This window comes from Paraburkholderia sp., assembly GCF_047605525.1.
Classification (GTDB): domain Bacteria; phylum Pseudomonadota; class Gammaproteobacteria; order Burkholderiales; family Burkholderiaceae; genus Paraburkholderia.
On sequence record NZ_JASGFN010000026.1, the window covers coordinates 57,672 to 111,757 of the forward strand.

68 protein-coding genes and 1 pseudogene (2 of these 69 cut by a window edge) are annotated in these 54,086 nt (G+C 61.1%); 13 read left to right on the forward strand and 56 right to left on the reverse strand.

The window, feature by feature from the left end; genetic code table 11:
* From QM685_RS29700 to QM685_RS29825, 26 genes are all read right to left on the reverse strand, one after another.
* Positions 1-496 carry the beginning of a hypothetical protein gene (locus QM685_RS29700; RefSeq protein ID WP_415122155.1) on the reverse strand. The gene continues 1,070 nt to the left of window position 1, outside the view, so 496 of the gene's 1,566 nt are visible here — the first part of the coding sequence; it begins with the start codon at positions 494-496; its stop codon lies beyond the left edge, outside the window.
* A 1-nt stretch (position 497) separates the two neighbouring features.
* The gene (locus QM685_RS29705; protein WP_415122157.1) at positions 498-1,973 is read right to left on the reverse strand and encodes a hypothetical protein; all 1,476 of its coding nucleotides are present in this window, start codon (positions 1,971-1,973) and stop codon (positions 498-500) included.
* An 8-nt stretch (positions 1,974-1,981) separates the two neighbouring features.
* Positions 1,982-2,959: a hypothetical protein gene (locus tag QM685_RS29710; protein ID WP_415122159.1), complete on the reverse strand. Its 978-nt coding sequence runs from the start codon at positions 2,957-2,959 to the stop codon at positions 1,982-1,984.
* A gap of 66 nt (positions 2,960-3,025) precedes the next feature.
* On the reverse strand, positions 3,026-3,367 hold the full coding sequence (locus QM685_RS29715) for a hypothetical protein (RefSeq protein WP_415122161.1): 342 nt from the start codon (positions 3,365-3,367) through the stop codon (positions 3,026-3,028).
* Entirely contained in the window at positions 3,364-3,927 is a 564-nt protein-coding gene (locus QM685_RS29720; protein WP_415122163.1) for an aspartyl/asparaginyl beta-hydroxylase domain-containing protein, read from the reverse strand. Before QM685_RS29720 ends, QM685_RS29715 begins: the two co-directional genes overlap by 4 nt.
* Complete coding sequence (locus tag QM685_RS29725) at positions 3,924-4,304, reverse strand: 3TM-type holin (protein ID WP_415122165.1); 381 nt, start codon at positions 4,302-4,304, stop codon at positions 3,924-3,926. The genes QM685_RS29720 and QM685_RS29725 overlap by 4 nt, the downstream gene beginning before the upstream one ends.
* A complete protein-coding gene (locus QM685_RS29730) occupies positions 4,291-4,845 on the reverse strand; it encodes a glycoside hydrolase family 19 protein (protein ID WP_415122167.1) in 555 nt (184 codons plus the stop codon). The genes QM685_RS29725 and QM685_RS29730 overlap by 14 nt, the downstream gene beginning before the upstream one ends.
* Positions 4,842-5,054, reverse strand: a complete 213-nt coding sequence (locus tag QM685_RS29735) for a hypothetical protein (protein WP_415122169.1) — start codon at positions 5,052-5,054, stop codon at positions 4,842-4,844. The genes QM685_RS29730 and QM685_RS29735 overlap by 4 nt, the downstream gene beginning before the upstream one ends.
* Positions 5,055-5,066: 12 nt before the next feature.
* Positions 5,067-5,426 (reverse strand): hypothetical protein, encoded by a 360-nt coding sequence (locus QM685_RS29740; RefSeq protein ID WP_415122171.1) that lies wholly within the window; start codon positions 5,424-5,426, stop codon positions 5,067-5,069.
* Positions 5,427-5,433: 7 nt separating this feature from the next.
* Positions 5,434-5,751, reverse strand: a complete 318-nt coding sequence (locus QM685_RS29745) for a hypothetical protein (protein ID WP_415122173.1) — start codon at positions 5,749-5,751, stop codon at positions 5,434-5,436.
* On the reverse strand, positions 5,748-6,281 hold the full coding sequence (locus QM685_RS29750; RefSeq protein ID WP_415122175.1) for a hypothetical protein: 534 nt from the start codon (positions 6,279-6,281) through the stop codon (positions 5,748-5,750). Before QM685_RS29750 ends, QM685_RS29745 begins: the two co-directional genes overlap by 4 nt.
* 3 nt (positions 6,282-6,284) lie before the next feature.
* Positions 6,285-7,904, reverse strand: coding sequence for a hypothetical protein (locus tag QM685_RS29755; RefSeq protein WP_415122309.1), 1,620 nt, complete (start codon positions 7,902-7,904; stop codon positions 6,285-6,287).
* A gap of 8 nt (positions 7,905-7,912) precedes the next feature.
* A complete protein-coding gene (locus QM685_RS29760; RefSeq protein WP_415122177.1) occupies positions 7,913-8,617 on the reverse strand; it encodes a hypothetical protein in 705 nt (234 codons plus the stop codon).
* Position 8,618: 1 nt separating this feature from the next.
* Positions 8,619-9,029 (reverse strand): hypothetical protein, encoded by a 411-nt coding sequence (locus QM685_RS29765; protein ID WP_415122179.1) that lies wholly within the window; start codon positions 9,027-9,029, stop codon positions 8,619-8,621.
* 10 nt (positions 9,030-9,039) lie between these two features.
* On the reverse strand, positions 9,040-9,558 hold the full coding sequence (locus QM685_RS29770) for a hypothetical protein (RefSeq protein WP_415122181.1): 519 nt from the start codon (positions 9,556-9,558) through the stop codon (positions 9,040-9,042).
* A gap of 10 nt (positions 9,559-9,568) precedes the next feature.
* Positions 9,569-10,984 (reverse strand): N4-gp56 family major capsid protein, encoded by a 1,416-nt coding sequence (locus QM685_RS29775; protein WP_415122183.1) that lies wholly within the window; start codon positions 10,982-10,984, stop codon positions 9,569-9,571.
* A 16-nt stretch (positions 10,985-11,000) separates the two neighbouring features.
* Positions 11,001-11,729: a hypothetical protein gene (locus tag QM685_RS29780; protein WP_415122185.1), complete on the reverse strand. Its 729-nt coding sequence runs from the start codon at positions 11,727-11,729 to the stop codon at positions 11,001-11,003.
* Positions 11,730-11,731: 2 nt separating this feature from the next.
* Positions 11,732-11,977 (reverse strand): hypothetical protein, encoded by a 246-nt coding sequence (locus QM685_RS29785; RefSeq protein WP_415122187.1) that lies wholly within the window; start codon positions 11,975-11,977, stop codon positions 11,732-11,734.
* Between the two features lie 9 nt (positions 11,978-11,986).
* On the reverse strand, positions 11,987-12,499 hold the full coding sequence (locus QM685_RS29790) for a hypothetical protein (RefSeq protein ID WP_415122189.1): 513 nt from the start codon (positions 12,497-12,499) through the stop codon (positions 11,987-11,989).
* Positions 12,500-12,577: 78 nt separating this feature from the next.
* The gene (locus QM685_RS29795; protein WP_415122191.1) at positions 12,578-13,729 is read right to left on the reverse strand and encodes a hypothetical protein; all 1,152 of its coding nucleotides are present in this window, start codon (positions 13,727-13,729) and stop codon (positions 12,578-12,580) included.
* Entirely contained in the window at positions 13,726-13,974 is a 249-nt protein-coding gene (locus QM685_RS29800) for a hypothetical protein (protein WP_415122193.1), read from the reverse strand. The genes QM685_RS29795 and QM685_RS29800 overlap by 4 nt, the downstream gene beginning before the upstream one ends.
* A complete protein-coding gene (locus QM685_RS29805) occupies positions 13,967-14,311 on the reverse strand; it encodes a M48 family metalloprotease (protein ID WP_415122195.1) in 345 nt (114 codons plus the stop codon). The genes QM685_RS29800 and QM685_RS29805 overlap by 8 nt, the downstream gene beginning before the upstream one ends.
* Positions 14,308-16,110, reverse strand: a complete 1,803-nt coding sequence (locus QM685_RS29810) for a hypothetical protein (RefSeq protein ID WP_415122197.1) — start codon at positions 16,108-16,110, stop codon at positions 14,308-14,310. The genes QM685_RS29805 and QM685_RS29810 overlap by 4 nt, the downstream gene beginning before the upstream one ends.
* Before the next feature lie 390 nt (positions 16,111-16,500).
* Complete coding sequence (locus tag QM685_RS29815; protein WP_415122199.1) at positions 16,501-16,674, reverse strand: hypothetical protein; 174 nt, start codon at positions 16,672-16,674, stop codon at positions 16,501-16,503.
* The gene (locus QM685_RS29820) at positions 16,674-16,835 is read right to left on the reverse strand and encodes a hypothetical protein (protein ID WP_415122201.1); all 162 of its coding nucleotides are present in this window, start codon (positions 16,833-16,835) and stop codon (positions 16,674-16,676) included. The genes QM685_RS29815 and QM685_RS29820 overlap by 1 nt, the downstream gene beginning before the upstream one ends.
* 2 nt (positions 16,836-16,837) lie before the next feature.
* Positions 16,838-18,838 carry a hypothetical protein gene (locus tag QM685_RS29825; RefSeq protein WP_415122203.1) on the reverse strand — a complete coding sequence of 667 codons (2,001 nt, stop codon included), beginning with the start codon at positions 18,836-18,838 and terminating at the stop codon, positions 16,838-16,840.
* 464 nt (positions 18,839-19,302) lie between these two features.
* On the opposite strand from QM685_RS29825, the gene QM685_RS29830 reads away from it, so the two are divergent.
* Positions 19,303-19,584 (forward strand): hypothetical protein, encoded by a 282-nt coding sequence (locus tag QM685_RS29830; RefSeq protein WP_415122205.1) that lies wholly within the window; start codon positions 19,303-19,305, stop codon positions 19,582-19,584.
* An 11-nt stretch (positions 19,585-19,595) separates the two neighbouring features.
* Here QM685_RS29830 and QM685_RS29835 read toward each other — a convergent pair whose 3' ends face one another.
* From QM685_RS29835 to QM685_RS29870, 8 genes are all read right to left on the reverse strand, one after another.
* Positions 19,596-19,775, reverse strand: a complete 180-nt coding sequence (locus QM685_RS29835; RefSeq protein WP_415122207.1) for a beta-lactoglobulin I — start codon at positions 19,773-19,775, stop codon at positions 19,596-19,598.
* Between the two features lie 879 nt (positions 19,776-20,654).
* Complete coding sequence (locus QM685_RS29840; protein WP_415122209.1) at positions 20,655-21,047, reverse strand: hypothetical protein; 393 nt, start codon at positions 21,045-21,047, stop codon at positions 20,655-20,657.
* 2 nt (positions 21,048-21,049) lie between these two features.
* Positions 21,050-21,667, reverse strand: a complete 618-nt coding sequence (locus QM685_RS29845) for a hypothetical protein (protein WP_415122211.1) — start codon at positions 21,665-21,667, stop codon at positions 21,050-21,052.
* Positions 21,664-23,451 (reverse strand): toprim domain-containing protein, encoded by a 1,788-nt coding sequence (locus tag QM685_RS29850; RefSeq protein ID WP_415122213.1) that lies wholly within the window; start codon positions 23,449-23,451, stop codon positions 21,664-21,666. Before QM685_RS29850 ends, QM685_RS29845 begins: the two co-directional genes overlap by 4 nt.
* Positions 23,448-24,341 (reverse strand): helix-turn-helix domain-containing protein, encoded by an 894-nt coding sequence (locus QM685_RS29855; protein WP_415122215.1) that lies wholly within the window; start codon positions 24,339-24,341, stop codon positions 23,448-23,450. Before QM685_RS29855 ends, QM685_RS29850 begins: the two co-directional genes overlap by 4 nt.
* Positions 24,338-24,664: a hypothetical protein gene (locus tag QM685_RS29860; protein WP_415122217.1), complete on the reverse strand. Its 327-nt coding sequence runs from the start codon at positions 24,662-24,664 to the stop codon at positions 24,338-24,340. Before QM685_RS29860 ends, QM685_RS29855 begins: the two co-directional genes overlap by 4 nt.
* 266 nt (positions 24,665-24,930) lie before the next feature.
* Positions 24,931-25,170: a hypothetical protein gene (locus tag QM685_RS29865; protein WP_415122219.1), complete on the reverse strand. Its 240-nt coding sequence runs from the start codon at positions 25,168-25,170 to the stop codon at positions 24,931-24,933.
* Complete coding sequence (locus QM685_RS29870) at positions 25,164-25,439, reverse strand: helix-turn-helix transcriptional regulator (protein WP_415122221.1); 276 nt, start codon at positions 25,437-25,439, stop codon at positions 25,164-25,166. The genes QM685_RS29865 and QM685_RS29870 overlap by 7 nt, the downstream gene beginning before the upstream one ends.
* A gap of 163 nt (positions 25,440-25,602) precedes the next feature.
* On the opposite strand from QM685_RS29870, the gene QM685_RS29875 reads away from it, so the two are divergent.
* Positions 25,603-26,019 carry an Arc family DNA-binding protein gene (locus QM685_RS29875; protein WP_415122223.1) on the forward strand — a complete coding sequence of 139 codons (417 nt, stop codon included), beginning with the start codon at positions 25,603-25,605 and terminating at the stop codon, positions 26,017-26,019.
* 146 nt (positions 26,020-26,165) lie between these two features.
* On the opposite strand, the gene QM685_RS29880 is transcribed toward QM685_RS29875, so the two are convergent.
* Genes QM685_RS29880 through QM685_RS29890 form a run of 3 tightly spaced genes read right to left on the reverse strand, consistent with a single transcriptional unit; the run spans position 26,166 to position 27,085 of the window.
* Positions 26,166-26,414: a hypothetical protein gene (locus tag QM685_RS29880; protein WP_415122225.1), complete on the reverse strand. Its 249-nt coding sequence runs from the start codon at positions 26,412-26,414 to the stop codon at positions 26,166-26,168.
* Positions 26,407-26,925, reverse strand: a complete 519-nt coding sequence (locus QM685_RS29885; protein ID WP_415122227.1) for a hypothetical protein — start codon at positions 26,923-26,925, stop codon at positions 26,407-26,409. The genes QM685_RS29880 and QM685_RS29885 overlap by 8 nt, the downstream gene beginning before the upstream one ends.
* Positions 26,912-27,085 carry a hypothetical protein gene (locus QM685_RS29890; protein ID WP_415122229.1) on the reverse strand — a complete coding sequence of 58 codons (174 nt, stop codon included), beginning with the start codon at positions 27,083-27,085 and terminating at the stop codon, positions 26,912-26,914. The genes QM685_RS29885 and QM685_RS29890 overlap by 14 nt, the downstream gene beginning before the upstream one ends.
* A gap of 342 nt (positions 27,086-27,427) precedes the next feature.
* On the opposite strand from QM685_RS29890, the gene QM685_RS29895 reads away from it, so the two are divergent.
* Positions 27,428-28,189 (forward strand): hypothetical protein, encoded by a 762-nt coding sequence (locus QM685_RS29895; RefSeq protein ID WP_415122231.1) that lies wholly within the window; start codon positions 27,428-27,430, stop codon positions 28,187-28,189.
* 62 nt (positions 28,190-28,251) lie between these two features.
* Here QM685_RS29895 and QM685_RS29900 read toward each other — a convergent pair.
* Both QM685_RS29900 and QM685_RS29905 read right to left on the reverse strand, forming a co-directional pair.
* Positions 28,252-28,404 (reverse strand): annotated as a pseudogene (locus tag QM685_RS29900) (excisionase); the annotation flags it as partial.
* Between the two features lie 44 nt (positions 28,405-28,448).
* Entirely contained in the window at positions 28,449-28,742 is a 294-nt protein-coding gene (locus QM685_RS29905) for a hypothetical protein (RefSeq protein ID WP_415122233.1), read from the reverse strand.
* 125 nt (positions 28,743-28,867) lie between these two features.
* On the opposite strand from QM685_RS29905, the gene QM685_RS29910 reads away from it, so the two are divergent.
* Entirely contained in the window at positions 28,868-29,215 is a 348-nt protein-coding gene (locus QM685_RS29910; RefSeq protein ID WP_415122235.1) for a helix-turn-helix domain-containing protein, read from the forward strand.
* A 338-nt stretch (positions 29,216-29,553) separates the two neighbouring features.
* Here the strand turns inward: QM685_RS29910 and QM685_RS29915 are convergent, their stop codons facing one another.
* The 9 genes from QM685_RS29915 to QM685_RS29955 all read right to left on the reverse strand — a co-directional run bounded on the left by QM685_RS29915 (position 29,554) and on the right by QM685_RS29955 (position 36,361).
* Positions 29,554-30,627, reverse strand: a complete 1,074-nt coding sequence (locus tag QM685_RS29915) for an MBL fold metallo-hydrolase (protein WP_415122237.1) — start codon at positions 30,625-30,627, stop codon at positions 29,554-29,556.
* Positions 30,628-30,631: 4 nt separating this feature from the next.
* On the reverse strand, positions 30,632-31,309 hold the full coding sequence (locus QM685_RS29920; protein WP_415122239.1) for a hypothetical protein: 678 nt from the start codon (positions 31,307-31,309) through the stop codon (positions 30,632-30,634).
* Between the two features lies 1 nt (position 31,310).
* Positions 31,311-32,003 (reverse strand): hypothetical protein, encoded by a 693-nt coding sequence (locus tag QM685_RS29925; protein ID WP_415122241.1) that lies wholly within the window; start codon positions 32,001-32,003, stop codon positions 31,311-31,313.
* A gap of 615 nt (positions 32,004-32,618) precedes the next feature.
* Complete coding sequence (locus QM685_RS29930; RefSeq protein WP_415122243.1) at positions 32,619-32,837, reverse strand: hypothetical protein; 219 nt, start codon at positions 32,835-32,837, stop codon at positions 32,619-32,621.
* A 71-nt stretch (positions 32,838-32,908) separates the two neighbouring features.
* Positions 32,909-33,658, reverse strand: a complete 750-nt coding sequence (locus QM685_RS29935; RefSeq protein WP_415122245.1) for a YoaK family protein — start codon at positions 33,656-33,658, stop codon at positions 32,909-32,911.
* Positions 33,659-33,860: 202 nt separating this feature from the next.
* The gene (locus QM685_RS29940; RefSeq protein ID WP_415122247.1) at positions 33,861-34,835 is read right to left on the reverse strand and encodes an SAM-dependent methyltransferase; all 975 of its coding nucleotides are present in this window, start codon (positions 34,833-34,835) and stop codon (positions 33,861-33,863) included.
* A gap of 84 nt (positions 34,836-34,919) precedes the next feature.
* The gene (locus tag QM685_RS29945) at positions 34,920-35,627 is read right to left on the reverse strand and encodes a glutathione binding-like protein (RefSeq protein ID WP_415122249.1); all 708 of its coding nucleotides are present in this window, start codon (positions 35,625-35,627) and stop codon (positions 34,920-34,922) included.
* 91 nt (positions 35,628-35,718) lie between these two features.
* Positions 35,719-35,940, reverse strand: coding sequence for a hypothetical protein (locus QM685_RS29950; RefSeq protein WP_415122251.1), 222 nt, complete (start codon positions 35,938-35,940; stop codon positions 35,719-35,721).
* Between the two features lie 229 nt (positions 35,941-36,169).
* Positions 36,170-36,361: a CsbD family protein gene (locus QM685_RS29955; protein WP_415122252.1), complete on the reverse strand. Its 192-nt coding sequence runs from the start codon at positions 36,359-36,361 to the stop codon at positions 36,170-36,172.
* A gap of 211 nt (positions 36,362-36,572) precedes the next feature.
* Between QM685_RS29955 and QM685_RS29960 the strand changes: the two genes are divergently transcribed.
* The 5 genes from QM685_RS29960 (at position 36,573) to QM685_RS29980 (ending at position 41,371) form a co-directional block, all read left to right on the forward strand.
* Positions 36,573-36,938 carry a hypothetical protein gene (locus QM685_RS29960; RefSeq protein ID WP_415122254.1) on the forward strand — a complete coding sequence of 122 codons (366 nt, stop codon included), beginning with the start codon at positions 36,573-36,575 and terminating at the stop codon, positions 36,936-36,938.
* Between the two features lie 262 nt (positions 36,939-37,200).
* Positions 37,201-38,505, forward strand: a complete 1,305-nt coding sequence (dcm, locus tag QM685_RS29965; RefSeq protein WP_415122256.1) for a DNA (cytosine-5-)-methyltransferase — start codon at positions 37,201-37,203, stop codon at positions 38,503-38,505.
* A gap of 57 nt (positions 38,506-38,562) precedes the next feature.
* Positions 38,563-39,009, forward strand: a complete 447-nt coding sequence (locus tag QM685_RS29970) for a very short patch repair endonuclease (RefSeq protein WP_415122258.1) — start codon at positions 38,563-38,565, stop codon at positions 39,007-39,009.
* A gap of 268 nt (positions 39,010-39,277) precedes the next feature.
* Positions 39,278-39,781, forward strand: a complete 504-nt coding sequence (locus QM685_RS29975) for a YbhB/YbcL family Raf kinase inhibitor-like protein (protein WP_415122260.1) — start codon at positions 39,278-39,280, stop codon at positions 39,779-39,781.
* A gap of 165 nt (positions 39,782-39,946) precedes the next feature.
* Positions 39,947-41,371, forward strand: a complete 1,425-nt coding sequence (locus QM685_RS29980) for an MFS transporter (RefSeq protein ID WP_415122262.1) — start codon at positions 39,947-39,949, stop codon at positions 41,369-41,371.
* A gap of 199 nt (positions 41,372-41,570) precedes the next feature.
* Here QM685_RS29980 and otsA read toward each other — a convergent pair whose 3' ends face one another.
* The 6 genes from otsA to QM685_RS30010 all read right to left on the reverse strand — a co-directional run bounded on the left by otsA (position 41,571) and on the right by QM685_RS30010 (position 46,403).
* Positions 41,571-43,001, reverse strand: coding sequence for an alpha,alpha-trehalose-phosphate synthase (UDP-forming) (gene otsA / locus QM685_RS29985; protein WP_415122264.1), 1,431 nt, complete (start codon positions 42,999-43,001; stop codon positions 41,571-41,573).
* Between the two features lie 232 nt (positions 43,002-43,233).
* Positions 43,234-43,446 carry a hypothetical protein gene (locus tag QM685_RS29990; RefSeq protein ID WP_415122266.1) on the reverse strand — a complete coding sequence of 71 codons (213 nt, stop codon included), beginning with the start codon at positions 43,444-43,446 and terminating at the stop codon, positions 43,234-43,236.
* A gap of 173 nt (positions 43,447-43,619) precedes the next feature.
* Complete coding sequence (locus tag QM685_RS29995; RefSeq protein ID WP_415122268.1) at positions 43,620-43,856, reverse strand: hypothetical protein; 237 nt, start codon at positions 43,854-43,856, stop codon at positions 43,620-43,622.
* A gap of 148 nt (positions 43,857-44,004) precedes the next feature.
* A complete protein-coding gene (locus QM685_RS30000) occupies positions 44,005-45,405 on the reverse strand; it encodes a sigma-54-dependent transcriptional regulator (protein ID WP_415122270.1) in 1,401 nt (466 codons plus the stop codon).
* 313 nt (positions 45,406-45,718) lie between these two features.
* Positions 45,719-45,976, reverse strand: coding sequence for a hypothetical protein (locus QM685_RS30005; protein ID WP_415122272.1), 258 nt, complete (start codon positions 45,974-45,976; stop codon positions 45,719-45,721).
* A gap of 109 nt (positions 45,977-46,085) precedes the next feature.
* Positions 46,086-46,403, reverse strand: coding sequence for a DUF883 family protein (locus QM685_RS30010; RefSeq protein ID WP_415122274.1), 318 nt, complete (start codon positions 46,401-46,403; stop codon positions 46,086-46,088).
* 377 nt (positions 46,404-46,780) lie between these two features.
* On the opposite strand from QM685_RS30010, the gene QM685_RS30015 reads away from it, so the two are divergent.
* The 3 genes from QM685_RS30015 (at position 46,781) to QM685_RS30025 (ending at position 49,355) form a co-directional block, all read left to right on the forward strand.
* A complete protein-coding gene (locus QM685_RS30015; RefSeq protein WP_415122276.1) occupies positions 46,781-47,839 on the forward strand; it encodes a sigma-54 interaction domain-containing protein in 1,059 nt (352 codons plus the stop codon).
* A 404-nt stretch (positions 47,840-48,243) separates the two neighbouring features.
* Complete coding sequence (locus QM685_RS30020) at positions 48,244-48,831, forward strand: hypothetical protein (protein WP_415122278.1); 588 nt, start codon at positions 48,244-48,246, stop codon at positions 48,829-48,831.
* Positions 48,828-49,355 (forward strand): hypothetical protein, encoded by a 528-nt coding sequence (locus QM685_RS30025; RefSeq protein WP_415122280.1) that lies wholly within the window; start codon positions 48,828-48,830, stop codon positions 49,353-49,355. Before QM685_RS30020 ends, QM685_RS30025 begins: the two co-directional genes overlap by 4 nt.
* A 69-nt stretch (positions 49,356-49,424) precedes the next feature.
* On the opposite strand, the gene QM685_RS30030 is transcribed toward QM685_RS30025, so the two are convergent.
* Both QM685_RS30030 and QM685_RS30035 read right to left on the reverse strand, forming a co-directional pair.
* Complete coding sequence (locus QM685_RS30030; RefSeq protein WP_415122282.1) at positions 49,425-50,771, reverse strand: AAA-associated domain-containing protein; 1,347 nt, start codon at positions 50,769-50,771, stop codon at positions 49,425-49,427.
* A 19-nt stretch (positions 50,772-50,790) separates the two neighbouring features.
* Positions 50,791-52,542 (reverse strand): ABC transporter permease, encoded by a 1,752-nt coding sequence (locus tag QM685_RS30035; protein ID WP_415122284.1) that lies wholly within the window; start codon positions 52,540-52,542, stop codon positions 50,791-50,793.
* 827 nt (positions 52,543-53,369) lie between these two features.
* Here QM685_RS30035 and QM685_RS30040 point away from each other — a divergent pair.
* Positions 53,370-54,086, forward strand: partial view of a diguanylate cyclase gene (locus QM685_RS30040; RefSeq protein WP_415122286.1) — the 5' portion only. 975 nt of this gene lie beyond the right edge of the window; 717 of the gene's 1,692 nt are visible here — the first part of the coding sequence; the start codon lies at positions 53,370-53,372; its stop codon lies beyond the right edge, outside the window.

Sequence of the window (54,086 nt, forward strand, 5' to 3'; positions counted from 1 at the left end):
ACGCGCCTTCGACCGGCAGGCCAGCGAGCCTGCTTGCGTCGAAACCGCGCCCCAGTGCTTCCAGATCGGCCCGGCCGGCTTGCGTGCGCGGCTGGTAGGTCAGCCTGTTCGCGAGTTCGACGCCGGCCTGCTCGCCCTGCTGGATCCCTTCCTGTGTGCCATATTTGCCGCCCGTAAGCGTTTTGCCGATGCCGTACACCTGACCTGCAACAGATGCGGGAATTGAGGTCGCGACGGATAGACCGGCTTCGCCGAGTCCCAGCAGCTTGTTCGCGATGCTGTCGGCGTGTTCGGGCCTCAGGTTGGCAGGCGGCGGGGCAGCTGGCGGAAGACGGTCAAGAGGCGGCACAGCGCCGCCCGACGCTGCCGCCGAAGCGCCAGAAGATCCACCGAGTCTTTGCTGGAGGATCTGGAAAGCCTGTTCCTTTGTCGCGCCATCAGGGCCCTGGACGTCATAGGTCTTTCCCTCCGGCGAGGTGAATGTGAACGTCGGCATGTCACTTCTCCGTCACGGACCAGCCGGCCGGTAGACCACCACCCGGAGGCGGCGGATTCGCCATCGGCTTGCCGCGAGTGACCGCCTCGCGAAACTCCGAACGCACCTGTCCCGGCGAAGCCTGAGCCGCCGCCATTTCCCGTTTCATCATCGACACGACCGACGCGTACTGCTCCGGCGTCTGTGCCGTGTTCAGCATGTCGCGTGCGTGTTCCTTGTCGCTCACGGTCGGCGTGCCACTCGGCGACACAGCACGCGCGTACGCATTGATGAGCGAGTTCGTGGCCGCGCCGAAAGCGACGATCTTCGGATCGCCGGTATTCGTCTCGTATGCTTGTAGCGCCTTGTTCGCCGGCACAAACTGCGAGCGCGGTACCTGTTCCGATGCCTGCTGCGCGATGTCGGCGAACTGGCTCGCCTCATTAACGGCCATGCCGGCCTGCGCGGTGCGCGTGCCCAGCGCACGTTCGCCGGATTTGATGCCTTCGAACTCGGCGACGGACGCGGCCAGATCCTTACCGGTCATGCCCTGCGCCTCGGCCTGCTTGCGCACTTCATTGCGCAGTGCAACGAGATTTTTCGACCCCTGAGCGCCGCGTCCGAGGTTCTGCAGCACGGTGCGATCGCCTGCCAGATACTGCTGGGCCATGAACTTCAGATCGTCCGGATCAAGCGCCGCGTTCGGGTCGCCCTGCAAACGCGCGTTCAGCGACTGACGTTGCAGGCCGATCATCTGCGAGCGCAGCGCCATCGAGTCGGCATGCGCCTGCTCCCGATCGGCGCGATTCGCGGCATTGTCTTCGGCACGCTGACGCAACGCGTCGTAACGCTGCTGTAGATTTGCCATCTGCAATTCACGCGTGAATTGCTGCTGCAGTTGCGCGGCCTGCGCCTTGGCCTGCGAGTCGAGCACCGGCATCAGTTGCCCGAGTCCCGCCATCAGATCAGCACCACTGAGGCCCTGATCCTTCAGAACTTTCACGGCAGTGTCAAGTGTAAGCGGACCAGATTGCTGCTGTTGCTGCGCCGGTGCGGCAGGAGGCGGAGCGGGGATCGCCCCCGGCGTGGCCTGCGCCGGCGACGCGGTCGTTGGCAACGGGCGGAAAGGCGGAACACCCTGCGGGGGCATCGTTCCCTGCGTGCCGCCCGGCGGAATCGGTGGGCGATTCACCTGACCCGGCACGGGACCAGACGGCATCGGTACGCCCGCGCCAGCGGCTTGCGGAGCGGGTTGCGCTGGTTGAGACGGCTGACCCGGCGCGGGTGCCTGCGGCGGTGGTGGAAGCTGTTGCTGACCGATCAGTTGCGGCAGCGCGTTCCCCGCCGCGGCGAGTGCCGCCTGCTGACGCTGACGGTCCTGCTGCTGTTGCTGGAACTGGGCGAGCTGGATCTGCGCATACTGGCGTTGCAGAAAAAGATTCTGTGCCTGCTGCGCGCCACTCATAGCGGCATCGTAGTAATTGACCGGACCTGCCATGACTTACCTCACGACATCGTGAAGCCGTACGAATTTCCGCCACCGGAATAGTACGGGCTCGATGTGAATGCGCCGCTGAAGTCTCCGCTGCCGTAAGAACCTGTCGTGCCACTGAACAGATTGCCCAGACTGCCAGCATTCTGATAGGCGGTTCCCAGGCCGCCTATCGCACTCGATACTGTGCTTCCCAGACTTTGTGCATTATTTGTGGCGTTCTGATAAGGAATCGATTGCGCGCCCTGACCGTAGTTCATGTACGGAATGATCTGACTCTGTATGCTCTCGGCCGGTCCGTACAGGTTGGAGTTGAGATACGAACCATAGGTGCTTGCAAGGCTACCTGGCGTCGCAGCGAGCGACTGCGCGGTGGTATACGGCAATTGTCCGGAAAGCAGCGCATAACCCGGCGCGGACTGCGCCTGGTTACTCGCTAGCTCACCGTACTGACCGGCTACGCCCGCAGCCTGTCCATAGGCCTGCAGGCCCTGCGTCGCACGCGACAACTGGTTGTTCTGCCAGTCGATATTGAAGTTCGACAATGCCTGATTGGCGACGCCCGCACCAGCCGCTGACGAGCCCAGTCCGTACATCGAGTTCGTTGCGCCGGTCTGATCCTGCAACTGCTGCACCGTGCGGTTGTACAGTGCGTTCTGCGGATCGAGCGCAAGGTTATAGACATTCTGCCCGGCAGAAAGCAGATCACCCTGCGTAGCCCAGTTGTTGTTCGCCTGACCGTTCAGCGCACCCGCAAGGCCGGCATAGGTGCCGGCTGCCGAATTGGCGGCGTTCTGGTACTGCGCGCCATACTGGTTGGCTGCATTGAGACCGGCCGTTTCGCTATTGAGCGCGATCTGGTTCTGATAGTTCGCATTGTCGTAATAGGTACCCTGCAGACTGCGCAGCAGTCCCTGCCAGGTCTGGTCGGCATCGCTGAGCCCGGTCGGCACGTAATAGCTCGGCCCACCGCCGGAGACGGACGGCGACATGGCGCTTGAGATGGCGGAGCCAGCAACACTACCGACTACGCCTGCAACAGCTCCCCATGGCATAGATCACCTTTTAATCAGCACTTCATCAATCTTTTCCGGGTCCGCGACATCCGTCGCGTGCACACAGAACCAGACGATGTCCGTAAGTGCCCTGATCTTATGTTTATTTCCCGCCTTGATCTCGATGACGCACGGGCCGTGATGAACCGACATTTCGCCCTCGAGCTCGACGATTACAGAACCCGCGCCCAGGATTCCGAAATGGTCATAGATGTGTTCGTGCGTCTGAACTTCATGATCGGCGGCAAGGCACATTTCCCGCACGTACACGCCGGCGGAAAAGTGGTGTTTGACTCCAGTGTCGATCGCGAGTGGCGTGAATGCCTGCGGTGTCAGCAGGCTCATCGTTCGCACCGGATACAGGTAATCAGCGTGATGCGATCGGTATCGCCTTCATTGACCACTTCATGGTCTTTCGTGTTATCGAAGTACCATACCTCGCCTGGCGCCATCGCGACGCGTTCATCTTCGACACGATTCCAGCACTGCGGATTGGATTGCAGCACAACATAGAGCTTCGTGTTGTAGTGGCGTACATGCCAGTTATCGTCGGCATGCGGCAACACGCGGCCACCCGGCGGAATCTTCGTAATCATCACACCACCGAGGCGCGTGCCTTCGACGCGCGCCATAAGACCGAACACGATCGGCCGTACCTGTGGCAGGGCGTACCATTCCGGATAAAAAATCGCATCGTGCGGATCATTGAAACCGGTGTAATCGCCCTTTGCCTTGTACGGCTTCTCGTCGTTGTAACGCAGCCAGATATCGGATACGTCGGCATGGGGAGAATCATCGGGCGCTGTGCGCGCCGTGTGCCGGTTCCACAGGTTAGGCTGGCGCGCGAGCGCGAGAAGCAGTGGCGCGGTATCGATACCCGCGGCGATCCTGACAAGATTTCTCATGCCGCACCCTTGATGCGTTCCGCAACGTGCAGGCCGCCAAGACCCAGCATGCCGAGTGTGAGCGTCGACAGCTCGCTGAGATCCATCGGCGGCAGATTGATCGGATGGCCGATAACCGCAGCCACAGCATTGGTGAGCGGTTGCAGGACAAAATTCCAGGCGTAGCCCGCCACGCACACCCAGCCCATACCACCGCGCCAATGCTGCAGGGGGTCGGTGCTTTGCGCTTCGGCCTGATTGATGCTCATCTGACCTTGCACCATCGCCAGCACTGCTGCCAGTTGCTGCTGCTCCTGCTGCGTCTTGTCCGGCCAGATTCGTTCGACGATGCTCGAGGCCAGATCGAGGCCTGCGGTAATCGGATCAAGTGCCATCATCGGCTCCCAGTGCGGCCTTTGCCAGTTTCCAGAGTGCGAGCCGGTCTTGCAGACCGTTCACACCGCCGTTTATGCGCTTCGTGATCGTGGTGAAATCTCCTTGCTCCGCGAGTTGGCTCAACCCGTGGCTCGTCCAGAACCACGCGGCTGACAGTGACGCATTGCCGGGTTCTTCGAGCAGTTCCGGATGGGAAATGAGATCCATGCCTAGCGCGTTTGCGCACCGCCGGTAATTCGCCCGGCCCGTCACCTGAATCAGGCCACGACCGCGAAATCGGAAACCGTCCCCGCGCTCGGTGTTACCCAGCTCGGTGGCTTTCTCCGACTGAGGCTCGTATAGCTGCTGGGTCTTTGTCGGTCCCCAGAGCTCCCGCACGTACACGAGGCGGCCAGATTCGTGGCCTACCTGTGCAATAAACGCCGCCTGGCAGACTGGCCCCTCGATCGAATAGAGCGCCATAGCAGCGCTCAGGGGATCCGCCCAGATCCGCGCACGCGCCATTGGCGCATTCAGGCAGGCAGCCAGAACTTCGGGTGTCATACCTTGCCGATAGCCTGCAGGATTTCCTGCACCTTGTCGGTCGTAGCCTTCGCGGCGTCTTCGACGATCGTGGTCAGCGTGGCCTCGAGCGTCGAAAGACTCTGCGCCTTGCCGTGCAGATCGACGAGCGCGGCGAGCTTCTCGGGGATCGAACGAGTGTCCGTCACGATTGCGTTGAACTCGCTTTCGATACTGGTCCAGATACTCATTGTCTTTCTCCTTCAGGAATTGATGCGGGCCTTGAACCATGCCCATAAAGCCAGACCAAGAACAACCACAACGGCCCACAGCCCTTTTTTGGCCATCTCGCCACGTAGCTCCCGATAGAATTGCGCGCGATCTTCCGCTTTTCTGATGATCGCCTCGTGGTAACGACGGTGACCGTCCCAGTCACCATCCGGAAAAGCCTTATGCAGGTCATCGATCCGGCGGATCGCTTCGTCGACTTTCCGGTCGGTGACCGCATGACGCGTCACGTTTTCCGCGTGACGATCATCCAGATCCGATTTGAGCTGGCCAATCGCATCGACTATTTCCCGATGGCCGTCCACGCTTTTCCCCGGAATATCAATAGCGCACATCCTCCGTCTATTTCCCGTCGTGCGAAATAGCGTCGATCTGCTGCGTCTGTCCGGCATCAACTGCCGGGGCAGCTCGCTGCACAGTGCGTACGGCGGAATTGAGCACGTCCTGCCGGGCCGTGATCTCGTTCCGGGTCGATTCCACGGCAGCCTGTACGCCGCGCATATGGCGCGATGCTTCGATGAGCAACATGGGCAGCCATCGGATCGAGCAGTCGAACTGGTCCACCGGCTGGCCCGTCTGTGGATGTGTGCCGAGCATGTGCGTCCAGAACATGCAATCCGCCTCGATACAGGCTTTCTTGAGAAGCGGGCACTTTTTCATGACTTTTGTGCAATGCACATCGTGATGTACTGGAACTGCTGCGTGATGGTATGAGTGTGGCCACCACCACCACCCGTGCCGCCATCAGTCGTGACGATCTGGGCATTTCCCGCGATTGTCGACTGGGGCCCTGAGTTGCCACCTGAACCCGCAAACATCGCAAAACTGTGCGTATGCGCCGGGATTTCCGCGACTGTCAGTGAGTGACTGTCTGATGCCCATCCAGCGGAAACGAATGACAGATACCCCAGACGGCCCGACGTGTTGATCTGACCGCCTGATGGGCTATAGAGGCAGGTATGGTTATTGATGGTCGAATCGGTAACCCATCCAGTGGGAGCCGTTGCCTGATGGAAAGACATCCGCGTGCCGGATGGCGCATCCAGTGTGCCGGCCGTCGAATAGTTCCCGGCCGGCTGCGCGCCGGCATTCACGGCATTCACGATAAAATTCAGGTCAGCCATGACCTGTGAAGCGTCGGCTGTCGTGCCGTTGGTCAGTGTGACCGGTAAAGCCCCAATGATCGACATGGTTCACCCCTGATTCGTATAGCCGGTATTCGCGTAGCGTGCGTAGAAAGTGCCTATCTGAACCCCTTCGGAAGATGTCACCTGAACATCGATTGCCATCTTCTGGAAGACCAGCGCCGAGGTCCATGGAATCGTATATACGTGCGGAATACTGAAGCTCGAAGCCCAGTTCGCGGCGCCCCACAGAAAGGCGCCCCACAACGACCCGGAAGGCGGTGTCTGCACGAACGTCGAACCGAGTGAATTGTTCTGGTCGTCGTATGCAGTGAGGTTGTAGACCGTCGATAGCCCCGACGACGACAGCTCGATCGTCGATTCCACGACCTGCACTTCCGCCATGCTGTTTGTCTTCGGGAATGTCGATGAGCGCATATGACCCGTCAGCGCAGCGCCTGCGTCATTGAAGGCGCTGTTCGCGTTCGGGATCGTCGTGCTCACGAAGAGCGCGGCGCCCTGGGAAGCAGACGAAATGACGAAGGCGTTACCGTACTGCGCGGCGCAATCGTACGGAAACGAGTGTGGGCCGGTCCAGCGCTTGCGCCGGATGTCGTACCAGTAATCGTTAGTCTGCGGCTGGCCCTGAATCAATGTCGGTACGCACACGCGATAGATATTGCCGGCGAACGATGCGGCGATGCGCGACGGCTGCGTGGTGTTCTGGAATGGCACCTGCAAATCAGCGGGAAAATCCATTCCCGGCCGGCTCGACAGTGGCACGAGCGTGCCGAGGAAATTCAGAATGTACGGCGCGTCCTGTCCGGCAAAGAAAATGCCGAATGGCCCCTGTACGATGCTGCGCGGCGCGATACATCCGGTGGTCAATGTAATGTAATTCAGCGCCAGATTGTTCGTTGTGGGGTCTCCGGTTACCTGCCAGATTTGCGAACCCTTGAAGATCACCAACGCGCCGATGACGCCCGCGGATAGCGTCTGGACCGGTAGACCGGAAAATGCAGCAATCAGCGTAGTGTCGCCCACAGTCACCGACTGGGATGCGTTCGTGCGCGTAAGCGGTGCAAGCACGTCGCTGAAATAACCGGCGTTGCCCACCGCGAAGTATGCGCGGTTGTTGTAGTTGGCAACTGCGGTCGGCACGCCCGGCAGCGGGTTCGTCGCGAGATTCGAAGACGACCATGCTGGCGCGGCCGGATTGCTGATGTCAATAACTCCGAAGAAGTTAGAGCCCGATCCGTTGAACCCCGGATGCGTAATCAGAATCTTCGTGCTGACGACCGCCACCGTAGGCGGGGTCCACGGGCCACTCGTCGATGGGGATGTCGGTGTATTGGCCGCCGTCACCCCGGAAATCGTGATGAACGTATTTGTCGCGATATTGTAGGCGAACGGTTCGTCGTGCCCAGCGTTACGCGCGCTCGACACCATACCGTAGACAACGTTACCGATGAGGGTATAAACAGAAACAAACGTCGGCGACGTGAAACTGGAAAACGTGGTCACGGCGGTGCCCACGCCGGGGCGAGACACGACGAGCTCGGGATTGGCCTGGTCGAATACGAGATTGCTCAGCAGCTGGCACGCACCCGGGAAGGCCTGACTCGCATCGAACGCGTCACAGAGCCCTTTCGGCGTGAACTGGACTGGTTTGCCGTTGCGGATTGCCATGACGGCTCCTAGTCCGTGATCTTCGTAGGCTTGAGCGTCCGGTTCGTGTGGAAACGCCGCGGATCGAGCCGCACGGACTTGACGACGGCCTGCTCGTCGCCCTCCATAATCAGATGCATACGCAGCATCGCTTCGCACTGCGCGCGCCACGATTCCTGACGGGTATCGTCCGACTCGCCCATCAATTCGACGGCTGTTGCCTTGATGAGGTACTGCTGGTCGGAGAACCACGGGATGACAGTCGATGTTTCCGGCGCAGTGATATCCGGCTGCTTCACCATGTATCGGTGCGTCAGCGTGATCTGTCCGGACGACTGCGGGTAGATGTACAGGCTGCCGGCCGAATTCGCGGCCTGCGCACTCGTTTCGTCGAGCAGGATCGTCATGAACTCGTACGGATAGTTCGCGATCGACGGATCCTTGAATTCCTGATCCCACTCCTCGGTGGAAATCGGGTGCAGGAAATAGGGCAGGTTGTTCTGTTCGAAAAACAGATCGTACGTGCGCAGATAATTCAGCGGCAGCGTGAACGGGCCGTAATTGTTCGCCTGCACGGTGACGAACTCCGTGACCCGGTTGATTTTCAGGTCACGGTGCAGCCACAGGTCTTCCAGGACCATGTTCAGATAGATGCCGCCCTGCTGGATGAAGCCGGGGCACTTGGCAATCGCGCAAGCGCGCGCGACGATCTGCTGGGCCTGGAGATAGGCCATGTCACACCCCGGCGCGCGCGTCCGCGATCTTCTTCTGGGCCTTCCCGATCTGTTCGTCGACGCCCTTGATCTGCAAAGGATAATTGCGCAGGTTTGCCTGTTCCTGACTCGGCAGGGCCTTCGGCGTCTTCTTCTGCCGTTCCAGAAGATCGAGGTAGGCGCGTTCCATATCCACCTTGGCCTTTTCCAGATGTTCAAGCTGGGCTTCGAGCACCGGAATTTCCATCAGACGCTGCTGACGCTCAAGCGACGAGCGGCACACATCCATGCGCTCGTCGAGCGATTCCCTCGACTCACCCGCATAGACGTATCCGCTTACCGATAGCTGCGCGCCATTCGGCGCGGGCAGCGTAATCGAGAAATTGCCAAGGACGGCCGTAACTTCCTGTGAGGCCTGCGTAAGATCGGACATGGTTTTCCTTTTAATGACGCGCCCAGGTGGGCACTGCCCCACCGCCCAGCACCTTCATCTGCTGCTGGCGATACGGGTTGAAAGCGTGACCGTTGATGTCGTTCTCATGGACCCACGTACGGGCAACGATCTCCTTTACCGCGCGCAGCGTATCCGTGTCGAACTTGTACGTCTCGCCGTGCAGATACGGCTTGCCGTTGATCTTGATATCCGTGCCGCCACATGGTGCCAGATCGATGCGATACCACCACAGATCCGTTTTCCCGTCATCGGCCTTCCCAGCGAAGCGCTCGACGACCGACGAGGTAAGTAGCGACGACTGCGCCTGCGCGGAGAGACGTGCCGATTCCTCCTTGGCCAGATCCTTTGCCGCGGAGAGCTTTTCGTTTTCCGATTCGAGCGCCTTGATGCGCGCGCGCAGTGCTTCGGCGCTTTCTTCCTGCGGCGGCAGATCCGTTTCCTGATCGATGTCGGCAAGCTGCTCAGGAACCGGCCTTTTTTCCGGTTCCTGCGGGTTGCGTGGAGGCATCAGCTACTCCTTATGGCGTGGTGATCGTGCCGCCCTGGTAACCCGGGCTGAATGCGGAGCCGCATTCAACGCGAGCCAGGAAGGCCGTGTTGAGCAGGATCGAGCCGTAGAAGACTTTCCACGACACGACCCGCGTCTGGTTCAGCGGGTCCGACTTGTCAGCGCCGGTCAGGTAGTGGAACTCGGGGTTTTCGAGCAGCACCTGACCATAGCTGTGATTGCCGATGAAGAGCACCGGGAACACCGATACGCCGTTCGCCGGCGCGGCCGGCGGCGTCTGCGTGACACCGATACCCGTGAGCGTGACGGTCTGACCCGGCTGCAATTGCGTAGCCTGACCGGCGAGCACACCCGTCACCGGCACGCCATTGCCGATCGCGGTGGCGAGGTTCGACGGGTTGGCGGTCGTGCCGATATACACGTTGAAGATGTAGTTCGGGAACGACGGCAGCGTGACGGCGATCGAGCCGGTCGGGCCGGTTACAGCGATCGAATTCGAGACCTGATAGATCGTCTGTTCAACCGAGGTTAGCGCCGGCGCGGCGGTCACCTGGATGTAATACGTGCCCGTCGCGAGCTGGCCGCCTGAAGTCGATGCCGTGCCGTTGATCTGTGGGCCACCTGTCCAGTACGGCATCATGTTCGTTTCGCAGAAACGGATGCCACCGAAGTCGCCGAGTTCGTTGTTGTACAGGCGATTCACATCGCTGTACGCCCAGGCCTGCTGGACCGACGAGTTCTCGCGCATGTCTTGCGCGGAGAGCGGGTGGATCAGCGCCACATAGTGCTGCTTGACGCGCGGCGTTTGCGACGGGTCGCGGTATGCACCCGCCTCGATCATCATGTCCTCGCGCTCGTCGCCGTTAAAACGAGGCACGCCGTATGTCGCCATCGAGCCGAAAATGCGGTTCGATTCGTGAGGCGACATGACATTCGATGCGGTCAACGCGGCGCGGTTGGCCACGGCGCCGGCGTAATTCACCTGCGGCGCGGAGAGCAGGGTATTGAGTGTATTACGTTCGAGCGTTTCCGGCATCTGGATCGACACGAGCTCGCAGGCCTGCTGAAAGAGCGGATGCTTGATCGTGAGATTTGCCACGTCGGTGATGATGACGCGATCGCCCCATTGCTGGGCCGTGGCGCTGACCTGTTGTAGCGTCATCGCTTCGCCCGGGGGTGCCACACCTTCCTGCAGCGGCGCGTATGGCAGCGGCAGACGCTGGTAGCGCGAAGCGGTGTACGTCGTGCCTCGGTTCGTGTCGAGCTTCAGCGGCTTGCCGAACTGGTAAGCAACGAGCTGGCGGCGCGCAAGCGGCTCGACCTCTTCCTGAATGTACGCTTCAACGTCAGCCGTGAAGCTCGACGACTGATTCGTCACGCCCGGAAACAGAAGGCCCAGCAGGAGGGCCGGTTTGATGGTGCGCATGGTTTCCCCTTGCTGGTCAGATGTTCACGTTCTCCAGCCGCGCAACGCGCTTCTGGTGTTCAGTTGCGCCGCGCGCGGCGGGCACATTCGAGCGCACCGCCGGTGACTTCCCGCGCGGCACGTCGGCTGCTGGTGTCTTCACTTTCGCCTTGGCCTTCAGCTTGCCTTCGGCGATGTCCTTGCCGAGCATGTAGAAATAGACCGCCTCACGCGATGCGTTGCGGCCTTGTCGACGTTCTTCGGCGACGGCCTGCTCGACGCGATCGGCGTATTTGGCGCGACGTGGATCGGTCGAAGCGCCTGCCTGAAACTGCGTGCGGTCCGCCATGTCCTGCGCCTGGAACATCGCCCGGCGTGCTTCGGCCTGAGTTGCGCGCAATGTGCGATTCGCGTTGATCTGCCAGCGCTCGATATCGGTGATTTCGGACGAGCGCAGCCGTTCTTCCTCGCGCTGGAATTCCGCATCGACCGGCGGCGCGCCGGTGGATTGCTGCCCCTGATCGACGAGACGTCCACGCCGTTCGACTTCCGCCTCGAGGCGCGCGAGACGGTCGGCATCATTACCACGCGCGACCGGTGCCGGCACATCTTCAATGAAATCGATCTCCAGCTCGTCGTCGGCTGCCGGATCCGAAGCCGAAGCCGGATCGTCGACTGCGCCAGCGGGATCGTCTACCGGTTCCACGCCATCATCTTCGGCACCGGGAAAGAGGAACGTAAGCAGGCGTTTCAGAAGTGGGTTCATTTTCATTGCCACCGCACGAAAAAGAGTTCGTATGTTTGACCGCTCAAATCCGCGCCCGAAATTTGCTGGATTTCGTCTGCAATGGAAACGACCTGTTCAAACGAGGAACCAATGACGTTGTGTCCATTGAAATCAAACACTCCGATATCGCCGACCTGAAGACCAGGCACGCTAATGGAACCTGCTCCCGTATTGCCGTTAAAAGTCGCTTTGACGAATACAGGCGCGCTTGTGACGACTGTTGACATGAGAGATCCTTAAGCGTTGCCCGAGCCAACGGCCTGAAGCACTGCCGTCGCAGCGCCGGTGATGGTGACGATAAAGTCTCGGAACGTCGCTGTTGCGAGCGTCATCGTGCCGGCGAGTGTCCAGCCGGTATTGGTCGTCATCGTCAACGTCTGCGTCGTTGCCACATTGATTACGCGCAGTTGAAAACTGATGCCGACCGGATTGTTCTGGACGACAGAAGGCAGCGCGGCGATCAGCGCGGCAGCGGTCGGCAGTGTTATTGCACCGGCTGCTCCGAAAGTGCCGGTGAACGCCAGGAAGTTTTGCGCTGCTCCGCACATTTCCTGTGCGGTCAATGTCTTTGAAGCGGTTGCGGCGTCCGCGAAGTATCCGGTTTCCTGGAATGGATTCATACCGAGAATCGCATTGACCAGACCGAGCTGATCGGGCAGCGCGCCATTGTCCGGCACATTCGGTGTATTGCCGGCGCCGACGGCCGGGAAAATAAGACCAATCAGACTAGCGAGGCGGGTTTTTAGCACAATGATCTCCTGCTCAGGGCTGCAAGTGTTTTACGAATATTTCCTGAACAGATCAACAAAATCAGTGTTCCTATCCATCTACCGGCGTCGCCGTGCCTGAATCCATCCATAAGCGACGCTGGTGGAAACCGAGAAATTCGATAGAACCGACAGATAGACAGTGGTATTCGATGCGACACTCAGGCGCGCGGTGCCGGTCGGCAGGACCGTTGCCGTTCCGGCGTTAATCGAGGCGCCAGAGAATCCGGCAGCCGCAGCAGGACTGGAATAAACCGGCTGCGTAGCCGATACAGTGTTCACCCAGCCAGCGACAAGCTGTGTGGTCGTCGAGCCTGCTGGTTGCACCACCACCTGCCCCCATACATCCCAATCGCCAGGCGTCAGCGTAATCGTGGTGATGTTTGTAATAGTTCCGCTGGTAAGCGCGACTGCTGAACCCACAGGAACGCTCGACGGAATCACTTCGCCAATACTTCCCGCATTCGCATTGTTGTTCGTCGTGGTGCCGACGATGCCGGCTGTCTGCGAAGGGGTGAATGCTCCGCTCGAAGCGAGTGTCGTGAAATTGCCCGCATTCGCAGCCGTACCGCCAATCGCGGGCGGCGACGCGAGATAATTGCTGAAGCCGGTTCCGCTGACCGTACTGCTTGCCGCGAGTGTCGTGAACGAGCCAGTGTTGCCGCTGATTGGGCTGTTCGTGATGCCGTCCGTCATGGTGACGACACCGGTGGAGTTCGAGACAGAGATCGGGGTGTCTGCCAGAGTACCGGACACATATCGATTCAGGCCCCACACTCCACTATTGCTATTGCCACGCAACGACCAGACCATCGTCCCATTTGACTGGTATCGAACATCTCCGTAATTGATGCCGCTGGTGTCATTCAGAATGAACAGCGGAGTGCTCATGGAAACGGTTTGACTGCCCGTGAACGTATTCGCAGATGTCAGCGCAATTCCCGACGCGCAGGTAAAGCCCGAACCGGAAGTCCAGCGCAATGCGTTGTTTGAGCCGCTACAGCTCGGCATTGCGACGGCGGTCGGCGAAGCGCTCGATGCGGTAGCATTCGCGAGAACGGTGTTGGCAGCCTGTGCAGGCAGGTTACCCAGTCCAACCGTGCCGGTGAACGTGCCGAGCACGGTCAGGTTGTTGTAGGTGGGCGACGGATAGCTTTGCCCGAACGCGATCGACGAGAGCAGCAGGAGCGGAAGAAGGATCAGTTTTTTCATGATTGGGCCAGGGTTCCACCGTTGTTCCACAGGACACCGGCCTGCGCCGGCAATGTCGTTGGCAGGCTGTTAAACCATGCGAGCATCGCCGCGGCGAACTGCGGCCCGCCGCCGTTGGCTAGCTGGTTGAGCGCCACGTTCAACTGGTTGGCCATGCTGATGAAGCCCGCGTTGATCTGCTCGGGCGGCACATCCGTCCCGGCAGCCAGTACCTGAGGCGGAATGATGCGAAAAGCGTCAGCCATCGAGCGCCTCCAGTCGTTGCCGGGCATCCGGATAGATCAGGCTTGATGTCTGCGGAAATCGCCGCAGGAACATACGCAGCCCCGCACCATGCCCTCGCGCCACCGCATACGCGTCAGCGGCGAATTCCTGCCGGACGCATTGCTCACATACCCACTGCGGCCGGATCAGGATCTGCAGAGAAAATACCCACCACAGCCGGTACCACTGATGTCGGTAATGCAGATGTCCCTGCTCGTGCGCGAGCACGGCGGATTTCTCCGCATCGGTGAGCCGCGCGAAAAATGCGCCGGTCTGGATCGTTCCCCATGGTGTGCAACGCGCAACGAACCGTTTCATCGCGCATCTCCCATCGGCGAGGCAATCTGATCCTGGTGAATCATGCCGGCGGGGCCCTGCGGACGCGGAAGACCGGGTTGCGCCCCGGGGCGGGGCGTACCCGCAACACCCGGCGCCGCGCCACCACCCGGCACGCCGGGCTGCCCCTGGGGCTTGGGCATCGACGCCTGAAGCTTGGCCTGCATGGCCTGCTGGTGCTGCTGGATATGCGCGCGGAACAGACCGGCCGGATCTCCTGTCATCTGTGCGGCGGCGAGGTGCGACTGGATATGCCGGCGGTCATCGTCGGCCTGATGCACTTCAGCGGCGAGACCGTTGTGCATCATCAGGTTCTCGTCGTCCGGATCCACATGGAACAGATTGCGTTCGTCGATCAGGATGCGCGGCGCGACTTCGGGGCCGAACACCTGCTCGACGAGATTTTCGAGAATCGGCCCGATATTGAGCCGCCGACCGTCGAGCTGCTGCGGAGGGATCCCCCGCAGCACGTTCATCGTGGCGATCATCTGCTGCATGCGCTGCATATTCTGCTGGTAGGACGTGCCGCACCACCGGAAGAAGTAGCGCTCACCGAACGCCTGCGGGGGAATCACCTGCAGGTTGGCCCGCGCACCGACCTCTCCCAGTACTTCGACCGTGAGATCTTCGGTGCGGAACTGCCGATCAAGCTCGAACATCCATTCGAGCAGCGGATTAAGCATCACATCTTCGTACCGCTTGGCGTTATCGATGATGTTCGATTCCTGCGCGGCGGTGAGCGCGGCCATCTGTGCCTGGTTCTTCCGCCCGGTCGGGGCCTTGCCGAGCATGGCGTCGTTGACGTCCATCGACTCGTTGATTTCCTGCTTGATGGCCTGACAGAGCATCACCGCGTCCTTGTAGATCGCGGGGAAATTGGCGAATTTCGTCTTGTTCGGATCCGTGAGCCACACTGCTGCGAGACCCATCACCATCGACTGGTAGTTCGGCGTCGAGAGCGGGTCGACCATCGTAATCGGCAGAAGGCTGTACTGCGCCGAGTCCTGACCCATGTTCCAGTAGTCGTTCAGATTCCACTGCAGGAATTTGACCGGCTCGACCTTTGAGATCCCGAACGCGGAGCCCTGAATGCGCTCGATCGGCGCGGACAGCACCGGGCGTTTGCCCGACCAGAACGGATTGCGGATGATGCCCAGAATCTCGTCCTGTCCAGCGAAATAGACGAAACATGGCTCCCTGCCGTTGCCCAGGTCGAGGTCCGTGTGTACTTCGAAGATCAGCGCATATTTGTACGTGCCCTCGGTACGGATACCGGCATCGCCCGTGCGCTTTTTCGTCGATACATACTTTTCACGGCCCGAACCGGGCTGCGCCATCCGCTCAAGAATATCTTTGGCTGTATGCCCGATGAACACCCCTTCGTCGACGAACTTCTGAATCGCATCCGACGACAGGCGCAGCTTGATAGCCGTTGCCGTGGCTTTCTGGATGTCGTTGCAGGTGGGCGGATAGACGGCAAAATCCTCGGTGGCGAACGGCACGATATCCGGCCCTTCGACCGTTACGTCCTTCGTTTCCTTTTCCCATTCCCAGTCTTCATCATCCGCACTGATGTCCTGTACCTCAACACCGAGTTCGGCGTCCTCAAGGATCGGCGGCTTGCGGATCAGCTCGGTAACCTTGCGATAGGTCTTCGTCCAGTCGATGTACAGGTTCCACTGCCCGGTCACGTCACCGGCAATCAGGTCGGCGCGCACGGCATCCTTGACGCCGGCCGAGCGGATGTAATGCTCAAGCAGGCTGATCTGCGCGAACGGCATGTTGCCGTCCGGCCCCGTCGCGCCTACGTGCTTGTGATTGACGGGAAAGAGCTGCGCGAGCGTGCGCTTCATGCGCGCGTTGATCGCGTTGCGCACTGCCGGGATATAACACTGGCTGTTGCCGGAATATTGCTGGTTCTCGTCGGGCTGCGCGTTGTAGATCGACCAGTATTCCTCGATCCTGTCGATCTGCTCCTGCTTGTTTTCGAAGCATTTTACGATCTTCGGATACAGCTTCGCGGCCTCGGTGTATGCGTCGGAATCAGGCCGATCGGCCCAGTTTTCCACTTCGTCACCGGTCCTCTCAGCGTCGATGGCCCGCGCGTCAAGTATTTCAACGGCAGGCTTTTCTTCCTTCTTTTCCCTTTTCTTCGCGCGGGCCATGAGTGCTCAGCCGATCACCTTGCCCTCAAGACGCTTGCGCGCCGAAGTGCCTGTGTTTCGGTCTTTCGGCGTACGCCGCGGCTTGTCGTCCACGTTCGACTTGTACGGGTTCTTTCCGAAGAACTCATTGACGTCGCGCGACTCCGATCGCGTGCCCTGAAACTCACGGCGCTTTTTCATCACAGGCCCCGCTTGCCCATCTTCTCGCGCATCGGGCCGCCCTTGAGGCGTTCGCCGACCTTCTCGGGCTTGCCGTACGCGCCGCCCTGCTGCTTGCCCTGGTAGAACCCGGTCGGCTTCTGCGAGGGGGCCTTCGGTGTGATTTTCCGGTCGACTGCCATGTTCATCTCCTGGGGAGCGTAGTCAGGTAGGTCATGCCCTGAGGATTGACGCCCGTCCCCACACCTTCGGGAAGCACATCAGTCCGCTGCGAGCAGATCACATACACGGCCGACTCCAGACCTTCCATCAAGGTCCGGTGCGGGCCAGCCTCGGGCAGGCTATCTTTATTTCCTGAGCGATTCACCGGGAAGTTGTAGCCGCCGGCCAGTGCGTTGAGCGTGTGGCGAGCCGCGGAGTCGACGAGCAGAAGACGCCGCCCTTTCGATTCCGTGCGGATCATCGGAGAAAGCGAGCCGCGCGCGACATTCGCGTAGCCGCCGCGCATGGGCGTTAGTGCGGCCGCACGCAGCGCCGGCACTATCGGCATGCGATCCGCCTGGTCGTGAACGTCCGCCGGCAACCATGCAGTTATCCGCACGCGCGGGAACGCGGCGCGCGTGAGTTGCGTGATGTCGGGCACCGCCTGCGCTGGCGGCACCGGAGAAATCCAGTCGGCCACCACCACCATGCGCTCTCCCTCGATCGAGATGAGCGCGGCGGTCGTATCGTTTCCGCTCGCATTGAACGCGAGCGCCATCGCGTGCTGCTGGGTCGGTTCGTACCCGTCGACAAGATTCCACTGACCGAACTCCTCGTACACCGGCACTCCAGCAAACACGCGCTGAAAATAAGCCAGCGCGTTGAGGATGTCGCGCTTTCCCGACGGAAAATTGAGAATCTCGGCCACGAGTTTGGGATGCGCGCCGCGGCCGCCAACGAGCACAATATCGCCAGCCTGAAAGAACGGCTGCATGCCCATGATGAACTGCACCTTGTCGCGGTCCTGCGGCGCAGACAGGGGTTTGAGTGCGAGCGATACCCCACGCCGGAGCATTTCGGCGCGCATGGGCTGAAGTAGCCATTCGTCGAGCGAATTTTTTTCAATTGCCACCGCGGCGTCGCCGTAGCGCGCGGACGTATCGAATACGTCTTCGATGATCTGGTCCGGCTTCCAGTACTCGCCCGCCGACGCATGAACCAGAATCTTCGTGCCCAGCCGACTCACCACAACCCGGCCGGTTCGATCGCTTTTCTTCACATCGACCGTGCGCGCGGGATCGGTGATCACGGTCTTCGGCAACCACTGCGCCGGGTCCACGGCGCATTCCCGGATCACATCGTCGTCGAATGGCTTGTCCTGCGAGCCGATCGCTTCAAGCATGTATTCCTGCAGAAACCCGCGCAACTGCCCCGCCCGTTCCGCCTCGTCCCGCTTCCTGCGAATCCATTCCATCGGATATCGTTCCGGCCACGTGGCGATCGTTTCCGGATCATCGATATCACCGTTGCAGATCGGATACCGGCGAGATGTCCAGTCCGGATTCTCACGGCACCGCGTAATCATGCAATCCTCGGCGAGCGGCGTCCCCGTAATCCGGATCTTGCCCTTCACCTTGTCCATGGCCGGCATCAACTCTAGATAGAGCTTTTTCATCGAAGCATCAACTGAAGCCTTGTCTTTCACACGCTCCTTGTTCTCGATGTCGTCGAGATATGCCCGGTCCGGCCTCAGGTCATGCCATTTGAACCCGCGCAACTCTTCTTCCCATCCATGCGCTTCAAGCAGCACACCATTGGCAAGCTCCATCTGGTTCTCGTTCCACACCCGCCCCGACTCCTTCAGCCGTCCGAACAGGCTCTGCAACTTCATGTTGCGCGTCGCCTCGAACTTGATCGCCTCCAGTCGCTGACACGCCTTCGTGTACGTCTCACCGATGACAATGCAATAGCCGAAGTTCCCAAAGCACGCCTCAAGCAGCAGAAATTCCTCGGAGAGCGTCGACTTCCCACCCTCCCGGAACATCTCGATCAGCACAAACTCATCCTGCGATCGCCACAGGTCCATAATCTCGACGTGACACACGGGCGATTCCTGCGGATGTCTGTGCGGAAACATCATCGCCGCACCCAGTGCGCGATCGTCCGAAATCGTCCTGAGCAGAGCCCCGTTGGTCAATGCCATGCCATCCTCCGTTGCGGAGGATCATCGGTGTTTTTCCTGTGCGCGGATTGGTGAGAGGGTGTCGTACATTTATCCACCCCGTCCGGGAGGGGCCTGGGTGGTCCCCGAGTTCAGTCGCCTCTACCGGATCGGCAATTACACCGGAATCCTTGACTGGCGGGGCTCCGATCCCTCATACACGACATTACACTTATAATGTCGGGCAAATTATGAGGTGAGCTTCACTTGAGGTTCAGGCCATCCCGAGGCGGCTCGATGGTCTGCAAACGGGTGTTTTTCAGACGTCGTCAACACCTGAAACCGCCACCTTTCTGCCCTTCTCCCGTTCTGGCGCGGTCTTCGTTAGAGCCTTTTCTCGCGTGCGCGCGCGTGCGAACGAGCTACGTCGGTTGGATTGTTCACTGGCGTGGCGTACATTGCGCAAGCGACCGGTCTGGTTGCTTTCCACACAATGGGGGTACTCAATGGACTACGAGACAAAACTTGTGCAAGCGCGGCTGGATGCGATTGAAGCCGTCCTGCTGAATCTTGTTGGGCTGGACGGCGAGACGCTTGCAATAGTCCGCACAATGCTGTCGCGGGAGCACGCGATAGCACGAGACAGACAGAACGCCCGTGATGAACCTCGCCTGCAAACATCGGTTCAATTCCAGATGCGGCCGGCACGGGATACCGGTGCGGAAGCGGCTCGGACCGACGCTTACGAACGCCTTTGTCGAAAGTTCGGGGCGGAGTTGTCGGACTGACCTGAACGCGATCAATGCACCTGAGCGAAACCGATGAACGGGTTGCGGTTGGCCGCGGCCCATTCATCGCGATCGGCAAAGCCGCCAAGTTCCGCGAGGTGATCGGCCATTTCTTCGAGCGTGGGCGGTTGCTGAAACTCGACGTAGCACCACGGCTGTTCGAGGTGTGGCGAGATGATGGCGTAAAGCATGGTCGTCTCCGGTACGTGCGGGACCTTCTGCTGAGGGCGTGAGATTCCCACCCGCTAAAAAAAGCGGTTTTCTATGGTCGCGGCGGGTATATCCGGGTTCGTCGACCTGCTGCGCCTTTGTGCGTTCAGCCATTCCGGTCGGTCGTGGCGGGGCTTCTCCGCCATTCACCCACGTTTATCGAGCTGGCGCGACACCAGTTATTCGGGCCTGGGCTAATGGGCCCCCGTAGCACGGTTTTTTCCTATTCCGCATCCGTGTATTAGCGGTCACATGCTATTCAAACTCTCTTTGCGCTGTGCCTCTCCGGATGGCGTCTGATCGCTTCTGCCAGTCTCTCGTCTGCCCTCTTCACGCACGCGTCACACCACAACGGCTCGCGCCGCCGCACCATGTCGATCGTGGAGATCTGCCATTCGCGACGGCAGTACGGGCAGATGACTGAATCTGGCTTCATCGAAAAAAGAGCCCGGACGCACCGGGCCAATCACACACTCTGGAGGAGACAACGCGATCACTCTACGAATATTTCCTGCTATCCGGCGTGACGTCTGATCATCGCGTTCATGATGTCGCACAGATCCTGAGGGGTTGGTGGTGGCGGTCGACGAGAAGTCCTGACCTCAGGCAATGGCTTGCTCGTGCGCACGTAAGAACGCCCCCGGGGTCCAGCGGCCGCACCATAGCGTTTCGCAGCCGCGTTGCCGCGTTGCACGTAACCCTCCTGTTCAAGGAGCTTCAGGCACTTGCACGCGCAACTGATCGTGACCGATGCGCGAGCCGCCAGCTTGCTCTGGCTCATAGGCCCCGCGGCCTGCATGATCTGGCATATGAGACGACTGCTTGATCCCTCACGGTAAAGTTCTGTCTGGTTTGGCATGTCAGGCCCCCGATAGCCACGACGAGAAAACGCTTTCGAGATCGCTTTTCGCGACCAGTGCAGGACTGCTGGTCACGCCAAAGCGATTGCGTCTCGACCGCGCCGCCGCCAGTTCAGCAGCATGAGAGCGAGGCACGATGCGCGGCAACGGCTTCTCTGTACGAAACCAGAGCCGCGGATAGCCCTCCCGTCGCACGAAACCTGCGCTCTCAAGCATGCGCAGGCGCAGAGCGATAAGCGCGCTGATCACTTTGGGGGTGAAATCGCGCAAACCCATACCCAGCAAGGAAAGACCGCGCTGATAGACAATCTCCGCGATCGTCATCCCCGGCTGCACTTCGAGTAGTGCACAGATCGCGCGTTGAGGCGATGCTTCACGTTCGATCTGCTTCATACTCAGACCCGCGCGCCCGTAGCTATCAACGCATGCCGTAGTTCCTGAATCGTCCCTGCAAGCGTCTCGGCAAGGTAGGTCGCACGATACGATTCGTCGCATTCGCCGGTCCGCTCCCGGATGTCGGCCGGCGTATCCATGACGCGCAGGCAACGCTCGTACGGCACACGAAACACGCGCCAACCGACCTGTTTCAGCCAATGGTCGGCGCGCAGTTCGTAGGACGAGATACCGTCTGATTCGACACCGCACTGAAGAGCGACCTTTGCCTCGGGATTGCCGAAGCTGACAACGAAGTCTCCGACGGGTAGCCGCGGCCAGAGGGGTAGGCCATTAGAACGGATGTCCTGCCACGCGCCGAATTCGGGTTCCGTCAGCACCCGCAACCAGTCGGCGATCTCGTACGGCACGAACCCGTGCCAACCATCGATACCAGCCGCCACCCGGTGCTCGAACGTGCGGTAGTTCCGCTGGATAGCGTCCGACTGCTGCTGTGGCGACAGCTCACCCGAGACGTGTTCGAACGGCAACTTACCCGCTACGTCGAAACGCTTCAGCAGATGATCGCGAATGTCCGACACCTGAACGATGCCGCTGTGTCCGGTCTTGTTGTAGTTCATGCAATCTGCTCCCGAGTGACGTTGCTGAACGTCAGGTAGACGAATGGCCGGCGCGCGGTACTAATGCCGTATTGCTGCGCGTCGTGGTTGAAAAACAGCGGAATGGAGCGTCGCTGGGTCTCCCCATTACGCTGCTTGTGCAACGTGAGAAATCCATCAGGCGTTTCGTCATCGGGCAGCGCTTCGTCCTTCTGCGCAGACCACACCGCGAAGACGTTGTCGGCGGCGTCGGTGATCACGCTGGCCCCAGAGACGTCCTGCTTGCCGGGCGTCTTCTTTTCGTCCTGCCCCTTGCGCGGATGCGCAACCAGATGCACGTGCGTACCGTTCGCGCGCGCCCAGTTGGCGAGCTTGCGCATCGCTTCTTTCTGCGACGTAATCGCGCCGGGGCCGTCGGACTGGACATCGGTCATCATCAGGCTGTCGATCACGCAGTGACGGATGCCATAGCGCTTGAACGCGTAAGTAAAGACCGCGATCAGGCGGTCGATCGATGCAGTGCCATTGAGGTTGAAAAGCCACATGCGGTCACGCAGCCATTCAGCCATGTAATCGAGGTACGCGGGTGACGGCCGGTCGAGGCCTCCGAGCTGCTTCGAAATTCGCTCGCCCTGGCGCTCGGGCGTCAACTCGCCGGAGAACACGACTGCGCGCTCGCCCTGGTTCATGAGACCGATCAGTACCTGGTTGAGAAGCAACGACTTTCCGTGCCCGTTGTAGCCGGTCCAGACCGTTACCTCGCCCCCTCGAAACTCGAACCAGAGTTGCGATACACCGCACAGCGTAAGGAACGGTTCATGAAAGCCCTCTTCCGCCGGATAGAACAGTGCCTTCACGCCCGACCAGAAGTCAGAGATAGGGCGCAGTTCGTCGGGATCAAAGCCGCGGGCTGCTACGCAACACCGCTTGAAGTCGTCGACGCTCGCACCACCAAGCAGGTATTCATTCGCGTCCTTCGACTCGCCGAAAATCACGAAGCGGCAGCGCTCGTTCCCCAACCGGTTTGCTACCTCGCGGGCACCCTTACGGCCGGCATCGTCGTTGTCAAAGCACAGCAGGATCTCGCTGAAGCGCTCAAGTCGCTCCCAGTCGTTGTCGATCCACTGGTGATTGCCTGCACCTGCATTGACCGACAGAGCGGGGATGCCGACCTGATGCAGTGTCATCGCGTCGATCTCTCCCTCTGCGATCGCAGCCACGCGGCACGAAGGCGGGATCAGATCCCAGCCGAGCAGGCATGGCTCGGCGCCGGCTTCCTGCCGCATGTCCTTCTTGTCCGCGATGTTGCGGTACTTCACGTTGATCAGCTCAGCGCCGCGGTGATACGGAAAAACGATGTAGGTATCCTTGCCGCGCGTCTGCTCGGCCACCTTGAACGCCTTGATCGTCTCGGCCGTGATCCCACGACCGGCGAACCATGCACCGAGAATATCGGTGGGCCAGGTCGCTTTCGGTTTGCCCGGCCGTTGATAGGCCGGCGCCTGACGCTTCGGCATCTCGTCGCGCACCCCGAGGAACTGCTTCGCGTCCCGCATGGCTTCAGCCACCGACAGGGCGCGGCACGCGCGCCAGAGATCCAGCAGATCGCCCGACTCGCCACCGTCGAAGTCCTTCCAAACTCCGCGTTTGGCACCCGACAGGCACACCGACATGCTGCGACCTTTCTCGCCGGCAACACTGCCGACCTTCCATTCCTTGCCCGACTTGCGACCATTCGGAAGCAGATGCTCGACGATCTTCTGTGCATTGTCTGCCATCAGGGCGGATAGTTCTCGCGCGTTCATGCGGTCTCCGCGGGCCAGGGTTCGACATTTGCACCGGGAAGTCGACGCGTCGGACGACCATCACGCCAGAGGACCGAATTGCGCTCAGTGCAGCCCGCGCTCATCGCGTCCCACTCGTTGCGGAAACCCGCGGCCGTCCACCAGTTGTCAGCCAGCTCAGCGGACTGGAAGAGCCCTTCTCGCGGCTGACCGCTCTTCACGTGCTCTGCGAAATGGCGATCGGGACCAAAGAACGTCGACGCCTGCCGCACGTACCGTGTACCGACATTGCCGGACTTTTGCATCGCGATCGCGTAGGCTTTGGTGGCTGACACGAGCATGTCTGGATCAACGCCTTCACGAATCCGTGCGTTCCACGCCTTCAACGCTGCCTGCTTCGAATTACCACCTTCACGCTTCGGATACAGCTTCCACGCTTCCTCGAATTTCGGATCGCTCAAGAGAGAAGGTTTACTTCCTGGTTTAACTTCCTGTTTTGTAGTGCTGTCAGCACCTACCCCTCCCTGCTGTGAGCACCCACCCTCAGTGCTGTCAGCACCTACCCCTCCCTGCTGTGAGCACCCACCCTCAGTGCTGTCAGCACCTACCCCCTGGGTGCTGTCTGCACCCACTACCCCTACGGATGACCCCACCCTCAGCGTGTACTGATTCGGCAGGTTGACCCCGTTATTCGCCTGTCGGCGGATTTCGACGAGACCTTTTTCGGCAAGTTCGGAAATCGCGCGCTTCACCGAGTCCCTGCTCATACCGCACTCTTTCGCGAGCCGCTCGTGCGATGGGTCGCAGCGTCCTGTGTGCTGGTTCGTGCAGTTCGCCAGCATCAGCAGCACCAGTTTTTGCAGGGCTGGTAGTTCCTGTTCAACGGCCCACGTCATAGCCTGGAAGCTCATCGCATGGACTCCTGCAGCGCCAATTCCATGAGCAATCGCTGATCGGTGCTGCGCGCGCGGATCTCGCTGTACATCGAGTGTTTGCAGACACGTTGCCAGAGCGGCGTTGCCGCGGAGGATTCCATCAGTACGCCGATGGCGCTGATGCGCAGTTCGCGCTCGAAATCGGCACACGCCTGGCCACAAAGGTCGGGGGCATGTTCTTCGATGAGGTTGATCGACCAAATGCGGAGATCGGGACAAGCAATCCACCGCTTCCGGCGAACGGATCTAAAATCGTGGCAAGGAGGGGAAGCGACAACGACATCCGATTCGTATTTCATATCTGCCATCCTTGCCCACAGTCCACTAAGGATTCCTAATTTACAAATAAAAAGCCCAGCATTTTCTGGGGAGTGCCGATGGTCAGTCGGATCGGTTTGCCGCAGGGTTCGGCTCGCCTCACTCCCCACAAAAAGCGGGGCATCCCTGTTTTTTATCGAGGACCAGTCGACGTCGCTACAAAGTTTGAAGCCTTTTAAATTTTTTTTCACGGACTACGTTGCGAAAATCGCGTCGTAGCCGCTACTCCACATCTCAGATCCACCATCTATCGCCCGGCAGCGAAAGGTCCAATCAACCGCAGGGACAAGGCTTCCGACGCCCAACCTGACGCCTTGGGGTTCGATCCCGACGTCAATTTGCGCTTCTTCCAGCACGAGACGCCGGTGCCGTGCAGGATCTTCATGATGTCGCTCGATGCCTTGACGCTGTCGAGGATCATGGGATTGTTCAGGACCAGTTCGGCGATCAAGGAAATGACCTTAGTCCCGATGGTCGGCGTCAGCATCGGTCAGCAGTCTGATCTTCAGCCCGCTCGGCGCTATAGCCCAACGGGTCAGCAAGATAGCGATGAATTTCTTGGTTCTTGTAGACCGTGCACTTTTCGGACAGCCGAATGGGAGCCGGCGCCTTGCCCGCTATCGTCAATTTGCGCCATGTTTCGCGTCCGACTGGCAAGAAGGGCGCGATTTGAGCCCACTTAGAAAGGCCAATGTTCGGCAGGGTTGCAGGCACGTGCTCTTGCGGTGCCGCAGTCTTCATAGGGCTCGTTTTCATGATCGTCTCGCGTTGGCGAACGGTTCCAAATCGCGTTGCGCCGGATGGTCACAAACACCCATTTGGAGTTATAGTGCCTCCAATTCGAAGGCATGCAGCCAAGTATAGAGCGCCTCCAATTTGGAGGCAACTCTATTTTTGAAGGCGATTTAGGGACACAACGATGGCAACTCAGGACGATTACATTAAGACTGCGCTGCGGCTGCCGAGACACCTACACGCGGACATATCAGTTTCCGCAGAGAATGCTGGCAGATCGATGAACGCAGAGATCATCGATAGACTAAGTAAAGTGTCGGATACTGCGACCTTGTATCGAGCATTTGAGCAGCTTACCGAGTCGATGAAAGGTGACAAGATAGGGGCCGCGATGCTCATGCAATGGGTGCTTCAACAATTTGGAAGGACGGTCGACATACTTGATGAAACTGTCAGCGCGATACAAGATCAGAAATCATCTGATCTTGATTTGACGGCACTACACCGCGAGGCCGAATCGATGAGGAAGGCGTTTGAGCACTTCACCGAAATAAACCAGGAAGAACTCAAGCGATACGGACGACCACAATCCATAATTTGAAACACACTGCTTGATAGTGAACCGCGCCAACAGGGTAAGGGAGCCCTGCTTTCGCCCCGTCGGGCTAGGCGTGGTTGCAAACGATTATGGCCGATAATCTGGATCGACCGAGCAAAGCGATTATGCGCCGAGCACGTGCGGTCGGATTATCCGAGTTCCTTCACGGCCCGTACCGCCATCAGCAGATGGTATGCAAGCCTATCGAGTATGGCGTCTCGAGCCTCAGGCGTAGGCGTGCGTTGCGCCTCCTGCTGCGCCTTCAGTTCACGCTGGCGACGTTCCCACCGCTCTCGCTTGAGCACCGGAACGCTGCGCGGGGTCGACCCATGACGGCGGGCATTCAGCACGGGCGGCCGGTCAAACGCCGGATGCGTCAGAATCTTTTCGTCATTCATGGCGCGCCCCCCGGTCCGTGGAAACGCCTCTCGGCTTGCGCGACGTAGGAATGAGGGTAGGGACAAGCGCCTTGAACGCCTGAAACGCCTTGTCGTCCCGAGCTTTCACCCACGCTCTCCACCGTCTGTCGCGCTCTTCGATACCCTCAGCTGTCATGCTGTAGGCCATTTCCCTGAGTTCCCTGGCTTTCGACTTCAGCGCGCGCTCATCACAGCCCAGACTATTGTTCCACCAACGAGTCAATTCGAAGTTGTCACACTCAAGCCATCCGCGAGGCGGGCCGTCGAAATCGTCGGGACGAACGCGACGGAGTTCGAATCTGAATTCACCCTCTGTCCATCCAAGTCTGGCGATGCCTTGGGGAAACACGACGCCATCTGGAATCAACCCTTCGCTTTCAAGCAACGCGCGCGTGCCAACGAATACGGTGCGCCCGTATTGCGGTTCGAATTGAATTTTCAGTTCGGCTTTCGTTTGCTCAGAACGAGCAGCGGAATCAGGCTTGCTCATGGCCAGCCTCCGCTTTGGACGCGTTCAGCTTTTCTGTATCGGTACGCTGCAGCAGGACATAGAGCGCGGCATTCAAGCAAACAATCGCTTGCTCGACTTTATCCCTGAGTTCTTGAACTTCGTTGGTCTGCCCGGACTGGGCCTGATGGATTTTCGACATGATGCATCCTTTGTGAACGTAAAGCCCGCAGCCCTATCGCCAAATAGGGTGGGCAGGCGGATAGCAAGGTTGGCGAACCGGACACAAAGGAACCCGGCATACCCGAAGGTATCCCTACCACCGCCCGCCCGTTGATTGGACGCACGCGTAGTATACAGACGAAAAAATACCGCCATGCGGCGGTCGTCGTCCGCCTTTGTGAAATCAGGTCGCCAAACCCGATCGCTGTTGTCTCAGCGATGTAGCCACGATAATCCCGAACCCTGGAGCATGTCAAGAGAAGCAGTTAAACTCGCGCACGCAACGCGATTCGCCCGCCCCTTATTCCAGAACAGGTAGCGCATGGCCCAACGTCACGACGCGTCTTTCTTCGATCGGCTGATCTCGCCGATGCTTAAGCACCTCCGGTATATCGCAAAGCTCACGCAGGGTGAGCACTCCGTCGATGACCTGAAAAGTGAAGCGTGGATCATCGCGGAAGAAGTAAAAGCGGAACGTGGCGAAACGATTGAGCCCGATGACGCGGAGTTGCAGGAGACCATCGTCGAGCGACTGCACAAGTTGTTTGGCCGCTTCGTGAACCGCGCAATGCGCTTCGCGACACGCCTTGATCAGGATGAGCGCGACGACGACGGAGACTTCCGGGAAAACGCCATCTCCGCTCGTCTATCGGCACCCCAAGCCTACGAACCCGAGGTCGCGCTGCAACTTGAGGAAGAGGCTACCGAGGTCGCTGCTGTCATCCGCGCCCGCTTCTCCGAAGCAGTCGCCTACTACCACATGTTCGACCAGTTCGACGGCGACAGCTCCGCATTGGCGAGCCACTTCGCGATCACGAAAAAAACGTTGCGCACCAGGCTCAGACGAGTCGAGAAGGATGCGCTGACTCAGCCTTCGGTCTTCGATAGCGTTGCGTCGATTCCATCTGATTTCATGAGCCGCCGCGGTGCGTGGCATCGGCAACCATCGCTCCACCAGTTCCGACGCATATGCGGGTCTGCGCAGCCAGCACAACTGCACCTGTTCCTCAAGTTCGGAAGGGTATTCGGGCCGATAACGAAGCGTTACGCCGGACGCTCTTCGCTCGCGCAATTCAAGGGATAGCGCGGCCGCGAACCTGTTCGCGAACGTCGTTTGACACGGAAGCCGGCAGCACAGCGCCGGCGTTATTGTGAAATCCGATTCGCGAGACGTGGCCGGACCGTCGAATCCGCAAACGTAGCATTCTCATTGACATAGTACGAGTGTCCCACCTTTGCGGGCGGCGGATAAATCTTTCCAACCTTGATCCAGCGCCTCGCCATGCGGATTTTCGGCGGTGGATCGAACTCCTTTTCGAGTCACTTATCGAGACGAATCTTCATCACGGACCTACGATCCGTGCGAGTTGCTGTTCCACCCAGTCTTCGACGGGCTGCGCGCCTGGCCGAGGAGTGCCTTGGATTTGAAGCAGAATGCGCGTCGGCAGGTCGTGAAGCGTGGGCGGCGCATGATGATTGGCAACGTTTGCATAGCCTTGGAGAGTCGGAACTACGGCTCCCATACGAAATGCGTTTCCGTTCTGACCAAGATGTTGCGCGACTGCATCGATGATCGCCTTTTGAGACCGTGCGATGCCAACCAGAAGTTCTGCCAACTGCTCGTTGGTAACAGGCATGTTTCCTCCTTAAAGGGACAGTCACTGCTCTGTGGTTCAACCACGCCGACGATGACCTCACTTCTCGTGATACGCCGTCGGCATGGGAAAACCTGCTTGAGCGGAACACTACTACAGGAGGCGCTATGCCGGACAAATTCGATGACCTGCGCGCCAGAGTCCAGTGTCTCAAGCGCGACGCGGATGCCCTCGCTCAAGAGATCGAGCAATTCGCTGGAGTGCCACGCGGCGGGCGCAGCGCTCTCACCGAGGCAGAACTTCTACGAATCGTTGAGCGTGCCATCGATATTTACGAGGCGCAGTCTCCGCGACCTCCGCACGTGACGATCAAGGAAGCAGCCAAGACGCTCGGCTTGAGTCGCCAGACCGTGAGCAAGATGCTGCACGCCGGCCAGTTCAAGCACAACAAGTGCGGCCTTATCCCGATCGAGCAGATCGATGCGGCACTGGCCTCTCGTGCGAGCGACGCATAGGCCGCGGCAGCAGACCGAGACCGGTTTTCAGGCATAGAATGATGAGCGAGGCCCCGGAGGTTTAAACCACTACGCCCAGGCAGCGTACGAGGAACCTTACTTAAACGGTGGCCTCCCCGATTTCAGCAGCCTTCCCGTCGGCCCGCCGTGAGCGGGTTTCCCCACATTCAAATATCGATGATCAGTCTCGGCGGTTCAGTGTTCCATCGCTCACGCCACTGCGGCCGGGCCTAGTTCTATCCTTCCCCGATCGTTTGTCAGAACTTGGCGTTGTCGCCGGGCACTTACCCGGCTCGCCACGTTCAATGAAAGATAAACTGCGTAGATCAAACCATCGCTTACAGCACCATCGCGTCGCCAAACAGAGTCGATGACCAGACGCCATTATTGCGTCGCACACGTACGGCGCCAAAACCGTTGTTTACCGGCGTCAGATTGGAACACATGGCATCTAGGCGTTTTTCAATGTCTCGGTCCAGCAATGCCCTTCGGCTAGCGCCTGAACTAATAAACGACGTTCCGGACACGGCGCGAATGCGAGATCGATCAGCATCCTTCGGAAGCTTAACGCTACCGTTTATGAAAGGCGTAAGCACGCTGGTCGGCGCCGACCGCAGCATAACATCCCAGATGCCTTGGTATTCTGCAGTGATGGATCCATGATGTGCCACCTTGTATACCGATGCGGGTCTCCGGGCTCGCCCAAATTTTGACTCGACGATCCCATGCCAACCGGCAAGTCCATGGTGTTCCAAGTCCGAACCCAACAGGATGGCGTCGTCGCCGAGATCGACGTGAACAACCACCGATTCCATATTTGGCTGTAAATCCGGCGCATGGTTAATCGGCCGATCGTCTGCGCCACCATCATGGCTAGGTACATAAGATAGGAAATGTTCAAGCGTCTTCGCTTGCCCTTCCGTCGTCGGCGAAAGCGCGGCCACCATCACGGCTTTCCCGTTGATCTGCTGCTCCAAAATCAGTGTGCGATGGGTCGCAGGAACCACGGCACTGCTTAACCTGTCCACAGAGTCATATAGCTCTCGGGTGCCCCGACTCAATCCGGACGTGTGCCTTCCCGAGTAAGCGGCCAGGAAAGCCATAGCCTCTCGGTCATTGAAGACCCCGGAAATAAACAGTTCCGCATTTGAACACGCGTCAAGCAATGCAGAAAGGCCACGGACATGGTCGTCGTGCCAGTGCGACGCAACCACTGCAAGAACCCGAGCGGGATCAACGCCAATTCGTTGCAGATATTCGAGTGACGCCGGCGCCCTCGTTGCTGGATTTCGACACGAGTCAACTAGCAACCATTGGTTGTCGCCCAAATGCACAGCAATCGCTTCGCCATAGCCAGGTCCAAAAACCACGACCTCCGGCTCATCATGAGCCGGTCCCGACGTGTATTGCATATTGTTATTCGTCTAAAAGTGGCCGTGTTTGGAGCTTGGAATAGAGCCGAGCAGCGTCATCTTTGAGGCGGTCGATCTGTGTACGCGTCCATGTCGGCATACGTCGAAAGCGGAGTTCTTCCGTGTTACGTATCGTCCCACCGCGCCGCTCCCTATAAAGCGATAAATAAAATACCGCACCGGGAGCTACTAAATCCAAGTCTTGCGGATTTACCCAAGCAAAACTGATGTCCGCTGCATGATCTGAAACATCGCGAGTCTTGGAAGTGAGTGTCACGAACATCACTTCGGACGATCGGTCCACCGAGCGCACGGTACCTTCGAATATTTCAATAGGCGCGGTATAAGCGGCGACTTGCGCTAGCGTTTTCTTCGTCCGTGTCGATGCTTGCCCGGAGGTTAGAGATTTCGTGCGGTTCGGTTTTGCGGGAATTTCAGTTGTGGGCGATCGGGAGATCGCTGCGGTACCGTTATTCGCACCGCCTGCGCTCAATAAGGCATCGCTTCGTTCTGAAAGTTGACGAACGACTTCAGCCACGTTTTCAAATGCCTCTGAAGCGGATTTCACCGCTGACGATGTGCCGGAAGTGCTAGCGATACTGCTTTGGGTAGCCGCGACCAACTCTCCGCGCAGCGCATTCAGATAGGTAGCCGGAGCTGCAAGTGCCTGTGTGTTAGCCATCTCAATCTCCCACCAGCAAGTCTGCCAACAGTTGATCAGAGAGTTCCATTGAACGATGCCACGCCGGCTCCCACAAATCTCTTACTATCTGAGCGGCTTTCTCTCCCAAGGGCTGCTTGGGAGTGTCAACCACGACCGCATGATGGTCGTTCGTCGCAACAAAGATGCCTTCCTTGATCGTACCGGAAGGCTGTACAAATACGTGGAACTGGTCGCCGCTAGCGGCGTCTCCATTATCGTTGACTTTTTGCGCCATGACTTGCAGGTTCACCAATCCAACATGCATGTCTGGAAATAGGCCTTTCCACTTGTCTTTCGGTACAAGGTTGTCGCCGATCAAATGATATTCGCTACGGTTTGACGTCTTGTAATGTGACCGAAAGTTCAAGCCAACGCCAGTTACCAGCGTCTCCGGTAGCAGCATCAATGCGCCGACCGCAAGATCCTTGATCAAAGGATTTACCGGACCAAGCGATGTAAAGACAATCTGCTGTTGCAACGCTTGGAACGCGAACCAATCTGTCTGAAAGTTCGTCACCTCGCGACTAACTACCAGATTGCCCGCGGTTGCTACCTCAAGGTCCTCGCCGCCGATCAAGTTGTTACGGGCGAACCAATCAGGCGAGAAAATTGAAGGTAGAAATTCCCCGGCAAGCACAATTTGCGCATCGAAAATTTCACGGCTCGCGGACATTTTTTAAGTTCCCACCTCCATTTCCGTCGAAACGAAGGTAAATTTTCACGGCGGCAAAATCAATGCCGGTTTAACTATAGCTAGATAATAACTGATCCAAACTCGTCAGCGCCGCTTCGCAACCGCGCCAATGTGCAATGCGCAACGGACACAACCAGAATGCCACCCAGATGCATCGGAGATCTCGATGTATTACGGCACGAATCTGCAAAACTTCACAAACGCTCCCGAGCGAGAATGACGAACTCATGTGTCTCCAATGAGGCTTGGAGAGGCACCGCAACGATTTCAAGGAGAGTCGTCATTGCCGATCAAAGCCGCGCCGCGATCTGGTCCGACGTCTCGCGATAAGAACGGTAAGGAATCGCACCCCTATTTCCTTAGAAGACGGATTTTAGGGGTATTGGTGGGGGTATAAAAATACGGAAAATCCACGGAACGCACCACCAGTCTTGACATATGAATTCTGCCAGGGGACCAGATAGCTTCTCAGCCATAACGTCGCGCGAAGCCGCCAGAAGCACCTTGATCCCCGGACAATAGACAAGAACAAGAAATACCGGAGCGACCCAATCGACTCACGGTACAGGCGGAAGGAAGCAAGCTGCCTGACGACTACTGCTCAACGTACATCCGCCACTCCGGAAACTGCTCGAAAAAACTCTCGCTCACGAAGACCTGATACAGAAGCGGTGAACTCAGGTTCGTGGCCGTACCGGACTCGTCGGCGATCGTAAGACACGGGTCGATCCCCGTGGTGCTCGCCCATGCCGTAAGGTCATCAGCAAAGTCCGCGGCGCTTTCGCGCGGGACCCGCAGGTTGATCGGCTCCATGGCCGGATCCTCTCTCAATGACTTTCACTAACTGGTTCAGGACACGCAGATTGCCCTGAACATCCAGCCCCTCACAAGCGCCATTCGCTGCGCATATCATCGACCAGTGGCACAGCGGCTAACGTAAGCAGGACGATTGCAAGCGGCACGGTCGATACGAATCCCAGATGCTTGAAACCCACGGCCCCCGCCAGGCCACCAGCAATGAACGACAGAAGCAGGGAGCCAAGCAGCACGAGCTTCTGTCGATCCGCCTGCACCTTTCCTTCGCCGAGAACCGGCCGCGCGTTCCAGTAAAACATCTTACCCAATTCAATTCCGACGTCGGTTACAAGGCCGGTCACGTGCGTGGTACGAATTTCGGCGCGCGAAATTTTCGTGATCATCGCGTTTTGCAGCCCCATGGCAAAGCAAAGCATCCCGACAGTCGCGTGCACGAAAAAGACATGGTGATGCTCGAGGTTCGAACTGATGAGCCCGAACGACAACAGCAGGACGGCCTCGACTGCCAAGGGCGTCGCATAGACACTGCGAAGGCGTCGTCGACGGCCCCAGTTGATCAGAATGGCCGACACCGCCGCGCCGACCAGAAACGCAAGGAGCGCGCTTAGCCCCGAAACGAAAAGACCCGCCTCCCCGAGCACGGCATTATCCGCCAGCGAGGAGACAATCCCGGACATATGCGAAGTATATTGACCGACGGCCAGGAAACCACCCGCATTCGCCGCTCCGGCCACGAATGCCAATGACCGTCCCAGGCGACGATTTGTTGCGTCCGTCCGTTCGGGCGACGTGAAGCCGCGAAGATAATTGATGGGCATCGTGGAATTTACTCGCTTCGCACGGATGAATCATCCGGCAGGTAACTCAGCGATGACGATGCTAGCATGCGTTCGGCCGCGCCGCGTTTGCCCGGATCACCGCTGAACGCGCGAGATCCTGCGGGCAACGGACGACGGATCTGGACCGAGCGAACTGAAAATCCCACTCGCGCCTTTCACTTCCCAACACGCTTCGGTCCACTCAAGGCTTTCGAACAATCAACCCGATCGATGTCGCCACGTATCCCTCGAGCATGATCTTCAGATGCGGCGTCTCCGCATACGGTGGCGCATCGATATGATGGTCGACCGGCTCCGAGCCTGCATTGAAGTTAAAAGGCGCGACGCTATACCCTTCTCCCTCGAGCTCCGCGCGTAACTGTTCCATGTCGCGGCGCCGGAAAATCACGCAGCCGGGATCCTCGAGCGTGTCGTCGTTCGACGAGAGATTGAATTCGGTGGTATGGACGGCGACGCCTCCCGGCCGCAGGCACTTTATCGAGTTCTTCACGAAATCCAGGCCGTGGCGAATCGAGCCCAGATGCTCGAATGCGCAGCACGACCAGACGAAATCGAACTGGCCGGTGAACTTCTCCGGGATCACGTTCATGTTTGCGAATTCATGTGAGACGCGCCGCCGGAATATTCCATCCGGACAGATTCCAAACCCGTTCAGCGCGTCCAACGTCGCGGCATGCTGGTCCGTGTCCACCCAGCCTTTTTCGGCCGCCTCGCGCGTGTCGAGGTCCGTCGCCACGATCTCGCATCCATATTTCGCCATCACAGCCGGCAGCGGTTCGTTGCCGCAGCCGAACCCGAGGCCTCGCCTCCCGCCGGCGAACATGCCGCTACGCCAAAGCGCCTCGAGTACGAAGACAAATTCCCACTGCTTTCGCGCGAGTCTCGCCGGCGAGCGCATTTCACGGCACCACCGCGCATATTCCGGCTCGCGAAACTGCAACGCGGTGCAAAGCTGTGACGACAACCCTCTCAGCGAGGGTGCCGGTTCATCATTGTGAGTAGCAACGAGCGGCGACTCGGCATAACGCGCAGCCCATTGGCGTTCAGTGACGGCACGCCATCGACGTCCATTGATCGTAGACACGACGGAGCCGATGACCGGTAGGCGCTTTGTTTTTTTGAAAATGCGCCTGAGTGCCGACGTTGCGTTCGCCATAGGTGTGCTCCGGAATGTCTCGCAAGACGGAACCGTGGTGCATCCGACCCACGCCCACCCAGCCATCGTCGACTCGCCACCCCGTCATCCCGGCCGCTTCGGAATATTCAACCCCCGCACCACCGCCGGGCGCTCGACGAACGCGGCCAGCACACGCGTCACGTTCGGAAAGTCCTGAATCCCGACCAGATCGCCCGCTTCGTAGAAGCCCACCAGATTACGCACCCACGGAAAAATCGCGATATCGGCAATCGAATAGCGATCGCCCATCACCCACTCGCGTCCTTCGAGGCGCTGCTCGAGCACGCCGAGCAGCCGTTTCGACTCGGCGACGTAGCGATCGCGCGGACGCTTGTCCTCGTATTCCTTGCCGGCGAATTTGTGGAAGAAGCCGACCTGGCCGAACATCGGGCCGATGCCGCCCATCTGGAACATCACCCACTGGATCGTTTCGTAGCGGCCGGCGGCATCCTGCGCAATCAGTTGGCCGCTCTTATCCGCCAGATAGATCAGGATCGCGCCCGACTCGAACAGCGGCAGCGGTTTGCCGTCCGGGCCGTTCGGATCGAGGATCGCCGGGATCTTGTTGTTCGGGTTCAGCGACAGAAACTCGGGCGACATCTGATCGTCGGTATCGAAGCGCACCAGATGCGGTTCGTACGGCAAGCCGGTCTCCTCGAGCATGATCGAGACTTTTACGCCGTTCGGCGTCGGCAGCGAATAGAGCTGAATCCGGTCCGGATGCTCGGCCGGCCATTTCTTCGTAATCGGGAAAGCAGATAAATCGGCCATGGCTTCGAGTCGCCTCAGGCGAGAGAGATTTACAGGACCGCCCAATATAAACCGGCTCGGCGCAACGCGCGCGCAGCGGGCACGCACGCTCTCACCACAAATCCTTCGTCGCCGTCCCCGCGCGCACGTCGAACCCCTCGCGCCACAGCGCCGCGCCGACCGTGACCAGCAGCGTTTTCTCCGAGCCGTCGAGCAACTCCCACGCCGCCGCGAGCCAGGTGGCGAAGTTCGCGCAGGTGGCTTCGAGATCGGTGGGGGCCTTGCCTTCCAGGTACTGCCGTTCGAACATCGAAAGCATTTTTTCGGGTGTCATTGGCGCTACCTCCTGGTGGGATTGCGCCAAGTCTAAAGGCCGCGCATCGCGTACGGAATGCCCTCGATCGCGATCACGGGGTTACTCCCAGGCCGCAACCCGCCCGAACGGCAACCGCTGCCCAAATCGTGGTACGCGATGCGCGGCGCGCGCCGGACGCGGCATACAAAAAAGAGGCGCCGCGGCATGCGCGACGCCTCTTCGCTACATCAGGCTACGCAAAACGGACTCACGGGGTGTTGCGCTTCGCATTGTCCTTGGCGTCTTCCTTCGCGTCGCCGTAGGCCTTCTGCACCTTGCCCGCGCCTTGCTGAATATCGCCTTTCAATTCCTTCGCGGGGTCGTTCGTGACCTTGCCGACGGCCTCGTTGACCTTGCCCTTGATCTGCTCGCCTACGCCCTTCACCTGATCCTTATTCATGTTCGACTCCCCAAACTGTCATCAACAGAAATGCCGGCGCGGCATTCCGCCGGTATCGGGGTTCAGCAACGGACATGCCCGAGGATGGCAGCGCGTGGCGACGGCGCGGGGCGCGACTCGTCGACGAGCACCCTCTCGCGGGCGCGCAAAAAATTCATCAAAGGCCTAAAGTCCCGCCGCGCGCTGCCGTAAATGCGCATAGGGAGGGGCTATGGACCGCACGCTCACTACGCTTTCGGGATCTTCGCAGGCTGCGTTGATCGATCGGGACATCGCGCACATCGGCCGCGTAATGTACGTGTCGCTGCGCGGCGATTTCGGCGGCCCCATTCTGCCCGTCGCCTACTGGCACAGGCGCCTCAATGCCCTGCTCGAGGGCGGCCATCTCAGCCACGCGCAATTCTGCAAGGTCGACAGCCTGCTGCTGCAACTCGACCAGTTCGAAGCGACGCCGCAGCCCGCATGGGAGCGGTACGCACCGGCCGCCTCCACGCTGCTCTTGCCGGCCAAGGCACGGCGCCCGATGCGCTCCGCCCGGCACGCTTCTCACGCGCGACAAGCCCCGGGCCCCGCCTGAGCGGCTTCCTGCCCCATCCGCCGCGCCACGGTCCGCGCCCCCGCAAAAAAACGGCCACGCTAGAAGTCGCGGCCGCAAACACACATCGCAACGCAGGGAACTTGCGTCGCGCAATGAGCCTACACGTCGATCCGTGACAAGCGTGTTTCGCCGCCACCCAACCCAGGCAGGCGAGAAATTTTCCGGCCATCGCCGGCAAAAACAGGAAAATGGGACAGCATTAGGTCATAATGTCCGCAAAAATTCCCAGCAAGGATGCCACGTGACCCTCGCCGCCCCGCTCGACCTGCTCCGGCAGGCGCGCGCCCGTTTTACCCAACGCGAAATCGCCGCGCATGTCGGCAAGGACATCAAGACCATACGTCGTTGGGAAAAAGGCGAAACGCCTTGTCCCGCGATGCTGGAGCCGGCGTTGCGCGATCTGCTGCGGCAAGGCGCGCGCGCGGCGAACCATGCGAACGGCACTGCGCGGTTTCGCTTCATCGATCTGTTCGCGGGTATCGGCGGCATTCGCATGGGCTTCGAGGCACACGGCGGCGAGTGCGTGTTTACCAGCGAGTGGAACGAATTCTCGACGCGCACGTATCGTGAGAACTATGGCGAAAACTACGGCGAGAACCACGCGGGCGGCGCCGGGCGCGCGCTGATCGGCGACATCGTCGCGTTCCCCGCCGAAGACGTGCCGGGCCACGACGTACTGCTCGGCGGCTTTCCGTGTCAGCCGTTCTCGATCGCGGGCGTGAGCAAGAAAAACGCGCTGGGCCGTCCGCACGGCTTCGAATGCACGACTCAGGGGACGCTCTTTTTCGACGTCGCGCGGATCATCGCCGCCAAGCGCCCCGCCGCGTTTCTGCTCGAAAACGTGAAGAACCTGCTGTCGCACGACAAGGGCCGCACCTTCGACGTGATCCTGCAAACGCTGCGCGACGAGCTCGGTTACGAAGTGCACTACCGGGTAATCGATGGCCGGCATTTCACGCCGCAGCATCGCGAGCGCATCATCATCGTCGGCTTTCGCGGCAGGACGTCGTTCTCGTGGGACGATCTGCGCCTGCCCGAGCACGGCCCGCGGCTCGGCGCGATCCTGCATCGCACGGACGGCGAAGAGCCGGTGCTGCCGTGGGATAACGACCGCTTCTTCGACCACGCCGCGCGCCGCGTGCAGCCGAAGTACACGCTCACACCGAAACTGTGGGCCTACCTGCAGAACTACGCAGCGAAGCATCGCGCGGCGGGTAACGGCTTCGGCTTCGGCATCGCGTATCCGGACAGCGTCACGCGCACGCTGTCGGCGCGCTATCACAAGGACGGCTCCGAAATCCTCGTCCATCAGGGCGAAGCGCTGCGGCCGCGGCGCCTGACACCGCGCGAATGCGCGCGCCTGATGGGCTTTCCCGACACTTTCCGGATTCCGGTCAGCGATACGCAGGCCTACCGGCAGTTCGGCAACAGCGTCGTGATGCCGGTGATGCGCGAAGTGGCGCGTATCATGCTGCCGCATGTGCAAACCCTGCTCGCCAACCCGACACGCGATGGTTCGAAACATGCCCTGCCGCTCGATGCATAAGCGCTCTCGCATGCAACGCGGCCAGCCCGCCGTACCCGGCCGAGCGGAGCGCTGACGATGGTCGATATCGTCGATAGCGCGACGCGCAGCCGGATGATGTCCGGCATTCGCGGCCGCAACACCCGGCCGGAAATCCTGATCCGCAGCCTGCTGCACCGGCAGGGCTTTCGCTTCCGGCTCGACGCGCGCGATCTGCCCGGACGCCCCGACATCGTGCTGCCGCGTTATCGCGCGGTCGTGCTCGTGCATGGCTGCTTCTGGCACGGCCATGACTGCCATCTCTTCAAATGGCCGCAGACGCGCCCGGAGTTCTGGCGCGAGAAAATCGGCCGCAATCGCAGCAACGACGACAAGGTGCGCGCCGCGCTGCTCGCGAACGGCTGGCGCGTCGCGGTGGTGTGGGAATGCGCGTTGCGGGGCGCGAATCGCGATATCGCGGGCGTGATCGAACGGCTCGTTGAGTGGCTCAGGAGCGACGCGCCTCACTTCGAGGAACGCGCCTGAAAAGCGGCTGGACGCGGGCTCGCGAGCGGCCGCAAACCGCGCGCGGCCTGCCCGGCTCGCGCGAGTCTCGCGGCTGCTGGTGATACACTCGAAAAGCTCACTCGGAGCACTTCCGGGACGTGCAACGACGTGCTTTCAGAGGCGCCGTCCCAACCTTCTGGCGGCACGTCCCGACGCACCTCGGCAAGCTGCTCCATGCGCGCTCGCCCGCCGCGATACCGCGCTCCGACGAACCCAGAACCAAACCAATCAACAAGGGAGGCACACCATGGCTGACTTCCGTCTCTGGTCCGACGACTTTCCCGCCAACGGCTTCATGCCGAAAGCTCACGAATACGACGACAAGGCGTTCGGCGTCGATGGCGAAAACATCTCGCCGTCGCTGCAATGGGACGCGCCGCCCGCGGACACGCAAAGCTTCGCGCTCACCGTTCACGATCCCGACGCGCCGACCGGCAGCGGCTTCTGGCACTGGGTCGTCGTCAACATTCCGGCCGATGCCCGTTCGCTGCCGCGCAACGCCGGCAAGGCCGACGGCTCGCTGCTGCCGCAAGGCGCGGTGCAGGTGCGCAACGACTACGGGACGGTCGGCTTCGGCGGCGCCGCGCCGCCGCGCGGCGATCGCACGCATCGCTATATTTTCCGGCTGCATGCACTGAAGGTGCCGCATCTGCCGGTCACCCCGGAGACCACCAACGCGGTCGCGCGCTTCATGACGCACCTGAACGAAATCGACTCGACGACCCACACGGGACTGTACGAACTCAAATAACGCCGAAGACGCGGCGCTGGCGCAACTTCACCTGCAACGCCGGCGCCGGCGCGAGCCGCCGCTTTCCGTGAATGATCACGGCGTGAGTGACCACGGCGGCCGAGGCGGCCCGCGCGTGACCCGCCTCCGTGGCGCGCAGCCGTCCCACTACAAATCAAACAGTCGATGCACGCACAACCCTCGCGCAAGGACGGCCCCGCGCCCTCCGCCGCTCCCTCATTCGAGGAAGGCGCCGAACAGGGCCTGCCGGTCCTGCAACGCTACTGGGCGATGCTCGTCATCGCACTCGCGCTCACGCTCGCGGTGCTCGACAGCGCGATCGCCAACGTCGCGCTGCCGACGATCGCACGCAACCTCAACGCGAGCGCGGCCGGCTCGATCTGGGTCGTCAACGCGTACCAGCTCGCGATCACCATTACGCTGCTGCCGCTCGCGTCGCTTGGCGACCGCATCGGCTACCGGCGCATTTATCTCGCGGGGCTGATCCTGTTTACGGTTGCGTCGTTCGGCTGCGCGCTGTCGACGTCGCTGCCGACGCTCGCGCTCGCGCGCGTGATCCAGGGTTTCGGCGCGGCCGGCGTCATGAGCGTGAACACCGCGATCGTGCGCATGATCTATCCGCCCGCGCAGCTCGGGCGCGGCGTCGCGATCAACGCGATGGTGGTCGCGGTGTCGTCGGCGGTCGGACCGACGATCGCCTCCGGCGTGCTCGCGATCGCAACGTGGCCGTGGCTGTTCGCGATCAACGTGCCGATCGGCATCGCGGCGATCATCGGCGGCTTCAAGGCGCTGCCGATGAATCCCGGCCACGAATCGCCGTACGACTATCCGGGCGCGATCATGAACGCGTTCGTGTTCGGCCTGCTGATTTTCGCGGTCGACGGGCTCGGTCACGGCGAGCGCTTCAGCTATGTGACGCTCGAGGTGGTCGCCGCGCTCGTGATCGGCTACTTCTTCGTGCGCCGCCAGCTCACCCAGCCCGCGCCGCTGCTGCCGATCGATCTGCTGCGCATTCCGGTGTTCGCGCTGTCGATCGGCACCTCGGTCTGCTCGTTCTGCGCGCAGATGCTCGCGTTCGTGTCGCTGCCGTTCATGCTGCAGGAAACGCTCGGCATGTCGCAGGTCGAAACCGGTCTGTTGATGACGCCGTGGCCCGCGATCATCATCATCGCGGCGCCGATCGCGGGTGTGCTGTCGGACAAGGTGTCGTCGGGGTGGCTTGGCGGCGTCGGGCTCGCCGCGATGACGCTCGGCCTGCTGCTGCTCGCCACGCTCGGGCCTCACCCGGACGCGCTGCAGATCTCGTGGCGCATGGCGCTGTGCGGCGCGGGTTTCGGCATTTTCCAGTCGCCGAACAATCGCACGATACTGTCGTCCGCGCCGCGCGAGCGCAGCGGCGGCGCGAGCGGCATGCTCGGCACCGCGCGCCTGACCGGGCAGACGCTCGGCGCAGCGCTAGTCGCGCTGATCTTCGGCGTCGCGCCGAAGAACGGGCCGATCGTCGCGCTCTACGTGGCCGCGGGGTTCTCCGCGGTCGCGGCCGTGGTGAGCACGCTGCGGGTCATGCAGAAGGCGACGATCCCGGCTTGACGTATCGATGAACCAGCCCGGCCGCGTACGCATAACGACGACGGGCACCGCCCGCCGGTGCGCACGCCCACATACGCAAAAGGGCGCGCATCGCACTGCGCGCCCTTCCTGTCTCGCTCTCCAATCTTCCCTGCCGCCAGAATCAGGACGTGACCGGCATGCACGCTGCCCGCCGCGAGAAGCGGCAGCGCCCATCCGCTCAAGACGACGATGCCGTCACGTCAGCGAGCTTTACCGCTTTGGCCGTCACCGAAGACGCGGTCGCGACGTTGCGCAGATCGTCGAGGAACGTATCGCGCCACACCGACAGGTTGTTCTCGCGCATCGGCTTCATCATGTCCGCGTGACGCGCCTGCCGCTCGGCGAGCGGCATCGATAGCGCGCGCTCGAGCGCTTCGGCCATCTGCGACAGATCGAACGGATTGACGACCAACGCGCCCGGCAACTGCTCGGCGGCGCCCGCGAATTGCGACAGCACGAGCACGCCCGGATCGGCCGGATCCTGCGACGCGACGTATTCCTTCGCGACGAGGTTCATGCCGTCGCGCAGCGGCGTCACGTAACCGACCTGCGACTGGCGGAACAGCGCCATCAGCAGATTGCGCTCGTACTTGCGGTTCAGATACTGGATCGGCGTCCAGTCGAGCTGCGCGAAACGGCCGTTGATGCGGCCTGCCTCGCCTTCGAGCGTTTGCCGGATGCGTTGATAGGTCTGCACGTCGGCGCGGGTCGGCGGCGCGATCTGCACGAGCGACACGCGGCCATGCCAGCCGGGCGCGTTCAGCAGCAGCCGCTCGAACGCCTGGAAGCGTTCGACGAGCCCCTTCGAATAATCGAGCCGGTCGACGCTCATGATCAGCTTGCGCCCGCGCATGCCGTCGCGCAGGCTCTTCACCGGTTTGCGGTCGGTGAACTGCTCGGCGGCTTTCGCGATCGCATCCGGATAGATGCCGATCGGATACGCGCCGACCTTCAGGAAGCGGTTGAACGCGTGGACCATGCCGTCTTCGCTCGACGTGCCGTGCTGGCCGCGCTCGATATAGTCGACGAACGACTGGCGGTCCGCCTCGGTCTGGAAACCGATCACGTCATAGCTGCACATCGCCTTGACCAGTTCGTCGTGCGGCGGAATCGTGCGCAGCACCTCCGGTACCGGAAACGGAATGTGCAGGAAAAAGCCGATCGGATTCTTCACGTCCAGCTCGCGCAGGCAGCGCGCGAACGGCAGCAGATGATAGTCGTGGACCCAGATGATGTCGTCGGGCCTCAGCAGTTCCTTGAGCTGCTTCGCGAGCGTCGCGTTGACGCGCTGATAGCCCGCGTATTCCTGCCGGTCATAGCGCGACAGATCGTTGCGGTAGTGGAAGGTCGGCCACAGCGTCGCGTTGGAAAAACCGCGATAGTACTGGTCGTAGTCGCGTTTGGTGAGGCCCACCGTCGCGTACGTCACGTTGCCCTGCTTCTCGATCACGGGTGCGGACGGCTCACTGACCGTTTCGCCGCTCCAGCCGAACCAGACGCCGCCGGTTTCCTTCAGCGCGTCCAGTACGCCGATCGCGAGCCCGCCCGCCGCGGGGCGCCCCTCCTGAATCGGTGCGACACGATTCGATACCACGATCAATCTGCTCATTGATGCTCCATTGTTTCGTTGTATTCGGATATGTGCCAAGTCGGTGCATGCAAGTCATGTGCCGATTTTTGAGATACGAGGAATAAAGTTGTATGCAAATGTGACGAACGAGTAGAACCGCGCGACTCCCACGAATCGCGAAGAAATTTTTTCTGCTTTGTTAACGAAACCGGAAGTCTTCGTTACCTGCCCTCAAAGCCGCGCGAACGCCTCGCCGCTCGCATGGCCGCCTTCAGGCATCCTGCTCCGAGCCCAGATCGCGCTGGTATTCGAGCCCTTCCTGACGTACCCCGCCCTGATTGTGCTCGCCGTCCGGCGGGGTATGCGGAGCGATCCGGTTTTGCCCGGCCGGGTCCGGTGACACCACCGGCTCGGTCCTGTCGTCGCCGGGCCTCGCACCGCGCTTCGAATGCCGCGCGGAACGTCGCAATGCGGGATGTCTCATGATCGATGCCTCCGGGGGAAGCTTGCCGCCTGTGGCGGCCTCCATACAGTCTAGGGGGCGTGACGGTAAATTGCCGGTAAAAGATGCGTCGGCTTTGTAACAAGTACATAAATTCGCAGCGCTGCCGCGCCGGCGCAGCGCGCATCGGCTGCGGGCTCGGAAGCTTCGCGCGGTCAACACTGCATCGGCGCCGACGGGAATTTGCTGGCCTGCGGGGGTTGCGTGGGCTGCCCGGGTGGATCGCCGATCGGCGGCGCTACCGGTTCGACCGGCTCGATCGGATCGGGACTCGGGCCGGGGACCGTGTCGGGCTCGCCGGGGTTCGGCGGCGCGGTGGGTGGCTCGACCGGCTCGGGCCGGTGAGCGCGCTTCGGCGGGAGTGGCGCGGGAGCGACGGCGTATTGCGGCATGTCGATGACCTCGTTTTGCGTTCCACCGGAGCGCAGCAAGGCATGTGCCGTTCGGTGCCGCGCCCGGATGGTCGGGCGCGGCATCGCAAGCAGCAAGAATACGTGTGGATACGCGTGGGTCAGCGCGACTGAGCGCAAAAAACGCGTGTCAGGCGTCCGCGCCGCCGAGCGCGCGCGATTCGTCGGCGCCATCGCCTTCCTCGCGCGCATCGTTGCCATATTCGACGAGGCGGTTGTACAGCGTCTTCAGGCTGATGCCGAGAATTTCCGCGGCGCGCGTCTTCACGCCGCCGCATTGATCGAGCGTCGCGAGAATCAGTTGACGATCCGCCTCGGCAAGCGACGTGCCGAACGGAATCGTGATCGCGGTGCCGGCCGCGGGCTTCGACAACGTGATCTGCAACGGCACGGTCGCGGTGCTGTCCGAATCCGCGCTCGACATGATGTGCGCGCGCTGCACGTAATTCTTCAGCTCGCGCACGTTGCCCGGCCACGGATACGACAGCAGCATCTCCTTCACGGCGGCCGGGAAATGCTTCTTCGTGCTGTGGCGATCGTTGAGTTCGTCGAGGAACGCCTGCGCGAGCAGTTCGACGTCCTTGCCGCGATCGCGCAGCGGCGGCAGGCTGATCGGAAACACGTTCAGCCGATGGTAGAGGTCGAGCCGCAGCTTGCCTTCGAGCACCGCCTGCTCCGGGTCGCGATTGGTGGCCGCGATCAGGCGCACGTCGGTTTCGATCTCCTTGGTCGTGCCGACGCGCATGAACATCCCGGTCTCGAGTACGCGCAGCAGCTTCACCTGCAACTCGATCGGCATCTCGGTGATTTCGTCGAGAAATAGCGTGCCGCCGTTCGCGCGCTCGAAATAGCCCTTGTGCTGCCGGTCCGCGCCGGTGAACGAGCCGCGCTCGTGGCCGAACATCTCCGATTCGATCAGGTTCGGCGAGATCGCGCCGCAATTCACCGCGAGAAACGCGTGCTTGCGGCGCAGGCTCAGCTCGTGCAGCGTCTGCGCGGCGACTTCCTTGCCGGTGCCGGATTCGCCGACCAGCATGACCGACGCCGCGGTCGGCGCGACGCGGCTGATCTGGTCGTAGACCTCCTGCATGGCCGGCGAATTGCCGAGCATCAAGCCAAAACGGCCCATGCGGCGCAACTCGCCGCGCAACGTGCCGATCTCGGCCTTCAGGTCGCCGGCGCGCGGCAGGCGCGACAGGATCGCCTTCACGCGCTGCATGTTGATCGGCTTCACGAGGTAGTCGGCCGCACCCATTTTCAGCGCGCTGACTGCCGACTCCACCGTCGCGTGGCCGGTAATCACGATCACTTCCACGCCGGAGCGCGGGTCGAGATCTTCGAACAGATCGACCCCGCTGCCGTCGGGCAGCTTCAGGTCGGTAAACACGACGTCCGGCATCTGCCGGACCAGTTGAATACGCGCTTCGCGCAGATCGCCCGCGGTGGCGGTGGTCAGGCCGTCTTCGCCGATAATGGCGGACAGCGCCTCGCGGGTACTTGCATCGTCATCGACAATCAGTACATGTGGCATCGCGTCTCGAAAACCTGCAAGCGTGGGTAAGGGAAGATGCGAAGCATGCCAATACGCATGCTGCAAGGGAAGCCGACGGCACTGCATGAGACCGCGCTGTGCCTGCGCCGGCCGCTCATTTTATAAAAAATTGCAACAATATCACGAAAAGTAGTGAGCAATTTCGCTTCATTGTTGTCTATTTATCTATTATACGGCTTTATCGACATTCTTTAACCACGCCGCCCAGGCGCGACCCGCCAATCTGGATCGGACTGCGCGAAGCGGGCGACTCCACCTGCTCGCGCTTCGGCAATGCACCAGCGCGTCGACGTCAGCCGCGCGGAAACGGCCATGCACGGCCTTCGTCATGCGCCTGACCCGAGCCGTTGGTGCTGTGCGCCGCGGCCGGGGCCGTTGCCGTCGCGTCGCCTGCGTGCGTGGCCGCCACCGCACCGCCTTCGTTTTCCCAGCGGCTCAGTTCGCGCGCTGCGGAAACCTGGCCGGTGCGTTTGTGCTGTACGTAGCGAACCGCCAGAAAGCCGCCAAGCGCCATCAATACGCTGAAGATGCCAATTGTGGGTCGTGCCATCGTGAACTCCTTTCCTGAGTCTGATGCGAATAGTGCGGATCATGCCGGGAGCGCAGGCGATGCAAACCGCGCGGCGAGCCGCTTCAAATCGACGTGCCGCGCAGCGCGTCTAGCGCGCGACCAGCACACCGAGCAGGAAGCCGGTGCCCGCCGCGATCGCGACCGACCGCCACGGGTTGTGACGCACGTAGCGCTCGGTGCCGACGGCCGCCTTGCGATAACGGCGGTGCACGTTGCGTTGCGCGTCGCCGAGCGCCGATTGCAACGTTTCCACATGCGTGCCGAGCCGGTCGCGCAGCGCATCGACGCCCTCGCCCGGCACATTGGCCGCAAGACGCAGCATTTCCTCCGAATCCCTCAGCAACACCCGAAGATCCTCGACGATCTTCTGGCCGCCGAGTGCAAGTTGTTGTGTGGTGTCAGTCATTGTTCACTCCTCGTCTGGTTCGGCGTTCGTGCGACTCCGCGACATGCCTGCGTCGATGAATGGAAGCGTTCGCGCGTTTTGCTGCCCGTGATCTCGATACCGGTCGAAGACTCACACGAGTCAATGAACCGGTCAATCACGCAAAGCCTATACCCGGTAAATTTGCTGTTTTAACGCATTGCACCAGTAACATTCAGGCACTTTCGACCGATTAAGCGCACATAATGTCCATGTGCATTCGCGCGTTGCCGCTTCGATTGCCGGAAACAGTCTCCAGGTGGTTAAATTGTTCTTTATGAGATAGTGGCTGTACCGTCTATCGCGTTCAAGGCCCGCGCGGCGCAATACGAACTTTCTTTGTACAGGATTCCCCGTTTATGGCGTCAATCGATCTGGACTCGCCCACCGTCTCCAACAGCGGCAGTGCTTCGCCACAAGCGAAGCAGCGCGTCGCGGACGGCGTCGCGGGGCTGAAATCGTACGGGCTGCTGTATGGCTCGTCGCCGGTGATGCTGGATCTGTACGAGCAGATCGAGCGCGTCGCCGACACCGACGCGACTGCGCTGATCATCGGCGAGTCGGGCACCGGCAAGGAACTGATCGCCCGCACGATTCACGAGCGCAGCAGCCGCAAGGACGGCGCGTTCGTCGCCGTGAACTGCGGCGCGATTCCCGATGAACTGATCGAAGCCGAATTGTTCGGCCACGAAAAAGGCAGCTTCACCGGCGCAGTCCAGGGCCGCGTCGGCTATTTCGAGCATGCGAACGGCGGCACGCTGTTTCTCGACGAAATCACCGAGATGGCGCCGGTGCGGCAGGTCAAACTGTTGCGCGCGCTCGAAACCGGCACGTTCTATCGTGTCGGCGGCAACGAACTGATTCGCGGCGACGTGCGCGTGATTGCCGCGACCAATCGCGACCCCGCGGTCGCCGTCAAGGAAAACGGCTTGCGCGAGGACCTGATGTACCGGCTCGCGGTTTTCCCGTTGCGCGCGCCGCCGCTGCGCGAACGCGAAAACGATCGCGAACTGCTCGCGCAATACTTCCTCGCGCAACTGAACCAGCAGGAAGGCACGAACAAGAGCTTCAGCAAACGCTCGATCGAAACGCTGCGCGCGTGGTCGTGGCCGGGCAACGTGCGCGAGTTGAAAAACGCCGTGTATCGCGCGTTCATTCTCGCGGAGAAGACCGTGGAATTGCCGCATCCGCATCTGGCGTCGCGGGTCAAGAAAGCGGTGACGCAGGGCGACGCGATGAGCGTATGGATCGGCACGCCGCTCGCCGATGCACAGAAGCAGATCATTCTCGGCACGCTCAAATATTGCGGCGGCGACAAACGGCGCGCGGCCAAAGCACTCGGCGTGAGCCTGAAGACGCTGTACAACCGCCTGAGCGCCTACGGCGACGAAAGCGGCGAAGAGGACGCCGAGCAATAAGACGCATCGCATTACGAGCCGCTTGTCGATCTCCGGGCGCCGATTGCGGCGACCCGCTTCGGTATTCGTATTTTTATATTCGTGCCGCGTTTTCGCGGCACGTTACGTTTATACCGCCCATTTGCGCGAGCGCGGCATCGCAGCCATTCCAGCCGGTAAATAACTCCAATCGCAAAATTACATGGCTTTCGCTTTCGTTTCGATTACCTGGCAGCGCCAGGAATATACCGCCAGCGATTAAACAGAAAACAACGGGTCGCGCACAATGTTTTGCAAATTTTTGCACTTTCCCCCTGCCAATTACAAATAGCATCCTGCACAATGCGGCAGCGTATTGAACGACGTGCCGCTCGTTCACATGCTTGGCGCGTGATCGAAGGCACCTGTACGGCAGGAACAAGAGAATGCAAAAGAACACAGCGTGGGCCGGCAACGTAAAACCCCTTGCCGTCGGCGGACGCCTTCACACCTCAGTGCCGACGGCACTTGTCGCGCTGGCGCTCGTAGTCTCCTCGGCATTGAGCGGCTGCAGCTCGGTGTACACGGAAGGCGCGGTAGCGGGCGCCGGTATCGCGGGCGCCGCGGTCGCCAACAAGGTCACCAGCAATGCGGCAGTCGCGACCGGTATCGGCCTGGGCGCAGTCGCCGCGGCGCGCGCCGGCGTGCAGTACTCGGAGCGCGTGGTCCACAGAAACACGCAGAACAGCATCGCGCAGGCAGCCGGTCCGCTCGATATCGGCGCGGTCGCGCCGTGGAGCATTACCCACTCGTTCCCGATCGAAGACGACGAACATGGCCGCGTGACGGTCAGCCGTCTGATCAGCACCGGCGCGCTCGACTGCAAGGAAATCGTCTTCTCCGTCGATCAGAACGCGACGAAGAACACGCCGGCCAGCAGCGCGTTTTTCATCGCGTCGATTTGCCGTGACGGCCAGAACTGGCGCTGGGCCTCGGCCGAGCCGGCCACCGAGCGCTGGGGCTCGCTGCAATGACGGCACGGCCCTTCTCCACCCACCACCTGCGACTCCTTGCGGCCGGCGCGCTGTGCGTCGGCGCGAGTCTGCTCGCGAGCGGCTGCGCGTCGATCGGCGCGGCAAGCGGCGCGGCGGCGGGTGTCGCGTCGGGTATCGTGACGAGCAATCCGGCCGTCGCGCTCGGCGTCGGCGTCGCCGTGCAGGCCGCGACCGACGAAGTGATCGCGCGCTACATGCGCAACATGCACCAGGATCAGCAGGATCTGATGGCGGCGCTGGTCGGCACGATGCCGGTCGGCGAAACACGTCCGTGGTCGGTCAAGCATACGTTGCCGATCGAAAACGGCCACGGCCAGGTGCGCGTGACCCGCGCCGTCAGCTCGGCACTCGCGCAGTGCAAGGAATTCGTGTTCTCGGTGCAGGACGGCGATGGTCCGAACGCACCCGAGATGTGGTTCACGGCGAGTGCGTGCCAGCAGGACAAAGGCTGGAAATGGGCGACGGCCGAACCGGCGGTCGAACGCTGGGGCAATCTGCAATAAAAAGCGGCGGGGTCTGAACTGACCCCGCCGCTTTTTTCCAAACCGTCGTCTGTTCCGAAGAACGTCGGCTCAAGACTCCACGTCTTCCAGGCTGAAAATTTCGGTCTGGTCGTTGTACGAGAAGATCTCGCCGTAACGGCCCCAGTTGATGACCGCGTCGAGTGTTTCCTCGGCGGCGCTGTCCGACAGAAAGTCCTCCAGCTCCTGCTCGAAGCGCACGCGCGGCGCGCGATGCCCCGGCCGCTCGTTCAACACTTTCTTGATCCGCGCCGCGAGCGGCACGTGCCGCAACAGATGCTCGGCGAACATCATCTTGCGTTCCTGCGTGCCGAACTCGGCGAACACGCGCGCTGGCGGCGTCAGGAAAATATCGCCCTCGCGCACGTCGGCGAAACCCAGGTGTTGCAGCACTTCGGCGATCGGGAACAGATCGTCCACTTCCAGATGCAGCGAGCGCGCGATTTCCGGCATGTCCGCGCGACCGTGGTACGGCGCGGCGGCCAGCGTCTCGATCAGACCCGCCATCAGGTTGGTCGACACATGCGGCAGCCAGCTATGCAACTCGAGCCCCTTGCGGGTCTTTTCGTCGGTCTGGCGCGCGGTCATCTTCGCGTAGATCTCGTCGACCAGCCGCCGGAACGCCGGATCCAGACGATTGCGCGGATGCTTGAACGGCACCTTGATCTCGGCGATCACGCGGCCCGGATTCGACGACAGCACGAGAATGCGGTCGCACATGAACACCGCTTCCTCGATGTTGTGCGTGACGATCAGCACCGCCTTGATCGGCATGCGGCCCTGCGTCCACAGATCGAGCAGGTCGGTACGCAGCGTTTCGGCGGTCAGCACGTCGAGCGCGGAGAACGGCTCGTCCATCAGCAGCAGCGTCGGGTCGACCACCAGCGCGCGCGCAAAGCCGACGCGCTGGCGCATGCCGCCCGACAGCTCGCGCGGATACGCGTTTTCGAAGCCGTCGAGACCGATCAGGTCGATCGCGGCGAGCGCGCGCGTGCGCCGCTCGCTCGCGGCCACGCCCTGCGCCTCGAGACCCGCTTCCACGTTCTGCAGCACGGTTAGCCACGGGAACAGCGCGAAGGTCTGGAACACCATCGCGACGCCCTTCGCGGGGCCTTCGAGCGGCTTGCCCATATAGGTGACTTCGCCGTCGGTCGGCTCGATCAGACCGGCGATGATGCGCAGCAGCGTCGACTTGCCCGAGCCGGAGCGGCCGAGCAGGCCGACGATCTCGCCCTCTCGCAGCGACAGGTTCGCGTCGTCGAGGACGAGCAACTCGCCCTGCGTCTTGTTGAAGCCGCGGCACACGTCCTTGACGCGCAGGATTTCCTCGCCGAGGCGCGGGGGCTTCGGCGGCGTCTGGATCGGCGCGGCAGTCATAGCAGCTTTCGGATTTTGCATCGCGTTATGCCTTCATTTCTCAATCTAGGCGGAGCTTGCCTTCGGCGTACGCGTACATCGGACGCCACAGCAGACGGTTGAACAGGGTCACGAACAGGGACATCACGGCGATGCCGACGATGATCTTCGGATAGTCACCCGCCGCGGTGGTCTGCGCGATATAGGCACCGAGGCCATGCGCGACCACCTTGGTGTCGCCCCACTGGACGAACTCGGCGACGATGCTCGCATTCCACGCACCGCCCGACGCGGTGATCGCGCCGGTCACGTAGTACGGGAAGATGCCCGGCAGCATCGCCTGACGCCACCATTGCCAGCCGCGGATGTGGAAATTCTTGGCCGCCTCGCGGTAATCGTTCGGATACGAACTCGCGCCGGCGATCACGTTGAACAGGATATACCACTGGGTGCCGAGCACGATCAGCGGCGACAGCCAGATGTCCGGGTTCAGATGGAAGCGCACGATCACGATCACGAACACCGGGAACAGCAGGTTCGCCGGGAACGCGGCGAGGAACTGCGCGAGCGGCTGGATTTTTTCCGCCAGCGCGGGCCGCAGGCCGATCAGCACGCCGACCGGCACCCAGATCAGCGACGCGATCGCGATCAGCACCACCACGCGCAGCAGCGTGATGAGCCCGAGCACGAACACGTGACCGACCTCGTCGAGCGTGACGCCGGTGCGCACATAAAGGAACACGCGATACACGACGAACACGGTGGCGATCAGCACGAGCGCCGCCCAGATCAGGTCGCCGGCCTTCGAACTCTTCTCGCGCTGCGGAATATGGAAGCGCGGCGTCTGGAACGCCGGCAACTGCATGCGCACGCGGGCGGCGCGCGCGAACATCCAGCCGAGCGGCACGAGCAGACGGTGAATCAGCCGGGTGCGACGGATCAGGTCGAGCAGCCACGAATCGGGCGCGTCGCCCGAGCTCGTGAATTCCATGCGGAATTTGTCGGCCCACGCGACGAGCGGACGGAACAGGAACTGATCGTACGCGAGAATCACGACCGTCATCGCGAGAATCACCCAGCCGATCGCGTGCAGGTTTTTCTCCGCGATCGCCTGCGCGAGATAGGCGCCGATGCCCGGCAGCGTAATCGTCCGGTTGCCGACCGTGATCGCTTCGGAGGCGACCACGAAGAACCAGCCGCCCGACATCGACATCATCATGTTCCAGATGAGGCCCGGCATCGAGAACGGCACTTCGAGTTTCCAGAAGCGCTGCCACGACGTCAGATGAAAGCCGCGCGACACTTCGTCGAGATCGCGCGGCACCGTGCGCAGCGACTGATAGAAGCTGAATGTCATGTTCCACGCCTGGCTCGTGAAGATCGCGAAGATCGCCGCGAGCTCGGCGCCGAGCACGCGGCCCGGGAACATCGTCAGAAAGAACGTGACCGTAAACGAAATGTAGCCGAGCACCGGCACCGACTGCAGGATGTCGAGAATCGGCACGAGCACGAGGCCGGCGCGCCGGCTCTTGGCCGCGAGCGTGCCGTACACGAGAGTGAAGACGAGCGAGGCGACCATCGCCGCGAGCATGCGCAGCGTGGTGCGCATCGCGTACTCGGGCAGATTCGACGGATCGAGCGAGATCGCCTGGGTCTGCAGCGTCGACATCGGCGCGAGCGTCTCGTGAAAGCCGATCGCCGCCATCGCGATGATGCAGATGATCAGCGGAAACGCGACGAAGTCCCAGCGATTGGGCAGTACGCGCCAGGCCGATGCATTGGCGGTGCGCTTCAGGTTGAAGCTGAAATCCATCAGATGCCCTCCCCCTCGAAACAGGCATGCGAACGCTCGAAGGAGGCCGCGGTTATCTCACGGCGGTCTATGGATAGGTCCGGAAAGCGGAAATCAGGCATGACAAAACGTGCGTGGTCAATCGTTAGAGTTGGAGACACGTCGGCCGGCGACGGACATGTTCATGGACGAGACGCCCACGATCACCCCCTTCACCATCACGCCGGATTCGTGTCGCCGCGGGCGCCGCCCGAAGGCTGGCGGGCTTTCCTCGTTTTGGACGGCACGACACTACACCATCCTATGTTTCAGGCACAACCTTTAGCCGCAAATAGAGATGCATGCCGCAAGCCCTTGCAGCAAGGCTCGCGTAAGGCCGGATCGCGCGCTTCGCGCCGCACTGTACCCTGCTCCCGCGTACTCCGGCAGGGGCCACGCGCGCCCGCCCCGGCCCGCGTGGCGCGCAAGCCACATGCGCGCTCGCCGCGGCGCATCCGCAACCCCGGCGAAGCAGCCGAAAACCCGTACAGCCATCAAGAAACCGGCGCAGTTGCCGTTAAGAACCTGATCGGCGCGGGCCATGCGGTCCCTATCCCCGCAATAACCATGGCGCCTTGCCTCGCGACGGTTAAAATCAGGAAACGACGTACCTGTTTATGAACGGTTCATCCCGGACCCCGTCGGCATTGCGGCGTCCGGTGCCGGCGGAGGACCGGAAGCAACGCGGGGGCCGGCATCAGGGCCAGCCGGGCGGCCGGTTCAGTGGGCAATACGGCGGCCAACCCAGCGCCAGCACGCTGCCACGAAAGAGCAAGTCGCATGTCACAGCCAGACGGATCAGAGGGTCGATGAACAGGACAACGTTGCGCCAGGTAGCCGGACCGGTCAGCTTCGTGCTGATCGTACTGGCTTGCTGGTTCGTGGCAGGCATGGTCGCGGACCGGATGGTACAGCAAGAGCTGGACGCGGCGCTGCGCACGCAGCGGCAGATGTCCACGTCGATCGTCGACAACATGGCGGAAGTGATCGCCAGCGACCTCGCGATGTCCCGCGCCATCCCCGCGACCATGGCCGAAATGGACATAGTCCAGCGCGCCCTGGTGCAATCGCAGAATTATGCCGCGAACAACGCGGCGGCGGAACCCGCGCTGCGCACCGCCTTGCTCAACAACCCGCAGATGCTGGCGGTCAGCAAGTTCCTGCACGACGCGCAAGGCTTCTCCGGGCTCGACCAGATCTGGATCGTCAACGCGAACGGCATCTGCGTTGCGTCGAGCAGCACGATCGCGGGTCCGGACGGCGCGCAGCAATCGTTCGTCGGCGCCGACATGCGCGCGCGCGGCTATCTCACCAACGCGCTGCTCGGCGCGTTCTCGGAAGCCTACGGCGTCGGCCGCGCGAGCGGCGAGCCGGGCATTTTCATTGCCGCGCCGGTCTACGCGGACGGGCTGCTGGTCGGCGCGGTGGTCGCGAAGGTCGGCATCGCGCGCTTGCGCCACTGGGTCGCGCACGCGGGCACCTTCGTCTCCGACGACAACGGCGTCATCATCATGGCGCACGACAGC

Coding starts and splice junctions, on each gene's coding strand:
- QM685_RS29835 (WP_415122207.1), bottom strand. CDS start 19,775: ATGCTTTACGCCATCATCTCGCCACACCTCGAACAGCCGTGGTGCTAC.
- QM685_RS29810 (WP_415122197.1), bottom strand. CDS start 16,110: ATGCCGTTCGCGCAGATCAGCCTGCTTGAGCATTACATCCGCTCGGCC.
- QM685_RS29930 (WP_415122243.1), bottom strand. CDS start 32,837: ATGGAGCCGATCAACCTGCGGGTCCCGCGCGAAAGCGCCGCGGACTTT.
- QM685_RS29785 (WP_415122187.1), bottom strand. CDS start 11,977: ATGTCAACAGTCGTCACAAGCGCGCCTGTATTCGTCAAAGCGACTTTT.
- QM685_RS29880 (WP_415122225.1), bottom strand. CDS start 26,414: ATGAATGACGAAAAGATTCTGACGCATCCGGCGTTTGACCGGCCGCCC.
- QM685_RS29740 (WP_415122171.1), bottom strand. CDS start 5,426: ATGTGCGCTATTGATATTCCGGGGAAAAGCGTGGACGGCCATCGGGAA.
- QM685_RS29780 (WP_415122185.1), bottom strand. CDS start 11,729: ATGAACCCACTTCTGAAACGCCTGCTTACGTTCCTCTTTCCCGGTGCC.
- QM685_RS29800 (WP_415122193.1), bottom strand. CDS start 13,974: ATGGCTGACGCTTTTCGCATCATTCCGCCTCAGGTACTGGCTGCCGGG.
- QM685_RS29995 (WP_415122268.1), bottom strand. CDS start 43,856: ATGCCGCAATACGCCGTCGCTCCCGCGCCACTCCCGCCGAAGCGCGCT.
- QM685_RS29815 (WP_415122199.1), bottom strand. CDS start 16,674: ATGAAAAAGCGCCGTGAGTTTCAGGGCACGCGATCGGAGTCGCGCGAC.
- QM685_RS30025 (WP_415122280.1), top strand. CDS start 48,828: ATGACGGCACGGCCCTTCTCCACCCACCACCTGCGACTCCTTGCGGCC.
- QM685_RS30010 (WP_415122274.1), bottom strand. CDS start 46,403: ATGACTGACACCACACAACAACTTGCACTCGGCGGCCAGAAGATCGTC.
- QM685_RS29855 (WP_415122215.1), bottom strand. CDS start 24,341: ATGAGCTTCCAGGCTATGACGTGGGCCGTTGAACAGGAACTACCAGCC.
- QM685_RS29845 (WP_415122211.1), bottom strand. CDS start 21,667: ATGAACTACAACAAGACCGGACACAGCGGCATCGTTCAGGTGTCGGAC.
- QM685_RS29935 (WP_415122245.1), bottom strand. CDS start 33,658: ATGCCCATCAATTATCTTCGCGGCTTCACGTCGCCCGAACGGACGGAC.
- QM685_RS29980 (WP_415122262.1), top strand. CDS start 39,947: ATGCACGCACAACCCTCGCGCAAGGACGGCCCCGCGCCCTCCGCCGCT.
- QM685_RS29755 (WP_415122309.1), bottom strand. CDS start 7,904: ATGGCAATCCGCAACGGCAAACCAGTCCAGTTCACGCCGAAAGGGCTC.
- QM685_RS29895 (WP_415122231.1), top strand. CDS start 27,428: ATGGCCCAACGTCACGACGCGTCTTTCTTCGATCGGCTGATCTCGCCG.
- QM685_RS29940 (WP_415122247.1), bottom strand. CDS start 34,835: ATGGCGAACGCAACGTCGGCACTCAGGCGCATTTTCAAAAAAACAAAG.
- QM685_RS30015 (WP_415122276.1), top strand. CDS start 46,781: ATGGCGTCAATCGATCTGGACTCGCCCACCGTCTCCAACAGCGGCAGT.
- QM685_RS29970 (WP_415122258.1), top strand. CDS start 38,563: ATGGTCGATATCGTCGATAGCGCGACGCGCAGCCGGATGATGTCCGGC.
- QM685_RS29725 (WP_415122165.1), bottom strand. CDS start 4,304: ATGATGGCACTTGATCCGATTACCGCAGGCCTCGATCTGGCCTCGAGC.
- QM685_RS30020 (WP_415122278.1), top strand. CDS start 48,244: ATGCAAAAGAACACAGCGTGGGCCGGCAACGTAAAACCCCTTGCCGTC.
- QM685_RS29925 (WP_415122241.1), bottom strand. CDS start 32,003: ATGTCCGCGAGCCGTGAAATTTTCGATGCGCAAATTGTGCTTGCCGGG.
- QM685_RS29820 (WP_415122201.1), bottom strand. CDS start 16,835: ATGGCAGTCGACCGGAAAATCACACCGAAGGCCCCCTCGCAGAAGCCG.
- QM685_RS29825 (WP_415122203.1), bottom strand. CDS start 18,838: ATGGCATTGACCAACGGGGCTCTGCTCAGGACGATTTCGGACGATCGC.
- QM685_RS30000 (WP_415122270.1), bottom strand. CDS start 45,405: ATGCCACATGTACTGATTGTCGATGACGATGCAAGTACCCGCGAGGCG.
- QM685_RS29905 (WP_415122233.1), bottom strand. CDS start 28,742: ATGCCTGTTACCAACGAGCAGTTGGCAGAACTTCTGGTTGGCATCGCA.
- QM685_RS29705 (WP_415122157.1), bottom strand. CDS start 1,973: ATGGCAGGTCCGGTCAATTACTACGATGCCGCTATGAGTGGCGCGCAG.
- QM685_RS29795 (WP_415122191.1), bottom strand. CDS start 13,729: ATGAAAAAACTGATCCTTCTTCCGCTCCTGCTGCTCTCGTCGATCGCG.
- QM685_RS29715 (WP_415122161.1), bottom strand. CDS start 3,367: ATGAGCCTGCTGACACCGCAGGCATTCACGCCACTCGCGATCGACACT.
- QM685_RS29890 (WP_415122229.1), bottom strand. CDS start 27,085: ATGTCGAAAATCCATCAGGCCCAGTCCGGGCAGACCAACGAAGTTCAA.
- QM685_RS30030 (WP_415122282.1), bottom strand. CDS start 50,771: ATGCAAAATCCGAAAGCTGCTATGACTGCCGCGCCGATCCAGACGCCG.
- QM685_RS29830 (WP_415122205.1), top strand. CDS start 19,303: ATGGACTACGAGACAAAACTTGTGCAAGCGCGGCTGGATGCGATTGAA.
- QM685_RS29735 (WP_415122169.1), bottom strand. CDS start 5,054: ATGAGTATCTGGACCAGTATCGAAAGCGAGTTCAACGCAATCGTGACG.
- QM685_RS29960 (WP_415122254.1), top strand. CDS start 36,573: ATGGACCGCACGCTCACTACGCTTTCGGGATCTTCGCAGGCTGCGTTG.
- QM685_RS29850 (WP_415122213.1), bottom strand. CDS start 23,451: ATGAACGCGCGAGAACTATCCGCCCTGATGGCAGACAATGCACAGAAG.
- QM685_RS29945 (WP_415122249.1), bottom strand. CDS start 35,627: ATGGCCGATTTATCTGCTTTCCCGATTACGAAGAAATGGCCGGCCGAG.
- QM685_RS29860 (WP_415122217.1), bottom strand. CDS start 24,664: ATGAAATACGAATCGGATGTCGTTGTCGCTTCCCCTCCTTGCCACGAT.
- QM685_RS29955 (WP_415122252.1), bottom strand. CDS start 36,361: ATGAATAAGGATCAGGTGAAGGGCGTAGGCGAGCAGATCAAGGGCAAG.
- QM685_RS29915 (WP_415122237.1), bottom strand. CDS start 30,627: ATGCAATACACGTCGGGACCGGCTCATGATGAGCCGGAGGTCGTGGTT.
- QM685_RS30005 (WP_415122272.1), bottom strand. CDS start 45,976: ATGGCACGACCCACAATTGGCATCTTCAGCGTATTGATGGCGCTTGGC.
- QM685_RS29775 (WP_415122183.1), bottom strand. CDS start 10,984: ATGCGCACCATCAAACCGGCCCTCCTGCTGGGCCTTCTGTTTCCGGGC.
- otsA (WP_415122264.1), bottom strand. CDS start 43,001: ATGAGCAGATTGATCGTGGTATCGAATCGTGTCGCACCGATTCAGGAG.
- QM685_RS29875 (WP_415122223.1), top strand. CDS start 25,603: ATGGCAACTCAGGACGATTACATTAAGACTGCGCTGCGGCTGCCGAGA.
- QM685_RS29770 (WP_415122181.1), bottom strand. CDS start 9,558: ATGCCTCCACGCAACCCGCAGGAACCGGAAAAAAGGCCGGTTCCTGAG.
- QM685_RS29720 (WP_415122163.1), bottom strand. CDS start 3,927: ATGAGAAATCTTGTCAGGATCGCCGCGGGTATCGATACCGCGCCACTG.
- QM685_RS29920 (WP_415122239.1), bottom strand. CDS start 31,309: ATGGCTAACACACAGGCACTTGCAGCTCCGGCTACCTATCTGAATGCG.
- QM685_RS29990 (WP_415122266.1), bottom strand. CDS start 43,446: ATGAGACATCCCGCATTGCGACGTTCCGCGCGGCATTCGAAGCGCGGT.
- QM685_RS29885 (WP_415122227.1), bottom strand. CDS start 26,925: ATGAGCAAGCCTGATTCCGCTGCTCGTTCTGAGCAAACGAAAGCCGAA.
- QM685_RS29865 (WP_415122219.1), bottom strand. CDS start 25,170: ATGCTGACGCCGACCATCGGGACTAAGGTCATTTCCTTGATCGCCGAA.
- QM685_RS29805 (WP_415122195.1), bottom strand. CDS start 14,311: ATGAAACGGTTCGTTGCGCGTTGCACACCATGGGGAACGATCCAGACC.
- QM685_RS29950 (WP_415122251.1), bottom strand. CDS start 35,940: ATGACACCCGAAAAAATGCTTTCGATGTTCGAACGGCAGTACCTGGAA.
- QM685_RS29760 (WP_415122177.1), bottom strand. CDS start 8,617: ATGGCCTATCTCCAGGCCCAGCAGATCGTCGCGCGCGCTTGCGCGATT.
- QM685_RS29910 (WP_415122235.1), top strand. CDS start 28,868: ATGCCGGACAAATTCGATGACCTGCGCGCCAGAGTCCAGTGTCTCAAG.
- QM685_RS30035 (WP_415122284.1), bottom strand. CDS start 52,542: ATGGATTTCAGCTTCAACCTGAAGCGCACCGCCAATGCATCGGCCTGG.
- QM685_RS29840 (WP_415122209.1), bottom strand. CDS start 21,047: ATGAAGCAGATCGAACGTGAAGCATCGCCTCAACGCGCGATCTGTGCA.
- QM685_RS29870 (WP_415122221.1), bottom strand. CDS start 25,439: ATGAAAACGAGCCCTATGAAGACTGCGGCACCGCAAGAGCACGTGCCT.
- QM685_RS29710 (WP_415122159.1), bottom strand. CDS start 2,959: ATGTCGCCGTCCGTCTCCGGCGGTGGGCCGAGCTATTACGTGCCGACC.
- QM685_RS29745 (WP_415122173.1), bottom strand. CDS start 5,751: ATGAAAAAGTGCCCGCTTCTCAAGAAAGCCTGTATCGAGGCGGATTGC.
- QM685_RS29750 (WP_415122175.1), bottom strand. CDS start 6,281: ATGTCGATCATTGGGGCTTTACCGGTCACACTGACCAACGGCACGACA.
- QM685_RS29975 (WP_415122260.1), top strand. CDS start 39,278: ATGGCTGACTTCCGTCTCTGGTCCGACGACTTTCCCGCCAACGGCTTC.
- QM685_RS29765 (WP_415122179.1), bottom strand. CDS start 9,029: ATGTCCGATCTTACGCAGGCCTCACAGGAAGTTACGGCCGTCCTTGGC.
- QM685_RS29730 (WP_415122167.1), bottom strand. CDS start 4,845: ATGACACCCGAAGTTCTGGCTGCCTGCCTGAATGCGCCAATGGCGCGT.